Consider the following 40,818-nt stretch of genomic DNA (forward strand, 5'->3'; position numbering starts at 1 on the left):
GCGCCGAACAGATCATCGCCGGGATCGAGGACCGATGTGAAGGCCTCCGCCTCCTCTTCCAGCGAAGCAAAGTGGTTTGGCCGGCGCTCGAACACTTCGTGGACTTCATCGGCGGGCAGGCGCGTGCCCGACAGCGCGGTTGCCCTGCCCTCCTTCGCCAGAAGCTGGTTGAGGTCGGACAGGCGCTCGGCCTGCTCGCGATAGGCGCGAAAGAGTTTTACCAACGCCGCCGCGGCATTCGGCGCTGCCTCGGCGAGGTCGATCAGTTCCTGGTCGCCGGGCAGTTCGCCGGCAAGAAGCGGATCGCTGAACGCTTCGCGCAAAGCCGCGATCGAGCCTTTGGTCTCTCCCTGCAGTTCATGCGGATCGACCTTGTAGACGGAGGCCAGCTTGAGGATCAGCTGCACCGTCAGCGGCCGCTGATTGCGCTCGATGAGATTGAGATAGGAGGGCGAGATGCCCAGTCCCTCGGCCATCGCCGTCTGGGTCAGGCCCCTGGCGTTGCGCAGCCGGCGCAACCGAGGCCCGGCGAAGATCTTCTGGTCGGCCATCCCCTGCCATCCTTGACAAGAATTTACATGAACGTGGTGTCCAGCGTCCGCTATGGCGCTTTTACAATCGTGACAAATTTACAGAGATGACCTGTCAATGACAACACAGCTTTTCCTTTATTTTTGGCGCCAATCAACAGTTTTCCTAGGCGCCCTTTCGCGCTGCACTGTAAATGATCTCATACATCGACAGCCCAAAGTGTGCCTTGGCGATGTAGCGACGAAGCAGTTTCCAAACGATCTGGAGTGACCAATGACCGATTTTTACAACCTCGTCCCGTCCGCGCCGGAAGGCCGTTTCGACGGCATCGAACGGCCCTACGCGCCGGAGGATGTGAAGCGGCTGCGCGGCTCCGTGCAAATTCGCCTGACATTGGCCGAGATGGGCGCCAACCGGCTGTGGAAGCTCATCCACGAGGAGGACTTCGTCAACGCGCTCGGTGCGATGTCCGGCAATCAGGCCATGCAGCAGGTTCGGGCGGGGCTGAAGGCGATTTATCTGTCGGGCTGGCAGGTGGCCGCCGACGCCAACACCGCGTCGGCCATGTATCCGGACCAATCGCTTTACCCGGCCAATGCGGCGCCGGAGCTGGTCAAGCGCATCAATCGCACCTTGCAGCGCGCCGACCAGATCGAGACTTCGGAAGGCAACGGGCTTTCGGTCGAGACCTGGTTCGCGCCGATCGTCGCCGACGCCGAAGCCGGCTTCGGCGGACCGCTCAATGCTTTCGAGATCATGAAGGCCTTCATCGAGGCGGGCGCCGCCGGCGTCCACTATGAGGACCAGTTGGCGTCGGAAAAGAAATGCGGCCATCTCGGCGGCAAGGTGCTGATCCCGACCGCGGCGCACATCCGCAACCTCAACGCGGCCCGCCTTGCGGCCGACGTGATGGGCACGCCGACGCTGGTCGTGGCGCGCACGGACGCGGAAGCCGCGAAGCTTTTGACCTCCGACATCGACGAGCGGGACCGGCCTTTCGTCGACTATGACGCCTGCCGCACGGTCGAGGGCTTCTACAATGTCAGGAACGGCATAGAGCCTTGCATCGCGCGCGCCGTGGCCTATGCGCCGCATGCCGACCTGATCTGGTGCGAGACCTCGAAGCCGGATCTGGCGCAGGCCAAGAGGTTCGCCGAGGGCGTGCACAAGCATCATCCGGGCAAGCTGCTTGCCTACAATTGCTCGCCGTCCTTCAACTGGAAGAAGAACCTCGACGACGCGACGATCGCGAAGTTCCAGAGGGAGCTCGGCGCGATGGGCTACAAGTTCCAGTTCATCACGCTCGCCGGCTTCCATCAGCTGAACTTCGGCATGTTCGAGCTGGCGAGGGGCTACAAGGATCGCCAGATGGCCGCCTATTCGGAACTGCAGGAGGCCGAGTTCGCGGCGGAAGCCCACGGCTATACCGCGACCAAGCACCAGCGCGAGGTCGGCACCGGCTATTTCGACGCCGTGTCGATGGCCATCACCGGCGGCCAGTCTTCGACCACCGCCATGCATGAATCGACCGAGCACGCCCAGTTCAGGCCTGCGGCCGAGTAACGGATAACAACCAGAGGAAACGCCCGCAGGGCATTTGCATCGAGGAGAAGACCAATGGCATCGATAAGCCGCGTCAAGGAAAGGGCAGAAGAGCAATCGAGCGCGATGAGCGTCGACCAGCAGGCGACGATCCGCATGCTCGCCAACGATCTGCACAGGCTCAACCAGTCGGTCATGAAGGCAGTCGAGGCGGGAGTCTCGGTGGAACTGGTTCGCTCGGCCAGGCACCATGGCGGCGACGGCAATTGGGGTGACCTTTTGATCCCGGTGATCGTTACCCATCAGAGTCATACTTGACGTAACGTCAACAGTCTCGGCGATTGTCTCCCGCGCGTTATACGTTCGGGAGACTATCGCTTTTTTTCGATCTGCCTTCGTCGCCGAGGATACGACTTGCGCTGAATTCAGCAATTTCTTGCTATATTTTCGACCAAAGCCATTTCAGCTTGACACTGGCCGCGATCTCACTCAATTGTGCCTCAGGTTTCAACCCTGCATTGAACCAGAGTGCCTGCCCGCCGATGTGTCCCGCCGACCGTGACGACCACTCCGAAAAAAATCTGAGACCGGCGGCCCGCGCCAGCGCGATGGCGGACTTTTCCAAGGTGCTCGTCGTGGGAAAATCATCGATCAACCGGGTCGTGGTGTCGAAGATCGTCGAGAAATCCGGACTGAAGCCGATCTCGGAATCGCCCGAGACCGCCGAGAAGGCTCTGAGCGGCCATCGTCCGGGCGCCGTCATCCTGGATGGCGGTCCCGACAACAAGGACTGCGACCGGCTGATGTCTTCCATCGATGCGCTGCGGCGCGGCTCCGGCAAGGCGCTGCCCGCGGTGATCCTGCTCTCAACCAGCAATGGCACGCCGCAAAGCCTTGGCCTGTCGAGCGTGGTCGATGCGGTGGTTGCCAAGCCGATCACGCCCGAGAGACTGCAACCGGTGGTCGATCGTCTGGTCGGGCGCGGCTAGCGCGGTTCACTGTTCCACGAAGCGGCGAAACCGCTCTGTCTTTTCGTTTTGGGGCAATTCCGGCGAAGGCTACGGCGAAGTCGCCGAGCCTAACCGTTTCACACTTTCCGGGGATCGCTCTAATCGGGAATGCGGATCCCCGTAGCGTCGTCAGCCCGTCGTGGCGATGCTTTCGAGCAGCGCCGGCAGTTCGCTCAAGTCGGCGATCTGCCGAAAACGCGGCGCCGCGACCGGCGCTTCGGCATGCTCGGCCGCCCAGGTCAATTCATGCGGGACATAGATGCCCCAGCCGCCGGCGTCGATGGCCGGGACGACGTCGGATTTGAGCGAGTTGCCGACCATCATGCTCTTTTGCGGGCCGTCGCCATGGCGGCTGAAGATGCGAGCATAGGTGGCGGCGCTCTTGTCGCTGACGATCTCGACGGCGTCGAATAACTCGCCCAGTCCTGATTGGGCCAGCTTGCGCTCCTGGTCCATGAGGTCACCCTTGGTGATCAGCACCAGGCGATAGGTGCCGGCGAGCTTCTCGACCGTCTCGCGCGCATGCGGCAGTGGCTCGATCGGGTGGCTGAGCATGTCGCGGCCGGCAGCCAGGATTTCCGCTATCGTCGAGGCTGGAACACGACCTTCCGTGACCTCGATCGCGGTCTCGATCATCGACAGCGTGAAGCTTTTTATGCCGAAGCCATAGAGGCCGAGATTGCGCTTTGCCGCTTCAAGCAGGTTTGCCGAAACGTGGCTTGCCTCACCGTGTTCGGCAAGCATGGCGATGAAGCGCTGCTCGGTCATGCGGAAGAACCGCTCGTTCTGCCACAGGGTGTCGTCGGCATCGAAGCCGATTGTGGTAAGAGCCGACATTGCCACGTCATCCTCCTCATAGACTCATGTATAGATGCTTCACCCGGCCGGCTTCGCCGGCGATAGGTGGGATATAGGCCAGTCCTGGTCCCTGACGAAGTCACAAAGGGGGTGGCGCAAATTCTATGCGGCTCTGTTGCGGCGGCTCGACACAAACCGACCGGCAAAAACCGTAGGTGCGAAGAAAGCGATCTCCGTGTAAGGGCGTGGCGCCTCCCCTTCCCTTCCCCCGTGGCACCCAGCTATAGTTCGAAATCCGCAACACAATCTGGTGAATGATGCCGCCTGAAAAAAAGGAAGTCCGTCCGTCGAGTCGGGGGGGACGCGCCCGCACGCCTGCTTTCCTGAAAAACCAACGCGGTGTGAGGAACTGGAAGGAAGCCAGCGCCTGGCTGGAATGGCGCGGCATCGAGGACATCGAATGCATCACGCCGGACCAGGCAGGCGTTGCCCGCGGCAAGATGATGCCGTCGAAGAAATTCACCTCCAACACCTCGCTGGCGCTGCCTTCGGCCGTGTTCATGACGACGATCTCCGGCGGCTATCCCGAGGACGGCAACGGTTTCCACTATCCCGAGGATGACGGCGACTTGAAGCTGTTGCCAGATCTGTCGACGCTGACCGTCGTGCCGTGGGAAGAAGACCCGACTGCGGCGGTGATCTGCGATCTCGTTCACCAGGATGGCCGCTCGGTCGAGTTCACGCCGCGCAACGTGCTCAAGCGCGTGCTTGCGGCCTATGACGAACGCGGCTTGAAACCAGTGGTGGCGCCCGAGATCGAATTCTATCTGGTGCGCAAGAACCCCGATCCGGACTATCCGCTGACGCCGCCCGTCGGACGCTCTGGCCGGCCGATCGGCGGCGGCGCCGGCTATTCGATCGCCGGCGTCAACGAGTTCGACGAGCTGATCGACGACATCTACCATTTCTCGGAACGGCAGGGCCTGGAGATCGATACGCTGATCCATGAGGAAGGCGCCGGCCAGCTCGAGATCAATTTGCGCCACGGCAACCCGATCGAGCTCGCCGACCAGGTCTTCATGTTCAAGCGCACCATCCGCGAGGCTGCGCTGAAGCACGAGATCTACGCCACCTTCATGGCCAAGCCCATCCAGGGCCAGCCGGGCTCGGCCATGCACATCCACCAGTCGGTGGTGGACAAGAAGAGCGGCAAAAACATCTTCTCGGCCGAGGACGGCTCCGAGACCGATGCGTTCTTCCACTTCATCGGCGGCATGCAGAAGCATGTGCCGAACGCGCTGGTGATGTTCGCTCCTTATGTCAATTCCTACCGTCGGCTGACGCAACAGGCGTCGGCGCCGGTCAACAACAAATGGGGTTATGACAACCGCACCACCGCCTTCCGCGTGCCGCGCTCGGACCCGGCGGCGCGGCGCGTCGAAAACCGCATCCCATCCTCGGACGCCAATCCTTACCTGGCGCTCGCGGCGTCGCTTGCCTGCGGGCTGATCGGCATGACCGGGAAGGCCAAGGCCGAGCCGCCGGTGCTGACCACGGCCAACGCCGACGAGATCGACCTGCCTCGCAGCTTGCTGGAAGCGGTCGACCTGTTCGAGGCCGACAAGGAGCTCTGCACTCTCCTCGGCAAATCCTTTGCCGCCACATACGCGGCGATCAAGCGGGCCGAATTCGAGACCTTCATGGAAGTGATCAGCCCCTGGGAGCGGGAGTATCTGCTGCTGAATGTGTGAGCGGCGACTTCGTCGCTTGAATGGTGAATGGTGAGTAGTTTCATACTGGACGGGTGAACGCAGCCAGCGCGCTTTCGCGAAGCCATTCACTATTTACCATTAACCATTGACTGGCGTTCCCATGCCCTACCAATCTCCCATCTCGCCCGGCCGTTCCTGGTATGAGGATACGGCCGGACCGCGTCCCGAATACCCGACGCTCGACGGCGACCGCCAATGCGACGTCGTTGTCGTAGGCGGCGGCTTCACCGGCTTGTCGGCGGCGGCGCATCTCGCCAAGGCCGGGACAAATGTCGTGCTGATCGATGCGCACCGTTTTGGCGACGGCGCGTCGGGGCGCAATGGCGGCCAACTCGGCACCGGCCAGCGCGCCTGGGCGGAAGAATTGGAGGCCGAATATGGCCTCTCGCGCGCCAAGGCATTGTTCGACCTGGCGGAAGAGGCGAAGGCGCATCTGCTTGAATTCGCCGCCGCCAACGCGATCGATATCGACTATATGCCAGGTCAGCTGTCGGTGGCGCACAAGAAGCGTTACCTCGACGATTACAAACGCCACGCCGAGATCATGGCGCGCCGCTTCGGCTATCCCCATGTCAGCTTCATGGACGCGGCCGAGACGGCGGAGCGGCTGGGCTCGACACGCTATTTCGGCGGCACGCGCGACACCGGCACAGGACACATCCACCCGCTGAAGCTGGTGATAGGCACGGCGAAAGCGGCGGCGGTGGCCGGCGCGCATCTCTTCGAACAGACGCCGTCCACCGGGATCATTTCCAACGGCGGCAAGGTGAAGGTCTCGACGCCCACGGGCACCATCACCGCCGACAAATGCCTTATCGCGGTCAACGCCTATGGCGGCAATCTGGAACCGGTGAGCGCGGCGCACATCATGCCGATCGGCTCCTTCATCGGCGCGACGGTGCCGCTCGGCGCCACCTCAAAAGTGCTGCCCGGCGGCGAGTCGGTGGATGATTCCCGCTTCGTGGTGCGCTATTTCCGCAAGTCGAAGGACGGCCGCCTCCTGTTCGGTGGGCGCGAGGTCTATGCCGTCAACGATCCGAAGGACATCCATATTCACATCCGCAGGCAGATCACCGAACTCTATCCGGACCTGAAGGATGTCGAGATCACGCATGGCTGGGGCGGCTATGTCGGCATCACGGTGCCGAGAAAGCCGTTCGTGCGCGAAGTGATGCCGAAGGTGATTTCGATGGGCGGCTATTCCGGCCACGGCGTCATGCTGTCGAACTTCTTCGGCAAGCTCTATGCCGAAACCGTCGCCGGCAATCGCGACCGCCTGAAGCTGATCGAGGATCTGAAGATCCCCGCCTTTCCCGGCGGCCGCCGTTTGCGCGCGCCGCTCCTGTTTCTCGCGCTCAGCTGGTTTGCGCTGCGCGATAGAATCTGAAGCCGGCCGCTCAGCCGAGGCGATCGATTCGACCCGGCGGCTTCCACGCCGCAGGTTGTGGAAGTCTTAACGGACGGGCAGAATTTCGCGAATTGGCTCACTCATGCCATAATCAGCGGCGAAGGATGCCATCCTGGGCGATAATCCGGGGACTTCGCGGACCTGTCCGCAAACGATTACGGGACCGATGCCGATCGAGGCCAGCATGACGGCCATGATCGAAAGAACGTCGGCCCGCTTGTTGGAGGTGGTTTGAGTGAACGAGCCCTTCAGTTTCGGCGTGCCGGAACGGCAGCGCTTTACAATGCAGTTCGGCTATAACGTACAGCCATCCTTGTGGCAGAGGGTGCAATCGAACGCGCATCTGGTCATTGCGGCGGTCGGCACCGCCGCGCTCCTCGGCGTGGCCGCGGTGGCGCTATGGCTATGCTTTCCGAGCAATGACCGGCAAGTGGCCGCAGCGAGTGCCGAGCAGGCCGTTCCGACAATTCCGGTGAAGACAACGCAGATCGCTCCAGCTGTTGCGGCTGTCACCGTGGCGGCAGCACCGCAGGCCGCGCGCAAGGCGGATGCGGTTTCGCGGGCAACGGCGGCGCGCGAAGCCAGTATTCCTGCGTTGGCGCCGAACAGCCCCCGCTGGACGGCTTCGGACTCCACGACGCCGCCGGCCCAAGTCGCGGATCAACCGGTTCCACCCAAGCAGGCCGCCGAGCCGAGCGCCGCGCAAGCAACCGATACAGCCTTTGCCGAGCCCGCCGCCGAGAACGACGCTTCGAACGCGCTGTCGCAGGTTGCCGCTCCCGCGAGCGATACGCCGACGGCCGCTAAGAAGCCGGACGACAAGATGGACGTCCAGACCGCCGCGATTCCCGAAGCCAAGGCGCAGGTTGCCGATGCCGAGCCGGCAGCGGCCGACAGCGCGGCCGAGGCAAAGCCGAAATCTCAAAAAGTCAGCGCTGCGGCAAACGGCCGCGTCTTGAGGGCTGTCACCATGCGCTCTGGACCGAAAAAGGGCGCCGCCGCGATTGTCACCATACCCGCCAAATCGTCGGTTCAGGTGATGGGCTGCAAGCAATGGTGCGAGATCGTCTATAACGGCCAGCGCGGCTGGGTCTACAAAAGCTACGTCAAGACCGGCGCGTAAGGCTCAGCCCGCCAAGCAGCCATCCGAAGCGACGTCTTCTGCGCTCAAACCTGCGCTTTGCGAGGAAGGACCCGTGCTCCTCGAAGGGCACCTCATACAGGCCGCAACCCTGGCAGGTTTCTTTCTTGCCGCATACCGGAATCCAGCATCTGACGTCGTGCGTCCAGGCGAGCGCGATCCTCTCCAGATGAAGATTGCCGGAGTTCTTAAGGAGGATCAGTTCTCCAGGGACGGCCGTCCGCTTGATATGATCCGAGACTTCCTTCGGGGTGCGAAGCTCGACGAAGCGGCCGCTGACACGGTCGGCCTGGCCCGCGCGTGAACGATGGGCGTTGTCGCCCGTGCAGATGACCTCGTCTGCAATATCGCGCGCGGCGGCATAGGCAGTGCCGTATTTCCTCGACGACCCGGCATAGTCGGAAATCTGGCCGAGGACGATGCGCTTGCGGACAACCTTGGCTTTCGCCATCATCTCCAAGGCGCGCCGCATATCCCGAATTGCTGCGATTTTCGTAAATATCGGTGAACCCGGTAGTCAGCGTTCTCGGCCTGGCCGAAGGTCGCAGTCCGCCATTTCGCGCCCGACGCCATGGCGAGCACCAGCGGGTCGTCGCAATTGAGCACCGCTATTCCGTCGGGCTTCAGCGCATCGACCAGCGCCCGTTTCTCCTGCGCTACGGCTTCCAGCGTCTTGAACTTGCCGACATGCTCCAGTCGGACCATCGTCACGAGCGCCAGGTCCGGCTTCAGCATCCGCGCCACGGTTTCGATCGTACCGAAGTCGGAGGCGCCGGCTTCGAAAACGACATAGTCGACTTTGCCGGCCCGGCGCAAACGCTTGTAGAGCGTGCGAACCAGCGCCGCGATGGTGTTGGCCTGCACCTGCAAATGCACGTTGCCGTGCGCCCCCATGATATGCCCCAGCAGGCTGGCCGAGGTCGACTTGCCGGAACTGCCGGTGATACCGATAAACGTCGCCTTGCTTCGCGCGCGCACCCAACGTGCCCGATAGCGTCGCAGTCCCCACCCGAAGTCCTTGCGAATTTTGCGCAATCGCAGCTTCATAGCCCGCCGGTATCTAACCCCGGTCCAATATGCCCTGTGGCAAATTCTCAAGTCAAACAGGCGTCGCAGGTCAAGAGTATTTCACCGTTTCACGGAAATGGGGAAACGCTCTATCTCTTTGTTTTGACGCAATTCCTGACGGAAAACCGGGTCACACTTTTCAGGGAATTGCTCTAGATGCAGCGGCCGCCGTCGACCTCCAGCGCCACCCCGGTGATGAAAGCGGCTTCATCCGAGGCCAGCCACAGCGCCGCATTGGCGATGTCGAGCGGGGTCGAGAGCCGACCGAGCGGGATCGAGGCGCGGAATTTTTCGCGGATCTCCGGCGTGTCGGCGCCCATGAATTTCTCCAGCATGCGGGTCTCGCCGGCGACCGGGCAGAGGCAGTTGACACGGATGTTCTTTGGCGCCAGTTCGACGGCCATCGATTTCGTGGCGGTGATCGCCCAGCCCTTGGAGGCGTTGTACCAGGTCAGGCCCGGCCGCGGCCGAAGCCCCGCCGTCGAGGCCGTGGTCAGGATGACGCCGCCTCCCTGCCGGTCCATGATCGGCACGACGGCGAGGGCCGCGTGGTAGATCGCTTTCATGTTCACGGCGGTGATCAGGTCGAAGGTTTCCTCATCGACGCCGAGCATATCGCCGTTGCGGTGGGTAAAGCCCGCATTGTTGACCATGATGTCGACGCGGCCGAAGGCGCTCTTGGCGGCATAGATCATCTCGTCGAATTCGGAGCGCAGGGAGACGTCGGTCTGGGTCCAGATCGCGCTGGAGCCGATCGCTTCGGCCACGCGCTCGGCGCCCTTGGCATTGAGGTCGGCGACAACAACGCGCGCGCCTTCTTCGGCAAAGCGCTTTGCCATGCCTTCGCCGAAGCCCGACGCGGCACCGGTGATGATGGCGACCTTGTTTTCCAGACGCATGGTTTTCCCGCTCATTGGATTGTCTCGTGGTTTCATATGCTGCCGACATTTCGTTTGCCTAGGCCGCCAGGATTGCGACAAGGCCGACTGCCGGCAGTATCTGCCTGAAGCGCGTCCCGCTGAAACGGATTCAGGCGACGCGCGCTTTACGTCTCTGTTTTGATGCATGTCGTTGTCCCAGAAACCGCTGCGCGCTTCCGGGCGACATGCATTAGCTTTCGTCACATTCGCGTTCTATGGTGCAGGTGCGAACGCCTCCGGAAGCCATGGCTTGCCGACAAGCTTGCCGGTGGCGCGAGTGTCGGGGAAACAGGTGGACCGACGCAATAGCAAGCGATTGGTCCTCACATGTGACACCATGGCACTGGAAAATTTAAATCGATTAGAATATACCAACCATGCTGCCGGCGCCCGGCATCAAATCGGACTGACCATGACCAGCCAGATCATCCCTGTCGATCCTTTCGACTTCATCATCTTTGGCGGCACCGGCGACTTGTCGGAACGCAAGCTCCTGCCGTCGCTCTATCATCGCCAGCGCGATCATCAGTTTTGCGAACCGACGCGCATCATCGGCACCTCGCGTTCGAAGATGAGCGACGCCGAGTTCCAGGCCTTCGCCAGGCAGGCAATAGCCGACCATGTGAAGCCGGCCGATATCGACCAGAAGGAGCTGGAAACCTTCCTGGCGCGACTGTCCTACATTCCCGCCGACGGAACGACCGGCGCCGGCTTTGACGAGCTCAAAAAGGCGATCGGCGACAGCGACCGCGTCCGGGCCTTCTATCTCGCGGTGGCGCCGGCGCTGTTCGGCGATATCTCGCACCAGCTCAAGCAGCATAAGCTGATCACGCCGAACTCGCGCATCGTGCTGGAAAAGCCGATCGGCCGCGACCTTACCTCGGCGCGCGCGCTCAACGACGCGGTGGGCGACGATTTCAACGAGGGCCAGATCTTCCGCATCGACCACTATCTCGGCAAGGAAACGGTGCAGAACCTGATGGCGCTGCGCTTTGCGAACGCGCTCTATGAGCCGCTGTGGAATTCGGCGCATATCGACCATGTGCAGATCACGGTCGCCGAGACCGTCGGCCTGGAAGACCGCGTCACCTACTACGACAAGGCCGGCGCGCTTCGCGACATGGTGCAGAATCACATGCTGCAGTTGCTTTGCCTCGTCGCCATGGAAACGCCGTCCTCGATGGACGCCGACGCCGTTCGCGACGAGAAGCTGAAGGTGCTGCGGGCGCTGAAGCGCATCAACGGCAATGAGGCGCCCAAGCATACCGTGCGCGGCCAGTATCGCGCCGGCGCCTCGGCGGGCGGTCCGGTCAAGGGCTATGTCGACGAACTCGGCAAGGGCAGCGACACCGAGACCTTCGTCGCCATCAAGGCCGAGATCGGCAACTGGCGCTGGGCCGGCGTTCCCTTCTACCTCAGGACCGGCAAGCGGCTCGCCACCCGCGTCTCGGAAATCGTCATCGAGTTCAAGCCGATCCCCTATTCGATCTTCGGCGAGAGCGCCGGACCGATCTTCGCCAACCAGCTGGTGATCCGGCTGCAGCCCGACGAAGGCGTCAAGCAATACATCATGATCAAGGATCCGGGACCGGGCGGCATGCGGCTGCGCCAGATCTCGCTCGACATGAGCTTCGCGCAGTCCTTCGACGGCCGTGCGCCGGACGCCTATGAGCGGCTGATCATGGATGTTGTGCGGGGCAACCAGACGCTGTTCATGCGCCGCGACGAAGTCGAAGCCGCCTGGAAATGGATCGACCCGATCCAGAACGCCTGGGAGAGCGCCAGGCAAGAAGCACAGGGCTATACCGCCGGAACCTGGGGACCGTCGGCCTCCATCGCGCTAATCGAACGTGACGGACGGACATGGCACGAGAGCAATTGAGCGAGGCCCACTACAACTGGAACGGCTTTGCCGATCGGCAGGACCTGGCGGCGGCGCTCGCCGGTGATATTGCCGGCCGGCTGACCGGCGCCATCGCGGAACGCGGCATGGCGCTGCTCGCGGTGTCCGGCGGCACCACGCCGGCCAAGCTGTTCGCCGCGCTGTCGACCACGCCGATCGCCTGGGACAAGGTCACCGTGACGCTGGTCGACGAGCGCTTCGTGCCGCCGTCTTCGCCGCGCTCGAATGCCGGGCTGGTGGCGGCGAACCTGCTTCAGAACGAGGCCGCGACAGCGCGCTTCGTGCCGCTTTACCACGAGGCGGCAAGCATCGAGGATGCTGCGGCAGCGGACAGCGACGCGCTGCGGTCGCTGCCGTGGCCGCTCGACGTGGTGATCCTCGGCATGGGCGGCGACGGCCACACGGCCTCGTTCTTTCCCGATGCCGGCGACCTCGACGAATTGCTCGATCCCGCCTCGCAGCGGATCGTTCTGCCGGTGCACGCGGCGAGTGGCGGCGAGCCGCGGCTCACGCTGTCGATGGCGCGCATCATCGCCGCCGGCTGCATCGCACTCCATATCGAAGGCGAGGACAAACGCGCCGCCTTCAACGACGCGATGGGTGCCGGCGCGAAAAAGCCCATCCGCAGAGTGCTCGAGGCAGCGCCGAGACCTATAGAGGTGTTTTGGGCACCCTGATTTCACTGAGGACAGCCCGGTGACAGAGGGAGGCCGTTGCCGGGCTCGAAAGGACGGACCATGACAGCCAGAAGAGAAATCGAAGCCATCACGGAACGCATCCGCCAACGCTCGCAAGCCGGCCGCGAAGCCTATCTCGGCCGCATCGCGGAGGCTTCCAGCCGCACGGCCAACCGCGCAGTGCTGGGTTGCGGCAACCTCGCCCACGGCTTTGCCGTGTGCAGTCCCTCCGAAAAGATCGCGCTTGGCGGCGATCGCGTGCCGAACCTCGGCATCATCACTTCCTACAATGACATGCTGTCGGCGCATCAGCCCTTCGAGACGTTCCCGGCGCTGATCAAGGAAGCGGCGCGCGAGGCCGGCGGCATCGCGCAAGTCGCCGGCGGCGTGCCGGCGATGTGCGACGGTGTCACCCAAGGCCAGCCCGGCATGGAGCTGTCGCTGTTCTCGCGCGACGTGATCGCCATGGCGGCGGCGATCGGCCTGTCGCACAATATGTTCGACGCGGCCGTCTTCCTCGGCGTCTGCGACAAGATCGTTCCGGGCCTGGTGATTGGAGCGCTTACCTTCGGGCACCTGCCGGCGGTCTTCATCCCGGCCGGACCGATGACGACCGGTCTGCCGAACGACGAGAAGGCCAAGATCCGCCAGCTCTATGCCGAGGGCAAGGTGGGTCGTGCCGAGCTGCTCGAGGCGGAATCCAAATCCTATCACGGGCCGGGCACCTGCACTTTCTACGGCACCGCCAATTCCAACCAGATGCTGATGGAAATCATGGGCCTGCACACGCCCGGCGCCTCCTTCGTCAACCCGGGCACGCCGCTGCGCGACGCGCTGACCAGGGAAGCGGCCAAGCGCGCGCTGGCGATCACCGCGCTCGGCAACGCCTATACGCCGGTCGGGCGCATGATCGACGAGCGCTCGATCGTCAACGGCGTCGTCGGCCTGCACGCCACCGGCGGCTCCACCAACCACACCATCCACCTGATCGCGATGGCCGCGGCCGCCGGCATCGCGCTGACCTGGCAGGATATTTCCGACCTGTCGGAGGCCGTGCCGCTGCTCGCGCGCGTCTATCCGAACGGGCTTGCCGACGTGAACCATTTCCATGCCGCCGGCGGGCTCGGCTTCCTGATCCGCGAGTTGCTCGATGAAGGTCTGCTGCACGAGGACGTGCAGACCGTGTGGGGCGAAGGCCTGCGGCCCTATGCTGTCGAGGCGAGGCTCGGTGAGGACGGCGGCGTGGTGCGCGAAGCGGCGCCTCTGCAGAGCGGCGACGAGAAGGTGCTGGCGCCGGTCAGCAAGGCGTTCCAGGCGACGGGCGGCCTGAAGATGCTTGGCGGCAATCTCGGCCACGCCGTCATCAAGACCTCTGCCGTCAAACCGGAACGCCGCGTCATCGAGGCGCCGGCCAAAGTGTTCGACAGCCAGCAGGCGCTGAACGATGCCTTCAAAGCCGGCACGCTGACCGGCGATTTCATCGCGGTTGTCCGGTTCCAGGGGCCAAAGGCCAACGGCATGCCGGAGCTGCACAAGCTGACCACCGTGCTCGGCATCCTGCAGGATCGCGGCCAGCGCGTGGCGCTGGTGACCGACGGGCGCATGTCGGGCGCTTCCGGCAAGGTGCCGGCGGCGATCCACGTGACGCCGGAAGCGGTCGAGGACGGACCGATCGCCAGGATCCATGACGGCGACGTGATCCGCCTCGACGCCGAGGCCGGCACGCTCGAAGTTCTGGTGCCGGGGACGGAATTCGCGTTGCGCCGTACCGCCGACGCCGACCTCATCGGCAACGAGTTCGGCTTCGGCCGCGAGCTGTTCGCCGGCTTCCGGCAGCTGGTCGGCCGCGCCGACCACGGCGCGGCGGCGTTCGGAAACGCGTGATCTCGTCTCCGGGACCATCTGCAAAAGAGCGGCCCTGAGCCGCTCTTACTTTTCGCCTTGTCCGGCCAGGCCCTACTGGACGGTGAGTTCGTTCCGCTCGCCGGCCTTGACCGTGAAGGGCGTTTCCTTGTCGGCCTTGTCGGTGGTGAAGTTGGTCACCAGCATATAGTCGCCCGCGGCAAGCGTCGTCTGCATCTTCTCGCCATAGGCGTAGGTCACCTGCTTGCGCTCGCCCTGGATGTTCTTCTTGGCCTCATAGATCTTGAAGCCGTCCGCGCCTGGCGCGTCGACCGCCACCACACCGGCATTCAGCGTCACGTTGACATCGGTCATTTGCCCGACGGTCACGCTGAAAGGCTGTTCGGTGGACACGGCTTGCACGTCGACACCCATCACATAGTCGCCGGGCGGCAGGTCGAACTGACTGTCGGCACCATAGGCATAGGTAACCTGATCGCGGGTGCCGTCGAGCTTCTTGGCGGCCTTGTACACTTTCCAATCCACGTCGGCTTCGGCCTTCTCGCCGCCCTGGATGTAGAAGGCGTTGGCCTTTGCCTTGCCGACGCCGACGACCATGTCCTTGTCGACGACCTGGCCGGCGAGAAGTTGCATCGTCTCGCTCGCCTCGCCGGCTCCCAGTCTCACCGTGATCTTGGTCTCGCCGGACGGGACGACGTACGTGACCTCGCCATAGTTGCTGTCCGATGTGCCGCCGGGATAGGCGATGCTGATCTGCGCCGCACGGTCGATGTCGGCGCCTGGCGCCGGCCGCGCGTGGATGGAAATCTCGGCGGCGTTCAGGTTGAGCGCCGGCTCGGTGGCTTTGTCGGCCGTCAGCGAGACCTTCTGCTCGGCCCTGGTCGCACCGCTGGTGGCGACGACGATATAGTTGCCGGCGGCAAGGTGGAATTTGACGGTGTTATAGCCGTAGTCGACGTGCTCGCCGCCGGTTCCCTTGGCGTCGTCCTTGAAGATCTCGAAGTAGACGTCGGACTTCGGCGCCTCGCCGCCCTCTTTCAAGAACGCTTTCGGGATCAGATTGTAGTCGACCTCGGCAGCTCTCGGCGCGGGAGCCGGCGCCGGTACGGGAGCTGGCGCGGGGGCCGGCGCAGGAGCCGCGACGGTTTCCACCAGCGCCTGCTGCAGCGCCTTCTCGTCGGAGGCCTGGATGTATTTGCCGCCGGTGTTTTCGGCGAGGCAGGCGATCTGCTTGCCTTCGTCGGCGGTCAGGCCGAAGCCGACGACATCGGCGGTGAAGTCGACGCCGCTTTCCTTGAGCTCCTTGCCAAGCGCGCAAGGATCGCCGCCGCAGGTTTCAAGCCCATCGGTGATGAGAACCACGGTGGCCTTGTCCTCGGTGTATTTCAGCGCCTCGGCGGCCTGCTTGACGGCAGTCGTCAGCGGCGTCTTGCCCAGGAATTTCATGCTGTCGGCCGCTGCCGCAATAGCGCTGGCGGAGCCGGCTTGCGGCGGCACGATCAGCTCGATGTCGTCGCAACTGCCCTTGGTGCGATGGCCATAGGCCATGAAGCCGATCTCGTCGTCGGCCGGAACGGACTGCAGCACGGTGCGCAGCGATTCGCGTGCGATCTCGAGCTTCGGCTTGCCGTCGATCTGGGCCCACATGGAGCCCGATGCATCGAGGATGATGATGACCTTGTTGGCGGCAAAGCCGAATGTGGTCATCGACAAAAGGAGGATCGCCACAGCGACGCTCCGTGCCAGTCCCGCCATGAAAATCTCCTGAGTGACCCCCCGTCCGCGTCTGGAAAGCTATTTGACGCGGCCTCGGGATACAAGCCTGCGGGCGGTGCTTGCTGCTCGGGCACTCGCTCGCAGAGGCTCAATATCAGTAGGTGGTGCGCCGCTCCTCCGAGGGCGGGCGGCCGAACTGCAACCGGTAGCTCTGCGCGAAATAGGAGTGCGAGGTGAAGCCGGTGGCGATCGCCACGTCGAGGATCGGCATGTTGGTCTGGCGCAGCAATTCGCGCGCGCGTTCCAGCCTCAGCCGCATGTAATAGCGGCCCGGGGTGACGCTGAGGTGGCGCAGGAAAAGCCGCTCGACCTGGCGCACCGAAAGGCCGGCCGATTTGGCGAGTTGCACCGCAGACAGCGGCTCGTCGAGATGGTCGGCCATCAGTTCGACGATGCGCCGCAGCTTCTCCGACTTGCCGGTGAGATCCCGCTCCGGCCCGACGCGCTGGCGGTCGCCGGCCGAGCGGATGCGCTCGTGCTGGAACTGGTTGGCGACGCCGTTGGCGAGGTTGGAGCCGAAATCGCCGCGCACGATCTCCAGCATCAGGTCGATCGAGGTGGTGCCGCCGGCGCAGGTGTAGCGCTTGCGGTCGATCTCGAAGACGTTGCCGGTACAGTTGATGTCCGGAAACCGCTCCATGAAGCCGGCGCGATTTTCCCAATGGATGGTGCAACGATAGCCGTCGAGCTGCCCGGCTTCTGCCAGAAGATAAGAACCAACCGACAGCGCGCCGAGCGCATTGCCGCGCCGGCCCCAGCTGCGCAAAGCCGCAAGCACCTTGCTCTTGCCGGGAAACTCGATGGAGAGGCCGACCGACACGAACAGGATGTCGACCGGCGGCATGTCGGCGACGGAATAGTCGATCTTGAGCGGCAGGCCGTTCGAGGCCATGACCGCGTCGCCATCGGCCGAAATCGTCGTCCAGCCATAGAAATCGCGTCCGAGCAAGCGATTGGCCGAGCGAAAGCAGTCGATCGCCGCGGCAAGCGAGAACATCGAGAACTTGTCGACCAGCAGGAAGCCGAACTGACGGCCGCCCTGAACGGGATCGTTCGTGATCGGCCGTTCGACGGGAGCGGTCAGGTTCGGCAATGCAAAGGCTTTCTCAAATTCAGAAGGACGGCCGCGGCAGCCCGGCCGCGAGGTAGGCGGAAGCTACAGTGTTCGCCATCAGCATGGCAATGGTCATCGGGCCGACGCCGCCTGGGACCGGCGTGATGGCGCCCGCGGCCTTGGCCGCTTCGGCATAGGCGACGTCGCCGACCAGCCGGCTCTTGCCTTCGCCCTTCTCGGGCGCGGGGATGCGGTTGATGCCGACGTCGATCACGGTCGCGCCGGGCTTCACCCAATCGCCCTTGACCATCTCCGGGCGGCCGACGGCGGCGACCAGGATGTCGGCGGTGCGGGCAAGCGCCGGCAGGTCCCGGGTGCGGCTGTGGGCAATGGTGACCGTGCAGTTGGCGGCGAGCAGCAGATTGGCCATCGGCTTGCCGACGATGTTGGAGCGGCCGACGACGACGGCGTTGAGGCCGGACAGATCCTTGCCGCGGATCCGCTCGATCAAAAGCATGGAGCCGGCCGGCGTGCAGGGCACGAAAGCCGTCTCGAGCTCGCCGGTGCCGAGCTTGCCGACATTGATGAAGTGAAAGCCGTCGACATCCTTTTCCGGCGCGATCGTCTGGATCACCTTGCCGGCGTCGATATGGCCGGGAAGCGGAAGCTGCACGAGAATACCGTGAATCGAGGCATCGGCGTTGAGGTCGCCGATGATCTTCAGCAATTGTTCCTCGGTGGTATCGGCCGGCAACGTATGCTGCAGCGAATGGAAGCCGCATTCCTTGGCGGTGCGCGATTTCGAGGCGACATAGACCTGGCTCGCGGGATCCTCACCGACGATGACCACCGCGAGGCCTGGCCTGGTGGCGCCCTTGGCCGAAAGCTCCGACGTCAGCGCCTTGACCTTCGAAACCACATCCTCGGCGACACGCTTTCCGTCGATCACTTCGGTCATCACGAATTCTCCGTTTTGAGGCCGCATCGATGCATGCCCCATGCCTCAATCAGGCATCTCGATCCGCCAACGCAGGGCGCAGGCGGCAGAAATGCCGCGCGGCATTGTCACGAAAATACGACAAGGCAATCCCGCCAAAGCGTCGTCGGATGCCGTAAACCCGAAACCGGCCGCTTTTATCGAACACCCGATGGTTTCGAAATACGGGCGCTTCAGAAATAGCGGCGCGCGCGGCTTTCGGTCAGCTCGCGCACGGCCTCGCGGAATTCGCGCAGGCTGGCGCGGATCTCGTCGATCTGATCCTGCTGGTCGGCGGGCGACTGGCGGGCCTCGCCGGCGGTTGGCGACTGCGGACGATAGGATGCCGGTGATGCCGAATATCGATCCTCATCGGGATCGGTCCGCATCTGGTCCGGACGGGAGGAATAGAAATCGCCCTGGTCGTATGGCGGCTGGAAGTTTTCCCGCGCCGCCGCCTCACCCCGGGTATAGCGCTCTTCCCGAGTAGGCGCGCGCCAGGCGCTTTCGGGCGGCACAGCGTCGATATCGACCGTTTCGGCCGGCGCGCGCCGGACGAGATAGCGAAGCGCCGAAACCAGCGAGCCGAAGAGCCCCGGCCGGCCGGCATCGTCGGCCGCTGGCGGCGGTGGCGTGACGGATGGAGCCGGAGTCATCACAGCCGCCGATACCGGCGGCTCCCGAAGTGGGGCGGGCGGCGGCGTGAAAGACGAAGCCGGCGGTGGCACGATGGGCGGAGTCGCCGGCGGCGTAACGAGTGGCGGAGCCGGCCGCGGAGCGATCGGGTTGGAATTGTTGTCCAACGTGGGAGCAGGCTCATCGACCCCGCGGCGCGAGCGGACGTCGGCGGTCGCGCGCAGGCTGGCATAAATGCCCCGCAGCGCGCCGAGGCCGATGCCGGCGAACAGGCCGGCGAGCAGGCCTGCCAAAGCTATCACGACGCGCGACGGGCCTTTGGCCTCAAGCGGCGGCTGGGCAGGCGAAAGCACGTTGATGTTCGCGGAATTGACGTTCTTCTGCTCGCTGGTCTCCTTGGCGCGCAGAAGATATTGCTCGTAGACGGAACGCTTGGCGGCGGCTTCGCGCTCCAGCTCGCGCAGCGAAACAAGACTGTTGTTGACGTCGCCGCTCTGGACCTTGGCCTGCGCCAGGCGCGACGACAAATCCTGCTCGAGCTGGACGGAGCGTTTCAGATCGACCTGCAGCGAAGCGGCAATGCGCTGCAATTCGGCGCTGATGCGCTCGCGCGCGCCGGCAATTTGGGCGTTGAGCGCCTGCAGTTCCGGATGGCGCGGTCCGAACTTGATCGCGGCACGGTCCGCCTCCTGCTTCAAAGCCGCGTATTGCGAGCGCAGCTCGCTCATCATGTTGGAGTTGATCTCTTCCGGCAATGTGCCGTTGAGGATCGAGTTGACGTCCAGCGAGCGCGCCGACGCGGCGCGCGCATTCAGCTCCAGTGTGCGAGCGCGCGCCACGGAAAGCTGCTCGTTGAGCTTAAGCATCTGGTCGTCGCTGATCAGGCGACCCTGCGCGTCGACGAGGTCGTGCGTGGCCCTGAAGTCCTCGACGTTGCGCTCCGCCGCCTCGACGCCCTTGCGCAACTCATCGAGCTTGGACGTTAGCGCGCTCGTCGCACGACCGGCCATGTCGGACTGGTATTGGCCGATCTCCCGCTGGAAGACGTCTCTCGTCGTGTTGGCGATCAGAGCAGACTTCTCGCCATCCTGCGTGGTGGCGCTGATGGAGATGACAAAGGTTTTGCCGGTGCGATCGACCGACAGGCTGTCGGCCAGATTGCCGACGGCCAGCGCCTGGCGGCGGACCTCGCCAGTCCCGGCCTGCTCGTCACGTCGCGACAGTATCGAGCGCATGAATGACATGACGCCCAGGCCGCCGGAACCCTGCCCGTTGAACTCCGGATCGTTGACGAGATTGAGTTCCTTGACGACCTCGCCGAGAACCTTGCCGGACGTGACCATCTTGATCCGGGTTTCGACGACGGCCAACGCGGCATCGGGCTCTCCCACCGACTGGGTGAGATCGCGATCGGCAAGCTTCAGGTCGCCGGGTTCGATGGTCAACTCAGTAGTTGCCCCGTATATTTTCGGCGTCGACAGCGCGATGGCGATGCCAAGGGCGGCGCCCAGGATCGTTGTGGATAAGATCAGCGCCTTGGAGCGAGCAATGCCACCGATGACCTGGACCGGGTCGATCAGGGGTTTCCATTCCTGGGGATCGGGATTCTCCGCTGCAAGCACGCGCCTTGGCCGGCGAGGCTCAAAGGCGGCTGGCGGCCCGTCGTTCGAAACGCGGCTGTCGCCCTGCCCGGTTGCAGCATGGCGATCCTTTGCGTCCAAATCATCCGAGGCTTCGATCGGATGCAAAGCCGGATCGGATCGTGCCTGGTCAAACGCGCCACTGTCCCCGGGCTGCGGATGCAACCGCCTTTCGCGCTCTGAGCGCGCGGCGCGATGGCGCTCGGCGGCATCCTCGCGCCACGACGAGTTGGCGCGTTCGCCAATCGAAACCGTGTTGTCCTCGCCGCGCATGGCCTGGCCGAGCGCGAGCAGGGAACGCTCGCGCCTCCAGTCATCACGGTTATCCCTGTCGACCATTGTGCTGGAACTTACTCTTTGGCGGCTTGGGCGCGGCGGATCGGCCAATCGTTAAGCCACGCTAAACAGGCATAGGAAACAAAAGGTTAATTTTGCGCCTCGACGGACATAGTTTCTCGCCTCGTTTGCGGCATCTCGGCGCCGCCGAGGTGGCTGCCAAACGCCGCGTTAAACTTTCAAGCCTATCTATCGCCGCGGACATGACCCAGGCCAGCGACATACCGCAAAGGCGGACCTTCGCGCGGATCGGCCGCTTGGCGGCCACCCGCCGGAGACTGGTGCTCGACTATTTTTCGGCGATCAGCGGCGCCGGCGGCCGGCTGGTGTTTTCGCTGGCCTATTTCGTGGCTTTGGCCAACACGCTTTCGATCGCCGAGTTCGGCATGTTCGCCACCGCCTCGGCCGCCGGCATCATGCTGTCGCGCATCCTCGCCTTCGGCTTCATCTCGGCACTCTACCGCACCGCAACGATCCGCCCCAATCTGATCGGCACCTTCACCGCCGGCTTCCTGCTTCTCGGCGTGTTGTCGCTGCCGTTCCTCGCCGCCGCGTCCTACGTCGTCTACCTGGCCTTCTTTTCCCGCACCGTGCCGCTGTCGGCCTTCGCCGCGGTCGTCTTCGCCGAGGCGCTTTTGTGGCGACCGGTCGAAGTCGTGCTGATCGTCAACAACGGGCTGGGCAAGTTCGGGCGGGCGGCGGTGCTTGCCATCCTGGCGACGGCGCTCCGGGCAGTCGGCGCGATGCTGTTCATGCTTGCCGCGCAGCACACCATCGGCGTCTGGTCGCTGTTCTACATCGGCGCCAATGCCGCCTCGCTCGTCGTTGCCTTTGCCTTCTTCTACCCGCGCCAGCGGCTGAGGCTGCGCGCCGAACTCTATTTCAGGCGGCTCGCCGATTCCGTCTACGTCGCCGGCTCCGAAGTGCTGTTCTACCTGCAGATGGAGTTCGACAAGCTCCTTGTGCTGTCGATCGGCGGACCGCATCTGGCCGGCATCTACGCCATCATCATGCGGCTGGTCGATCTGACCGCGATCCCGATCCGCACCTTCTCGATGATGCTGGTGCAGCGCATGATGCGGGCGCCGGAGCTTCTATCGCGGCTGGCGGTCAAGAGCGGCATCGAAGGCGGCGTGTTCCTGGTCTCGACCCTGGCGCTGGTGTCGCTCGGCATCGTGCTGCACTTCTTCCCGAATGCGCTCGGCAAGAATGTCGCCGAGGCAGCGCCGCTGGTCGCGCTCGCGTTCTGCGTGCCGGGCCTGCGCAATCTCATCGAATACCAGGCCGAGCTTCTGTTCGCGCGCGGGCAGACGGCGGTGCGGGCGATCAATCTCGGCCTGCTCGCCGCCTTGAAGGGGGTGCTCCTGACCTATGTGCTGACGACCATCCCGGACACAGCCAAACTGGTGCTGTCGCTCAACATCGTCTTCCTGCTGCTTTATCTGGCCTCGATGCTGCTGACCTATTCGGCCATGCGCCGGCCGGCGAAAGCGATCTGATTCAGGTGAGGCCGGCCTGCAATGGCGGCCTGACCTGAATCTCAGCGCGGTCTATTCAAGCCCGATCAGGCGGCGGATGCGGCCGATGTCGGTGCCGATGAAGGACTGCATGCCGATCGCCACCTGCTCCGGCGCCATTGCGTCGACAAAGCGGCGGAATTGTTCGTCCGTCAACGCTTCACCGTTCCAGTGGACGTGGCAGAATTCCTCCGAACCGTGGAAATGGCCGGCGCCCGCAAGCACTTCGTCGACATAGCGGCCATAGATCATGCATTCGGAGAATTGGCGCGCCGAGCCGACGACGCCGACCCAGTCTCGGCTATGCACCTTCTCGATGCGGTCGCACATCGCGTTGACCGTCTCGCGGCGCCAGGCGATCAGCGTCGAGATGTAATCATCGTTGGAAATGTTGCCCGGCTCGATGCCAAGCGCCGCACCCGCATTGCGCGACCAGACACGATGCTCGTCATGGCCTTCATTGGCAAGCGCGCCTTCGCGCCGGAACAGCCGCACCTTGCCGTCGCGCCAGAAGGCGTTCGCATCGAACGGTTTCAGGAAGGCGACGTCGGAATCGCAGAAGACCAGCACGTCCTCCCTCGCGTGACCGCCGATGGCGATGCGGCGCAATTGCTGCACATGCCATCCGCGCAGCGGCTGCGTTTTCAGGCTAAGCCAGACGCGGCGGCGGAACCCGCTCAGCGGATCATCGAAAACGCGCAGCCAGCGCGGCAGCAGGTCCCGCTCGTCGACGATGATGCGGCGGCTGCCCTCCAACTGGCGAAACAGCGCGACGTCGCGATGCTCGGTGAGGATGTAATGATGCGCAATACCGGTGACGTGGCGGTCGATGGTTTCGCACAGCAGCCGGCAGCGTTCGAAATCGGGCGCATAGCTTGCGGTGACGATCGCGGCCGAAGGTTTGCGCGGCAGCGGTTCGGTGGCGGTGGCGGCGTCCGGCATGAAGTGGCTGTTCACCGGCGCGCCTCCGCGGGCCGCGGTGCGTGCGACAGCTTCTGCTTGACGACGCGCCACAGGAACAACGGATTGCCGACGATGTAGCGGCGCCACAGCCGGCCGGGTTCGATCCACAGGCGGAACAGCCATTCGAGGCGCAGCCGCCGCAGCCACAGCGGCGCGCGCGGCACCGAGCCGCTCATGAAATCGAGCAGCGCACCGACGGCGACCGGCAGCGTGCAATGGCCACTGTCGATGTGGCGCTCGATCCACAACTCCTGGCGCGGAACGCCCATGGCGACGAGCAATATATCCGGCCGCAGCCTGGCGATGCGATCGAGGATCGCCGGCTCCTCGGCGGCCGAGAAGAAGCCGTCATGGATGACGACGAATTTGTGCTGCACGGCAAGCGTCGAAAGCTTCGCGCATGCCGCTTCGGCATTGACGCGCGTGGTGCCGAGCAGCGCCACCGTCAGGGGATGGGACGCCGCCTGCAGGAAGGCCGGAATAAAATCGGTGCCGTTGAGATTGCTGGGGAAAGGCGCGCCGTAGAGCAGCTTTGCCGCCACGTCGACGCCAACGCCGTCAGGCAGGATGAGGAAGTCTTCCAGCGCCTCGGCAAACACCGGATCGGTGCAGGCAAGGTTGGCATTGTGGGCATTGAGAAAGCTCACCTTGGTGAAGCGACGCTCGTCGATCAGTCTTGTGAGCAAGGCGATGGCTTCGTCCCAGCGTATGGCCAACACCGGAATGCCCAAGATGGTCTTCAGCGTGTCGAAGCCGAAGGCGGCGCGCGCGGTGTGCATATTCATGCGGCGACCTCCCGCCTGACGTTGCCGAGCTTCTCCAGCGCAAGTCCGATCGCAGTGTCGAGCGCCTGCAACTGGCGGCGATGGAAGGCGCCGCCATCCACGTCGCGGACATCGGTCGCCGCCTGGAGGGCGGCCGCGAACGCGATCGGATCGTCGGTCACCACGCAGTTGTCGGGGCGATAGCCGATGCCCCGCAGCGAGCGGCTGGTTGCGACCGACGGCAATCCGAGCTCGAAGGTCTCGATGGTTTTCAGCTGCACGCCGCTGCCGGCGGTGCTGATCAAGGGAATGACGGCGGCGCCGCGCACGAAGGCCTGCGCATCCGGAACCCTGCCGACGAAAGCGACGCCCGGATGCGCCGAGGTCACGCCCGAAGGCATATTGCCCGCGATCCTGATACGGAAATCCGGTCTCAGATGGGGAACCACCTTGGTCAGGAACCAGTCGAGCCCGATGCGGTTCGGCTGCCAGGTCCAGGTGCCGATCAGCGCGGCGTCGCAGTCGATGTGGCGCGGCACCTTCCTGGCCGGCGCCTGCGCGCGGGTTACCAACGGCAGCACCGCCGAGCGGCCGTTCGAGGCGATGCCGAGTGCGGCACGGTCTTCTTCCGCCAGCGTGAAGACAAAACGCGCGGCGCCGCAGAGGCGCTCTTCCATGACCTTGAGCAGCCTGGCCTCGCGGCGGAACATCCAGCGCTGAAGCGCGCTGCCGGCCGCAGCGGCATTTTCCTCGGCCGAACGATGCTCGACATTGTGCGCGACGAAGACGAATGGACGGTCGGCGAGCACTTTCTCAAAAGCACCGGCGAACTGCACCGAATTCAGCACATAGCCGTCGAAAGGACCGGCGCGTTCGATCGCGGCGCGGACTTCGGCGTCATGAACGACGCGCAGCTTGACCGAGGAAAAGGTCAGGCCGGCAAGCACCGCCTTGCCCAGCCAGGCAAGCTTGCGCAGCGGCGAAGCGCTTTCGGTGCGGACGTCGACGGCGTCGAGCACGATGGTGTTTTGCGGATCTGACGGGGTTTTTCCTGGCCAGATGAAGCCGATAACCGTCACGCGCATACCAGCGCGCCGCAGCGCATCGATGATCGCGGCGTTGGCAATCTCGTAACCCGACGCGAGAGCGCCATCGGGCACGATCGATGTGGCGAACAGCAGACGCATCTCACCTATCCTTGGCTGCAGCCGGTAGCAAAACGCGGTGAAGCCTTGATTAAATGGCATTTTCAAAGGCAGAAGACCCGGCTTTTCCGGGGCCCGGGCGAGAAGGTGATTAACGAAACGTTATCACCGCGATGCTATCGAGGGCTCGAACCCACGCTGCTGGAAACGGATGATCCCTTTGCCGTCCGACGCTTCTATATCGATCGCGGGGCAGTCGCCGGGGCTTGCCGCCGAGACCGTCGAGGCGGTCGTGACGCTGCCGACTTTCAAGCGGCCGCGGCAGGTGCTGGAAGCCCTGGCTTCGCTCAAGGCGCAGCGGACGGACCGGCGTTTCGCAGTCATCGTCATGGAGAATGAGGCCGGGGCGCGCGAGGGTGCGAGGGCGGTGCTGCCGCTGTTCGAAAGCGGCGAGATCCCCGGCATGGTGATCATCGCGCATGAGCGCGGCAATTGCAGCGCCTACAATGCCGGCTGGCAGACGGCGATCCTGCGGTTTCCCAATTTCAAGCACCTATTGGTCATCGACGACGACGAAGTGGCGGAGCCGGATTGGCTGGAGCGCATGTGCAAGGCAGCCGAGACCCTTCACGCCGATATCGTCGGCGGACCGCAAGTGCCCGTCTTTGCCGACCCGGCGCATGCCAGATGGGCCGAGCACCCGGTCTTTGCACCGCCCTATCGTGAAACGGGCCGCGTGCCGGCGCTCTATTCGTCCGGCAATCTGCTGGTGGGGCGCAACGTGCTGACGGCCATGGGACCGCCCTTCCTCGACCTAAAATTCAATTTCATGGGCGGCGGCGATTCCGACTTCCTCAGCCGTTCGGCGCAGAAAGGCTTCGTGCTCGCCTGGTGCGCCGAGGCAAAAGTCAACGAGACCGTGCCGGCCCGGCGCGTCGAGGCTGACTGGATCCGTGCACGCAGCCTGCGCAACGGCGTGATCTCGACGCTGGTCGAAAAGAAGAAGCGGGCCGGCACGCCGCTCGCCGGCCTCAAAGTTTTCCTGAAAAGCCTGGCGCTGCTTGCCGCCTCGCCGCTGCGCGGCGCCATCCGGCTGGCGCGAACCGGCTCGCCGACGACGGGCCTCTATCCGGTCTATGTCGCGCTCGGCCGGGTGCTTGCCGAATTCGGATATGCCAATGAGCAGTACCGACAGCCTGAGAAGAATTGAACGCGCGCCGCTCAGCGCCGCTTTCACCCGCGACGGCGTCGCCACGACGATCGCCGCGCTGTTGTTCACCGTCATCATCGTCTCGTTCCGGCCCTTCCAGCCGGCAGGCGCGGAACTGACCGGCGATGGCGGCGACATCGTCAACCAGCTTGGCTTCGGCTCGCTTGGCGCCGTCTCGATCTTCGCGCTGCTTGCCTTCGCCGATCCGCGCGTGGTGCGCTCGCTGGTCAGCCCCTCCTGGGCGCTGATGCTGGGCTTCTTCTTCCTGTCGGTGGTGCTGGCGACCGATCCGCCGGCTGCAATGCGCGCCGCCTCCTTCACCATGATCGGCATCATCACCATGGCGACGATCCTGGTCTTGCCGCGCGACGCCGACTCCTTCGCCAGGGTCGTGATCTTCACCGCGGTCGTCGTGATCGGCCTCTCCTATATCGGCCTGATCGTCTTCCCGCATGAGGCGCTGCATACCGCCGACTCGCAGGAACCCGAGCATGCGGGCCTGTGGCGCGGCGTCTTCACCCACAAGAACATCGCCGGCCCGGTGATGGCCTGTTTCAGCTTCGCAGGGCTCTATCTCTTCCGGCGCGGCCAGCGCTGGTGGGGCGCCGGCATCTTCTGCGCGGCGATGGTGTTCATGCTGCACACCGGCTCCAAGACGACGGCCGGACTGATCCCGTTCTCGATCATGATCGTCGTGCTGCCCAGCCTCATCGGCATGCGGCTCGGCACGCCGATCCTGTTCCTCGCGGCCATCATCGCGACGGCCGTCGGGACGCTTGGCATCGTCTTCATCGCGCCGGTGAAACACCTGGCCGCGATCTATTTCCCGGACCTGACATATACGGGGCGCACGACGCTTTGGGAGTTCGCCGGCGGGATGCTGGCGAAGAAGCCATGGACGGGTTACGGCTACGAAAGCTTCTGGGGAACGCCGCTGCTGCTCAACCAGGACCAGCCCTTCGACCGGCCCTGGGATATCCGCACCATCGTGCACGGCCATGACGGCTATCTCGACATCGCCGTGCTGATGGGCATCCCGGCGCTCTGCGTCGCCGTCTACACCTTCCTGATCGCGCCGTTGCGCGACTACATGCGCATACCGGCGCGCAAGGAAAATATCTTCCTGGGCGATTTCTTCATGATGGTGGTGCTGTTCACGGCGCTGAACGCTTTCCTCGAAAGCTTCTTCTTCCACCGCGGCGATCCAGTCTGGCTGTTCTTCTTGCTCGGCGTGCTTGGCCTCAGACAAGTCTCGCTGCGGCCGATCCCGGTTCGCCGCCGCGGCTGATCCTGGACAGTCGATCTCCTGCGACTGGACTTTTCCCGCGCACCGCAAACGTCTAAGGAAAACCTTCTTGCGGAGGCTTTCATGACGATCAGGCTCGTTCTCGCCGGTTGCGGCAATATGGGATACGCCATGCTGTCGGGCTGGCTGAAATCGGCAAAGCTCGAGCCGTCGGCGGTGTTCGTGGTCGAGCCCAACGCCGAACTGCGCCAGCGCGCCGAACATCTCGGCTGCCGCGCCGCCGCCGATGCCGCAGCTATTCCGGCCGACGCGGCGCCCGATCTCGTCGTCCTTGCGGTAAAGCCGCAGGTGATCCGCGAGGTGACGGCGCACTACAAGCGCTTCGGCGACGGCAGGACCAGCTTTCTCAGCATTGCCGCCGGCACCCCGGTGGCGACCTTCGAGGAAATCCTGGGTGAGCTCGCGCCGGTCATCCGCTGCATGCCGAACACGCCGGCCGCGATCGGCAAGGGCATGTTGGTGGTGTTTTCCAACCCGCTGGTCTCCGACGACGTCCGCCGCTTCGTCGCCGAACTGCTTTCGGCAAGCGGTGTCGTGACGACGATCGACGACGAGGGCCTCATGGACGCCGTGACGGCCGTCTCCGGCTCCGGCCCGGCCTATGTCTTCCATTTCATCGAGGCGCTGACGGTTGCGGCCGAGAAAGCCGGCCTGCCGGCCGAGACCGCCAAGCTGCTTGCCATGCAGACCGTTTTCGGCGCCGCCTCGCTCGCCGCCGAAAGCGACGAGGAGCCGGGCGTGCTGCGCCAGCAGGTGACCAGCCCCAACGGCACGACCGCGGCGGCGCTTGCGGTGCTGATGGGCGGAGACCGGCTGACGGAACTCGTCACCGAAGCGGTCGAGGCCGCACGGCTCAGGTCGATAGAGCTGGGGAAGTAATCGCCGCGCTGTAAAGCATCTCGTCCTGGAGCTTGCGCAAAGCATACAGCCGAGTCGTCCGGTCGGGCGATGCATTGTCTTGCGTCAGCAGTTCGCCCTTCCTGACCGGCTTCAGCACCTTGCCGCCTTCGAGCAGCCCGACCGGCACGGCGCGGCTTGCGCGAGCGTCAGCGACCGTCATCGTCCAGGAACGATAACAGGTTTCACCGATCGCATCGAACGTCTCGCCGGCGGCAAGGTCGCGCTTGGCGAGCGCGCAGACTTCCGCCACCGGCTTCGGCAGCGGCACCATGTCGGACTTGCCATGGAGCATGATGCGGGCGGCGGTCAGCGGCACCTCCAGCGAGGTCAGGTGATAGGGGCGGAACAGGCCGTAATAAGGACCCTTGCCGACATGGAGATCGTCCATGCGCTCGACGATGCGCGGATGCATCGCCTCGACGATGACGAAGACGCCGGGCGCCACGCCTTTCCCGATCGTGTAGTCGACGACACCTTTCCTCGACAGGAGGCCGCCATCCTCCTTCGGGATCAGCACCTTGGCGAGCTGATCGCGATCGGCCTTGGGTCCGTGCATGCCGGGAACATCCGGCACCAGGCCGGTGGCGTTGGCGATGGCACACATTTCGACCATGGTTTTCGAGCCGTCGACGAACTCGACCAGCATGCGCGGGTTCATGTTGCGGCGGGCCGCCTCTTCCCGGTAGTCGTCCGGAACGGCGTCGTGGTTGAGCGGATTGTTCTTGCCCTTGCCGGCCGAGACGATGGTGTAGCCGAGCGCCGACGCGAACTCGATCAGTTCCATGCAGCTCGACGGCTCGTCGCCGGCTCCGACCGAGTAGACGACGCCCAGCCGGTCGGCCTGCTGCTTCAAATAGCAGCCGATGGTGACGTCAGCCTCGACATTCATCATCACCAAATGCTTGCCATGCTCCATGGCCATCAGGTCGAAATCGGCAGCAACTCCAGGTTTTCCGGTGGCATCGATGACGACGTCGACCAGCGGGTTGGTGACCAGCATCTCGTTCGAGGTGATGGCGATCCTGCCGCCCTCGATCGCCTGCGTGACCCTGGAATCCGTATCCGCCTCCACGGCCATCGCCTCGTCGCCATAGGCGATGCGGACCGCCTCACGGGCGGTATGCGGGCGGCGCGTGGAAATGGCGGCGATCGAAATGCCCTGCATCAGCATGCCCTGCGTCACCAGATCGGTGCCCATTTCGCCGGAGCCGATGACGCCGATGCGCACCGGCTTGCCGGCGGCGGCGCGTCGGGCGAGATCGCGGGCAAGCCCGGTCAGGGCGACATTGGTCATGCAACAAGATCCACGCTTTTTGACTGCGGCTCGCAATACAGCGAACGAACCGCGTTGCCAACCAAATCGACGCGGACAAGCTCGCCTAGCCCATCGACAACACGCGCAGTATTGCACGACGCGAGCCAGGTTTTTGGCGGATCTATCGTGTCGAAAAAACCGTGACTGCCCGACCTTGCGACGGAATGTGAGGCGACGATCTTGATGCAGGCTGCAGAACAGGCCCGACACCGGTTCGATGATCTTGCGACTGCCCGGACACTACCCATTCGACACGGTCGGATTGTGCCACGGCGTCGAACTATGCTTGGACATGGCGACTGCACGATTCGCCATTGTTACAGACCATTAACCATCGCGGCCCGTTTAAGACTTGAAGCCACCGGCCCTTCCGGGCCCGGTTTCTGTGCCATTTTTGTTACAGGCTGAACCACTAATGGTGGGAATCGTCGTTTTGAGGGGTGTCTAATCCATTATATGCTCACACCCTCGAAAAATCTGATAGATACTCGTGCGAAAGCTCTGGTGGCAGGCTTGGGCAAATAAGCGTCAATAAAAACCAAATGGCGCGGGGATAGTCACGGGGTAGATATGAACAGGACGGGTAAAGTGACCGTCGGCTGGCGAATTGCGCTTGCCGTTACGGTGTCGATGCTGGCTTGTGGTAGCGCCAGCGCACTCACGCTCAAAGAAGCTGTTGCGGTCGCTGTGGAATCCAATCCAGAGATTGGACAGGCGATCGAAAACCGCGAAGCGATCGAATTCGAGCTGCGTCAGGCAAAAGGCCTTTATCTTCCCAGCGTCGACCTGGAAGCGTCGACCGGCGTTCGCCGGCTGGACAACGACACGCGGCGTGCGCTGGACCAGGATCATGACGCCCTTTATCCGAATGAGGCCGACCTCACGGTCTCGCAGACGCTTTATGACAGCGGCGCAAGGCGGGCCGAACTGAACCGCCAGGCCTCGCGGGTCGACGGGGCTTCCTTCCGGGTTCTCGAGCGGTCCGAATTCATCGGGCTTGCGGTCGTCCAGGATTATCTGGAGTACATGCTGCAGGCTTCGATCGTGGCCGAGGCCAAGAAGAACCTCGGCTTCCATCAGTCCATTCTCAGCGACATCAAGCAAGGCATCGCGGGCGGCGCGCTCAACGACGCCGACCGGCAGCAGGCCGAGGAACGTCTCTTTGCCGCCAAGGCGCGGATGCAGGAGGCGACGGAAGAACTCGAGGCGGCCAAGATCCGCTTCTTCAAGAATGTCGGCAAGCCGCTGACCGGCGCGTCGCGACCGGCCGACGTGTCGGCCGCCCTGCCACGCTCGCTGGACGATGCGATCGGGCTCGCCAGGCAGAACAATCCGCGCGTCCATATGGCCAACAGCGATATCGACGCCGCGGCTTCGCTGGTCGATGCGGCACGGGCGAAATACGGCCCGACGATTACCGCCGAGGGCGTGGCCCGGGGCGGATATGATATCGACGGCGACAATGGCGACGCAAGCGACCTGCAGGCTCGGGTGGTGCTGCGCTGGAATCTCTATCGCGGCGGCATCGACAAGGCCAATGAACAGGAACAGATCCGCCGCACCAGTGAGCAGCGTCTTGCGCTGCACCAGGTGCTGCGCGAGATCGAGGAAGCCGTCCGGACCTCATGGGACCGCCGCTTCCGCCAGGCGGAACTGGCAAAGACGCTGCGGCAGCAGGCGGCCACCAATGAAAAGCTCGTCGCTTCCTACCGCGAGCAGTTCAAGGTCGGGCAGCGCTCGCTGCTCGATGTGCTCGATGCTCAGAACACGCGCTTCAACACCGCAACCCTGGCCGACACGTCGTCTTACGCGTCGCTGTTTGCCGAATACCGGCTGCTCGCCGCAACCGGGGAATTGCTGAAGACGCTCAACATCCAACCGGCCAAGCAGGCCACGGCCTATGCGCGCACCGAGTTCGGCGCGCCCGCAACGGCCGATACCGAAACTTATGCGCGGACCCCGTCGGAGCAGAAGAACGATCTGCCGTTCGACATCCTCGCGCCGGTCAGGAAGAAGTAGCCGATGTAAACGTCGATCTTAAGTCCTTCGGGGCGGATCGTGAACCAGCAACCTAACATTCTATCGCCCAAAGAGGCCTTCAAAGCCTGCTTCTGCGCCGTTGCGGCCTATCTCGGCAGGCCGAGCGCGGAAACCGTGTTGTTCGCCGGGGTGCCGATTTCGGAGACTCGCATCGAGCCGGACGAAATCCGCCACCTCGCCGAGCGCATCGGCCTCGAGGTGCAGGATTTCAGCCATCGCGATTTCCTGCGCGGCCGCTTCGATCTTCCGGCCATCGTCTTCCGCGTCAGCCAGTTGCCGGTCGCCCTCCTGGCGGAAATCGAAGGCGGGCAATATCTGACTGCGCCGCAGGAAAACGGCCGCACCGCGATCGACAGGTCGGAACTCGCCGAAAGCCATATCAGCGGCGGCACGTCCTTTTCGATCACCTATGCAAACGCGGCCGAAGAGATGACGGTCGGCACCGCCGCGCGGATCGAAAGGCGGCACTGGCTGACCGGCACCATGGGCGCGTTCTGGCGCACCTACTCCAAAGTGGTGCTGTCGGCGGTCTTCATCAATCTGCTGGCGATCGCCTCGCCGATCTTCACCATGAACGTCTACGACCGCATCCTGCCGAACAAGGCGATAGCCACGCTGTGGGTGCTGGCGCTCGGCATCGGCGCGGCCATCCTGTTCGACCTGCTCCTCAAGACGGCCAGGGCGTCACTGATCGACTATGCCGGACGCAGGGCGGATCTGCGGATTTCCTATCTGCTGTTCGAAAAAGTGTTGAATTCGTCGCTTTCGGCCCGGCCAGGGTCGACGGGCGAATATGCAAATCGTGTTACGCAATACGAATTCGTGCGCGAGTTCTTCACCTCGAACACCATCAGCGTCTTCATCGATACCATCTTCGTCTTCGTCTTCCTGCTGGTCATCTACGCCATCGGCGGCTGGCTGGTGATCATACCGGCGCTGGCCTTCGTCATCTCCGTCATTGTCGGGCTGATCACGCAGCGGCGGATCGGCAAGCGGGTCGCCGCCTCGATGAACGAGGCGTCGCAGCGCCAGGCGCTGCTGGTCGAGTCCATTTCCACGCTGGAGACGATCAAATCGCTGCGCGCCGAAGCGTACCTGCTGCGCAAATGGGGCGAGCACTCGAAGAACGCGGCCAATACGTCCGAGAAGATCAAGGAGCTCTCGGCGGCGGCGGGCAACATCACCGGCGCCATCCAGCAATTGGTGACGGTCGCCCTGGTCGTTGCCGGCGCATATGCGTTCTCGGAAGGCCAGGTTTCGACAGGCGCCATCATCGGCACCGTCATGCTGGCCGGACGGGCCGTGGCGCCGCTCAGTCAGATCGCCATCACGCTTGCCCGGTTTCGGCAGGCGATGCTGTCGCTCAAGATCGTCAACACGATCATGTCGCAGCCGGAGGACCGACCCGATACGGTCGGTTTCGTCAACCGGCCGATCCGCAGCGGCGCGCTTGTCTTCAAGAATGTCGGATTCGCCTATCCGGGCACGGAGAACGAGGTCCTGAGCGGGCTCAACATCGCGGTCAAGCCCGGCGAGCGCGTCGGCATCATCGGCCGCATCGGCTCCGGCAAGACCACGATGGGCCGGCTGATCGGCCGGCTTTTCCTGCCGACATCGGGAGAGCTGCTGCTCGACGGCATCGACATCCGCCAATACCACCCGTCGGAGGTCCGCGCCGCGGTCGGCATCGTCGCGCAGGCCGGCGACCTGTTTTCGGGCACCATCAAGGAAAACCTTTTGATGGCAGCGCCTGAAGCGACCGACGAGGAGATCATCGACGCGGCGAAAGCCGCCGGCGTCGATGACTTCGTCTCGCGGCATCCGCGCGGCTACGACATGAATGTCGGCGAGCGAGGCACCAATCTCTCGGGCGGACAACGGCAGGCGGTGGCAATCGCGCGGCTGCTTTTGACCAAACCGAAGATCGTTTTCCTGGACGAGCCGTCGGGTTCGATGGACCTCGCTTCCGAACGGCAATTGATCAAGCAGCTCAAGATGGCGTTCGACCGCGATACGACGCTGATCGTGTCGACCCATCGCTACAGCATGCTCGAACTTGCCGACCGCCTCATCGTCATCGAGCAAGGCCGCATTGTCGCCGACGGACCAAAGGAACGAGTCATCCAGGCATTGCAGAAGGGCAATGCCTGAGCGGAACGCAAAGACATGCTTGCAAGGGAAGATCGCCCACCACTTTTCGCCTCGGCGTCCATCTACATCATCGGGGCGCTGTTCGTGTGTTTCACGGCCTGGGCATCGTTTGCCGAGGTCGATGAGATCGCGCGCGGCGAAGGCAAGGTGATACCGGCCTCGAAGACGCAGATCATTCAGGCCAGCGAGCCCGGCGTCGTGCAGGAGATTGCCGTCAAGATCGGCCAGACCATCAAGAAGAACGACCTCATCATCCGTCTCGACAACTCGGGCAATACGTCGAGCCTCGGCGAGGAGAAGGCCAAGGCGCGCGCGCTGCAGGCGCGCATCGCGCGGCTGCAGTTCGAGCAGAGCGGCAATGTCGAGGGATCGTTTCCCTGCCCTGCGGAGATCCAGAAGGCCGCGCCCGAAATCTGCGACAATGAGCAAAAGCTGCTTGTGGCGCGCCGCGACAATTTCGAAGTGAAGCTCTCGGTGCTCAAGTCGCGGCTCGACCAGCGCGAGAAGGAACTGGACGAGGCCACCGCCAATTCCGACCGCCTGTCCAAGAGCCTGGACGTCACCGACCGGGAAGCGGCGCTGGTCGAGCCCATGGTCAAGAAGGGCCTGATGGCCAGGACCGAACAGCTTCGTGTCGAGCGCGAACAAACCGACCTTCACGGACAGCTGAGCCTCGCCGCCGAGACGATCAAGAAGAGCCAGTCGGCAATCACCGAGGCGCAGCTTCAGGTAAACGAGCTCGGCCTGCAGTTGCAGCAGGAAGCGTTGAGCGATCTGACCCAGGCGCTCGCGGATCTTTCCGTGGTCGACGAAACCATCCGCGGCGCCACCGACAAGGTGGCGCGCACCGACATCCGCTCGCCGGTCGACGGTATCGTCAACACGCTGGACGTCAACACGCTCGGCGCCTTCGTACAGCCCGGCGCAGTGGTGGCCGGCATCGTGCCGACCTCCGAGACGCTGCTTGTCGAAGCACGGGTTTCGCCGCGCGATGTCGCCTTCATCCAGCCGGACCAGGACGCGCTCATCAAGGTCACGGCCTATGATTTCTCGATCTTCGGCGGCATCGAGGGCAAGGTCTCCACCATCACCGCCGACAGCCTCGTCGACCAGAAGACCGGCGAGCCCTACTACCAGGTGCGGGTCGCGACCGAGAAGTCGACGTTGACCAGGAACGGCAAGGCCTATTCGATCATCCCCGGGATGATCTGTTCGGTCGACATCAAGACCGGGCGCAAGACGATCCTCAACTATCTTTTGAAGCCCATCAACAAAGCGCGTCAGGAGGCGATGAGTGAGCGATAGCGTCATCCACCCAGACACTTCGCGCGAACGGCTGCTGCCGGCGCTCGCGGCCGAGGATTTCGGTCCGGAGTTCCGGGTCGTGGCGCGCGGCGGGGTGCGCCGCGGCATCCGGCTTGAGCACGCCTTTTGGGTGTCGCTGAAGCAGATGGCGGAAAGCCGCAAATGCACGATCGGCATGCTGGTCGAGGAGATCGCCGAACACCATCCCGACCAGGGCAATCTCACCTCGGCGATCCGAGTCGCCTGCATGCGCGGCCTCGCCGAGGAGAGCATGGAACTGCGCAAGCTCGCCTCGATCCGCACGATCAACGCGATCCTGATCGCCTGCCCGTCGCCCGCCTTCGCGCTGTCGTCGTCGAAGAAGATCCTGGCCTTCAACACCCCGTTCCAGCAACTGGTCAGGCGTCAATTGCCGAGCGCCCCCGGCGAGGATGGACGGCAAGACCTGAAGCTGGCCTTGGACCTCAACGTTCCCGATATCTTCGCCCGGCTCGACGCCAATGGCGACACGCCCATCAGCACCGGCTTCGTCATCGGCTCCGGTGAGCGGCGCTACCGTGGGCAGCTCAGCGCCGTGCGCGCGCCCGTCACCGAGCCGGAATTGTTGATGGCCTTCGTCTTCAACGGCTAGTTTCGACGGGCTGGACAGTGCCTGCGCCGGCAGACGGAGCGCGTTGATGCTGTGCAGAATTCCGCGCCGCTGCACGCCTCGGCCGAGGTAACGGCAGGGATCCTCGGGGTCTCTTCGCACCGCTTCGCGGCGCTACGTCCAAAGATGACGACTTTGGGGAGGCCTTCGACGCCACGGCCCTCACGGCCGGCTCGGCGATCCTTCGCCGGGCGCCACCGTCGTGAAGCCACCGGCGATGTCGGCGATCTGCGCGCCGGACTTCGATCCATGGATCCAGGCGCGATCCGTGCTAAAGGAATAGAGCGGAACATAATCGGGCAACTCGCTGTCGCGCAGGATGGCGTTGCCGAGGCTATCGAGGATGAAGGTGCCGCTTGCCGTGCTTACCGACAGAACGGCGTGGAAGAACTTGCGGCGACGATCCTGAAGCACCACGAGCGACATGCTCTGTGCCGGGATCCCGGCACGCAACAGCGCCGCCATCTTGAGTATGGCGAAATCCTCGCAATCGCCGGCGCGATGCTCGAGGACCTCCGAGGGCTTTGCCCAGTAGTCGAGCTTGCCGTAGACGACGCTGTCCCTGCGATAGGCGATCAGCCGGTTGATGCTGCTGTTGACGAAGGTGAGCTTGTCGCGAAAGCCCTTGTTCGCAGCTATATTGACGATCTCGGCGAAAACCGGGCTCTCGCGATCGCAGGCGCTGCCCGCGGTGCAATCGACGATGGCGCGATAGACCGGAGCCCAGCGCGCCGCGACGGGAAAGTTGCGCATCGACAAGGCGACGGAGCCGAAAACGCCCGGGATGATCGCGGCCGTCTTGATCGGGTCGATGCCTGCGGCGGGCGTGGCGGTCGAAAGCGCCTCAACCCCATAAGGCGTTGCCGGCGCATAGCCGGCCGAAACGTCGGCGATCCGGTATGCGGCGCTCGGCTGCCAAGGCTGCGGCCGGGTCAGCGAAACGCCGCCCAGGCTCGCCGGCGCCGGCACCCTTTGCAGGGCGCGATCCGCGCCGGAATTCGGGCTGGCGTACGACCCGCCTGCAAGACCGGCAAGGCCGATCGCCAGCAAGAGTACCTTGATCCCCGTCGTCCCCGGGGCTGCTTTTTGTATTTTCATAACGCCCACCTTTGACTGTGGACGCTACCAATCTTGTCTCAAATTATCGGAAAGGAAGGTGGGTAAGTTTCCGCGAATCACTCTATTCTATTTTCAATCAAATTTTATTCAAATTTATACTTTAATTTACCAAAACGGCGGCATTGGCCGCAGCCAATCCGGCGTTCTTCAATAGAACGCATAGCCAGATATATCATGTCGATTTACCAAGTGTAAAAAATGCGATTCTCTACATATTCCAATATATGAAATAGATTGAAGGTCTGTTGCAAAGCCCGAGCCCGGCATGTCTCTTTCCGGGAAACGCCGGAGGGGCTTGAGCTATGACGAACAATATCGAATTCGACGCCGTTTCAAATTCCTGGGACGAGCATTCGACCGCTGGGGAAAATCCGATCTCGACTGGCATCCAGGTGGCGCAGGCCGCCAGCGGCCAGCCGGCGAGCGAGCCGGTGCCGGTCGATGTCGGCAGCGGCGCGCCGGCCCAGGGCGCGGCCAACGCACCGGCCACAAACCAGCCGGCGGCCGATGCGAATGCGCCGGCCTCCAACGCCCCGGCTTCCAATGCCAACGCAAACGCGCCGACCGGAAACGCGCCGGCGGCGAATGCCGCGGCCTCGAACGTTCCGCATGAATATCACGCCGAAGCCGGCAATGTCGTGAAGCTTCCGGCCAATGTCTCGATCGACAACATCAAGGTCGACGGGCACAACCTGGTGCTGGTGCAGCCCGACGGGTCCGAGATCGTCATCAAGGACGGCGCGCTGAACGTGCCGACCTTCATCCTCGGCGACGTCGAGGTGCCACGCGTCGCCCTGATCGCCGCGCTCGAGGCAAGCCATGTCGATGTCGCCTTCGGCGCCGACGGCTCGATCTCTGCGGGCGGCAATGGCGCACCGGGCAGCGCGGGCGGAAATTTCGAACAGCCCCCCGGCGGCATCGGCGACGGCTTCGGCCTCACCGCCCTGCTGCCGCCGACGGACCTCGCGTTCGGCCAGCCGGAGCATCGCGAGCTGTTCCCGGGCCTGCTGCCTGACTCCACGCCGACGATCCTCGACCTGACGCCTTCCGTCGAAGGCGGCGACACCATCGTCGACGAAAAGGGCCTGCCGGTGAGCTCCGGTTCGGAAGGATCGGGCGAAGCGCAGAATCCCGCGCCCAACTCCGATCAGTCCGAGATCAACAGCGGCACCTTCACCGTCAATTCACCCGACGGCATCGGCTCGCTGAACATCAACGGCCAGGTGATCTCGGCCGCCGCGCTCGCCAACAGCGGATCGACGCCGATCGAAATCACCACGCCGCTCGGCAACACGCTGACCATCAATGGCTATGACGCCGCGACCGGCCAGGTGAGCTACACCTACACGCTGCTGCACAGCGAGCCCCATCCCGGCGCGGGAACCGATTCCATCTTCGACAATATGACGGTGACGGTCACCGACAGCGACGGCGACGTCTCGCTTCCCGGTACGCTCTCTGTCCAGATCGTTGACGATGTGCCGACGGCCAATGCCGATACGGACGCTGTGCCTTCGGGCTCACACGCGCCGATCGACGGAAATGTCATCACCGGTGCTGGCAGCGACGGCAATGCTGGCGGGGCGGATATCCAGGGCGCTGACGGCGCAAGCGTGACCTCGGCCTATGGCAAGGACGGCGCGGGCTCGGCGCAGACAGTGACGGGCGCCGGAGTGTCGATCGCGGGCGAGTATGGCACGCTGCTGCTGCACTCCGACGGCACCTACACTTACACCCGCGCGGCGGAGACGAAGGGCGGCGTGGACGACGTGTTCCACTACACGCTGACGGACGGCGACGGCGACCAGTCGTCGACGACGCTGACCATCTCGATCGGCAACACGCCGCCGACCATCGACGGCCTCACTCCGGAAGCCAATGGCGGCGACGTCACCGTCAATGAAGCGGCGCTCAATGCGGGCACGCCGGGCGGACCCGGATCCGACCCGGCAAGCACCGCCGAGACCGGCACAGGGACCTTCACCATAGCCTCGCCCGACGGCATCGCATCGCTGACGATCGACGGCCATGCCTTCATCACCAACGGCGTGTTCACCGCCGACTCCTTCACCACCGCGCTTGGCAACACGCTCAACGTGACCGGCTACAATGCCGCCACCGGCGAGGTGAGCTACACCTATACCTTGCTCGACAATGAGGCGCACGATCCCGTTCAGGGCACCAACAACCTTTTCGAGAATTTCACCGTCTCGCTCACCGACCAGGACGGCCAGAACGCCTCCAGCACGCTCTCTGTCGACATCCTCGATGACGTGCCGACGGCGAAGGCAGATACGGACGCGGCGCAATCCGGCGAGAAGGTGACGGGCAATGTCGAGACCGGCGCGAGCACCCATGGCACCGGCGCGGCGGACACGGCGGGAGCGGACGGAATAGCCTCGATCGCCTGGACGGGCTCGGTTACCAGCAACGGCGTGACGACGGTGACGGGCGCGCATGGCGTGCTGACGGTCTTCGCCAATGGCGATTACAGCTATCAGGCCACCCCGAACGCGCCGACCGGCACCGACGTGTTCAACTACACGATCACCGACGGCGACGGCGACACCTCGTCGGCAACGTTGACGATCGACGTGACCGGCAGCCAGCCGCGTGTGGTGGCGGAGGTCGCCGCGGTCAACGAGGCGGGTATCGACACGACGCCGCCGGCCGGCGACCTCGGCCCCGGCACGGTGGACGGCTCGCATGCAGGCGACGGCTCGGAAACCACGACGGGCACGCTGACGTTCGCGGACCCCGACGGGGCGACGGTGACCGGTGTTGCATCGGGCAATATCGGCAGCGACGTGAGCGGCAATGTCGGCACGAACATCAATGGCACGTACGGCATCCTGCACGTCAACGCGGACGGCACCTACACCTATACGTTGACGTCGCCGGAAGCGAATGTTCCGGCGGGCAACGACGGCGCCAACGTGCAGCCCGGGCAGGATGTGTTCACGTTCACGGTAACCGATGGCCTTGGCAATACGTCGACATCGACGATCTCGATCAATATCACCGACGATGTTCCTACGATCACCAATGCGGTGGTCGGCAGCTCGGTGACGCTGGACGAGACCAACAACGGTCCGACGACGGACGGCGTGCTGAACCCGGCGATCATGACGGCGACGAGCGCTGCGGCGATCGTGACGCTGACCTCCAACTACGGCGCCGACGGCGCCGGCACCACGGCCTATGCGCTGTCGGTGACGAACCCGGCCTCGGGGCTGGCGACGGCGCAGGGCGACCATGCCATCACGCTGGTGCAGGTCGGCGCCACGGTGCAGGGCCAGTACACCGATGCCGGCGGCACCCACACCGCCTTCACGGTGTCGGTCGCTTCCGACGGCAAGATGACGGTGGTGCAGAACGTCGCG

The 40,818-nt window shown here is 64.0% G+C and carries 32 protein-coding genes (1 of these 32 only partly in view); 18 read left to right on the forward strand and 14 right to left on the reverse strand.

Translation table 11 applies throughout. From position 1 onward, the window contains the following. Positions 1-551 carry the start of an XRE family transcriptional regulator gene (locus F3H96_RS27350; RefSeq protein ID WP_149804780.1) on the reverse strand. Its footprint begins 892 nt before the window's first position, so 551 of the gene's 1,443 nt are visible here — the first part of the coding sequence; the start codon lies at positions 549-551; the stop codon falls past the left edge of the window. A gap of 253 nt (positions 552-804) precedes the next feature. Between F3H96_RS27350 and aceA the strand changes: the two genes are divergently transcribed. From aceA to F3H96_RS27365, 3 genes are all read left to right on the forward strand, one after another. Continuing rightward, entirely contained in the window at positions 805-2,094 is a 1,290-nt protein-coding gene (gene aceA / locus F3H96_RS27355) for an isocitrate lyase (RefSeq protein WP_149804781.1), read from the forward strand. Between the two features lie 54 nt (positions 2,095-2,148). Next, positions 2,149-2,391 (forward strand): hypothetical protein, encoded by a 243-nt coding sequence (locus tag F3H96_RS27360; RefSeq protein WP_042640947.1) that lies wholly within the window; start codon positions 2,149-2,151, stop codon positions 2,389-2,391. A 290-nt stretch (positions 2,392-2,681) separates the two neighbouring features. After that, a complete protein-coding gene (locus F3H96_RS27365; protein WP_244620167.1) occupies positions 2,682-3,062 on the forward strand; it encodes a response regulator in 381 nt (126 codons plus the stop codon). Between the two features lie 150 nt (positions 3,063-3,212). On the opposite strand, the gene F3H96_RS27370 is transcribed toward F3H96_RS27365, so the two are convergent. Further along, entirely contained in the window at positions 3,213-3,920 is a 708-nt protein-coding gene (locus F3H96_RS27370; RefSeq protein WP_149804782.1) for an HAD family hydrolase, read from the reverse strand. A 278-nt stretch (positions 3,921-4,198) separates the two neighbouring features. Between F3H96_RS27370 and F3H96_RS27375 the strand changes: the two genes are divergently transcribed. The 3 genes from F3H96_RS27375 to F3H96_RS27385 all read left to right on the forward strand — a co-directional run bounded on the left by F3H96_RS27375 (position 4,199) and on the right by F3H96_RS27385 (position 8,184). Then, complete coding sequence (locus F3H96_RS27375) at positions 4,199-5,632, forward strand: glutamine synthetase family protein (protein WP_149804783.1); 1,434 nt, start codon at positions 4,199-4,201, stop codon at positions 5,630-5,632. Positions 5,633-5,753: 121 nt separating this feature from the next. Next, on the forward strand, positions 5,754-7,040 hold the full coding sequence (locus F3H96_RS27380; protein WP_149804784.1) for an FAD-binding oxidoreductase: 1,287 nt from the start codon (positions 5,754-5,756) through the stop codon (positions 7,038-7,040). 256 nt (positions 7,041-7,296) lie between these two features. Continuing rightward, entirely contained in the window at positions 7,297-8,184 is an 888-nt protein-coding gene (locus F3H96_RS27385; protein WP_149804785.1) for an SH3 domain-containing protein, read from the forward strand. Here the strand turns inward: F3H96_RS27385 and F3H96_RS31350 are convergent. The 3 genes from F3H96_RS31350 to F3H96_RS27395 form a co-directional block, all read right to left on the reverse strand. Then, positions 8,168-8,662, reverse strand: coding sequence for a hypothetical protein (locus F3H96_RS31350; RefSeq protein WP_244620168.1), 495 nt, complete (start codon positions 8,660-8,662; stop codon positions 8,168-8,170). The genes F3H96_RS27385 and F3H96_RS31350 overlap by 17 nt on opposite strands. Then, positions 8,653-9,180, reverse strand: coding sequence for a Mur ligase family protein (locus F3H96_RS31355; protein ID WP_244620169.1), 528 nt, complete (start codon positions 9,178-9,180; stop codon positions 8,653-8,655). The genes F3H96_RS31350 and F3H96_RS31355 overlap by 10 nt, the downstream gene beginning before the upstream one ends. Positions 9,181-9,422: 242 nt before the next feature. Next, positions 9,423-10,169: an SDR family oxidoreductase gene (locus F3H96_RS27395; RefSeq protein WP_149804808.1), complete on the reverse strand. Its 747-nt coding sequence runs from the start codon at positions 10,167-10,169 to the stop codon at positions 9,423-9,425. A 433-nt stretch (positions 10,170-10,602) separates the two neighbouring features. Between F3H96_RS27395 and zwf the strand changes: the two genes are divergently transcribed. The 3 genes from zwf to edd are packed head-to-tail and all read left to right on the forward strand — an operon-like array spanning position 10,603 to position 14,654. Next, positions 10,603-12,072: a glucose-6-phosphate dehydrogenase gene (gene zwf / locus F3H96_RS27400; RefSeq protein WP_149804786.1), complete on the forward strand. Its 1,470-nt coding sequence runs from the start codon at positions 10,603-10,605 to the stop codon at positions 12,070-12,072. After that, positions 12,054-12,770: a 6-phosphogluconolactonase gene (gene pgl, locus F3H96_RS27405; protein WP_149804787.1), complete on the forward strand. Its 717-nt coding sequence runs from the start codon at positions 12,054-12,056 to the stop codon at positions 12,768-12,770. Before zwf ends, pgl begins: the two co-directional genes overlap by 19 nt. Before the next feature lie 60 nt (positions 12,771-12,830). Then, positions 12,831-14,654, forward strand: a complete 1,824-nt coding sequence (gene edd, locus F3H96_RS27410) for a phosphogluconate dehydratase (protein ID WP_149804788.1) — start codon at positions 12,831-12,833, stop codon at positions 14,652-14,654. Between the two features lie 72 nt (positions 14,655-14,726). Here edd and F3H96_RS27415 read toward each other — a convergent pair whose 3' ends face one another. The 4 genes from F3H96_RS27415 to F3H96_RS27430 form a co-directional block, all read right to left on the reverse strand. Further along, complete coding sequence (locus F3H96_RS27415; protein WP_149804789.1) at positions 14,727-16,388, reverse strand: VWA domain-containing protein; 1,662 nt, start codon at positions 16,386-16,388, stop codon at positions 14,727-14,729. A 115-nt stretch (positions 16,389-16,503) separates the two neighbouring features. After that, on the reverse strand, positions 16,504-17,502 hold the full coding sequence (locus F3H96_RS27420) for a GlxA family transcriptional regulator (RefSeq protein WP_149804790.1): 999 nt from the start codon (positions 17,500-17,502) through the stop codon (positions 16,504-16,506). A 19-nt stretch (positions 17,503-17,521) separates the two neighbouring features. Next, positions 17,522-18,421, reverse strand: a complete 900-nt coding sequence (gene folD / locus F3H96_RS27425) for a bifunctional methylenetetrahydrofolate dehydrogenase/methenyltetrahydrofolate cyclohydrolase FolD (protein ID WP_149804791.1) — start codon at positions 18,419-18,421, stop codon at positions 17,522-17,524. Positions 18,422-18,633: 212 nt separating this feature from the next. Then, positions 18,634-21,054 carry a GumC family protein gene (locus F3H96_RS27430; protein ID WP_149804792.1) on the reverse strand — a complete coding sequence of 807 codons (2,421 nt, stop codon included), beginning with the start codon at positions 21,052-21,054 and terminating at the stop codon, positions 18,634-18,636. Between the two features lie 200 nt (positions 21,055-21,254). Between F3H96_RS27430 and F3H96_RS27435 the strand changes: the two genes are divergently transcribed. Then, complete coding sequence (locus F3H96_RS27435) at positions 21,255-22,550, forward strand: lipopolysaccharide biosynthesis protein (RefSeq protein ID WP_149804793.1); 1,296 nt, start codon at positions 21,255-21,257, stop codon at positions 22,548-22,550. Between the two features lie 51 nt (positions 22,551-22,601). Here F3H96_RS27435 and F3H96_RS27440 read toward each other — a convergent pair whose 3' ends face one another. The 3 genes from F3H96_RS27440 to F3H96_RS27450 are packed head-to-tail and all read right to left on the reverse strand — an operon-like array spanning position 22,602 to position 25,482. Then, positions 22,602-23,525 (reverse strand): DUF6492 family protein, encoded by a 924-nt coding sequence (locus F3H96_RS27440; RefSeq protein ID WP_149804794.1) that lies wholly within the window; start codon positions 23,523-23,525, stop codon positions 22,602-22,604. Beyond that, a complete protein-coding gene (locus F3H96_RS27445) occupies positions 23,522-24,316 on the reverse strand; it encodes a WecB/TagA/CpsF family glycosyltransferase (protein ID WP_149804795.1) in 795 nt (264 codons plus the stop codon). The genes F3H96_RS27440 and F3H96_RS27445 overlap by 4 nt, the downstream gene beginning before the upstream one ends. Continuing rightward, positions 24,313-25,482 (reverse strand): glycosyltransferase, encoded by a 1,170-nt coding sequence (locus F3H96_RS27450; RefSeq protein WP_149804796.1) that lies wholly within the window; start codon positions 25,480-25,482, stop codon positions 24,313-24,315. The genes F3H96_RS27445 and F3H96_RS27450 overlap by 4 nt, the downstream gene beginning before the upstream one ends. Positions 25,483-25,651: 169 nt before the next feature. On the opposite strand from F3H96_RS27450, the gene F3H96_RS27455 reads away from it, so the two are divergent. The 3 genes from F3H96_RS27455 to proC all read left to right on the forward strand — a co-directional run bounded on the left by F3H96_RS27455 (position 25,652) and on the right by proC (position 28,835). Next, a complete protein-coding gene (locus F3H96_RS27455) occupies positions 25,652-26,650 on the forward strand; it encodes a glycosyltransferase (protein ID WP_149804797.1) in 999 nt (332 codons plus the stop codon). Next, positions 26,619-27,938 carry an O-antigen ligase gene (locus F3H96_RS27460; RefSeq protein ID WP_149804798.1) on the forward strand — a complete coding sequence of 440 codons (1,320 nt, stop codon included), beginning with the start codon at positions 26,619-26,621 and terminating at the stop codon, positions 27,936-27,938. The genes F3H96_RS27455 and F3H96_RS27460 overlap by 32 nt, the downstream gene beginning before the upstream one ends. A gap of 81 nt (positions 27,939-28,019) precedes the next feature. Beyond that, on the forward strand, positions 28,020-28,835 hold the full coding sequence (gene proC / locus F3H96_RS27465) for a pyrroline-5-carboxylate reductase (RefSeq protein WP_149804799.1): 816 nt from the start codon (positions 28,020-28,022) through the stop codon (positions 28,833-28,835). On the opposite strand, the gene F3H96_RS27470 is transcribed toward proC, so the two are convergent. Beyond that, a complete protein-coding gene (locus tag F3H96_RS27470; RefSeq protein WP_149804800.1) occupies positions 28,810-30,150 on the reverse strand; it encodes an NAD(P)H-dependent oxidoreductase in 1,341 nt (446 codons plus the stop codon). The genes proC and F3H96_RS27470 overlap by 26 nt on opposite strands. A 651-nt stretch (positions 30,151-30,801) precedes the next feature. On the opposite strand from F3H96_RS27470, the gene F3H96_RS27475 reads away from it, so the two are divergent. The 4 genes from F3H96_RS27475 to F3H96_RS27490 are packed head-to-tail and all read left to right on the forward strand — an operon-like array spanning position 30,802 to position 36,298. Further along, entirely contained in the window at positions 30,802-32,190 is a 1,389-nt protein-coding gene (locus F3H96_RS27475) for a TolC family protein (protein ID WP_244620170.1), read from the forward strand. A gap of 39 nt (positions 32,191-32,229) precedes the next feature. Further along, entirely contained in the window at positions 32,230-34,362 is a 2,133-nt protein-coding gene (locus F3H96_RS27480; protein WP_149804802.1) for a type I secretion system permease/ATPase, read from the forward strand. A 15-nt stretch (positions 34,363-34,377) separates the two neighbouring features. Continuing rightward, positions 34,378-35,667, forward strand: a complete 1,290-nt coding sequence (locus F3H96_RS27485; protein ID WP_149804803.1) for an HlyD family type I secretion periplasmic adaptor subunit — start codon at positions 34,378-34,380, stop codon at positions 35,665-35,667. Next, complete coding sequence (locus F3H96_RS27490) at positions 35,657-36,298, forward strand: ribbon-helix-helix domain-containing protein (protein ID WP_149804804.1); 642 nt, start codon at positions 35,657-35,659, stop codon at positions 36,296-36,298. The genes F3H96_RS27485 and F3H96_RS27490 overlap by 11 nt, the downstream gene beginning before the upstream one ends. Before the next feature lie 180 nt (positions 36,299-36,478). On the opposite strand, the gene F3H96_RS27495 is transcribed toward F3H96_RS27490, so the two are convergent. Then, entirely contained in the window at positions 36,479-37,414 is a 936-nt protein-coding gene (locus F3H96_RS27495) for a transglutaminase-like cysteine peptidase (protein ID WP_149804805.1), read from the reverse strand. A 323-nt stretch (positions 37,415-37,737) separates the two neighbouring features. On the opposite strand from F3H96_RS27495, the gene F3H96_RS27500 reads away from it, so the two are divergent. After that, positions 37,738-40,818, forward strand: a 3,081-nt coding sequence (locus F3H96_RS27500; RefSeq protein ID WP_210248179.1) for a VCBS domain-containing protein, incomplete at its 3' end; no start/stop codon positions are given.

This window comes from Mesorhizobium sp. NFR06 (assembly GCF_900115245.1).
Classification (GTDB): domain Bacteria; phylum Pseudomonadota; class Alphaproteobacteria; order Rhizobiales; family Rhizobiaceae; genus Mesorhizobium.

Coding starts and splice junctions, on each gene's coding strand:
- aceA (WP_149804781.1), top strand. CDS start 805: ATGACCGATTTTTACAACCTCGTCCCGTCCGCGCCGGAAGGCCGTTTC.
- F3H96_RS27360 (WP_042640947.1), top strand. CDS start 2,149: ATGGCATCGATAAGCCGCGTCAAGGAAAGGGCAGAAGAGCAATCGAGC.
- F3H96_RS27365 (WP_244620167.1), top strand. CDS start 2,682: ATGGCGGACTTTTCCAAGGTGCTCGTCGTGGGAAAATCATCGATCAAC.
- F3H96_RS27370 (WP_149804782.1), bottom strand. CDS start 3,920: ATGTCGGCTCTTACCACAATCGGCTTCGATGCCGACGACACCCTGTGG.
- F3H96_RS27375 (WP_149804783.1), top strand. CDS start 4,199: ATGCCGCCTGAAAAAAAGGAAGTCCGTCCGTCGAGTCGGGGGGGACGC.
- F3H96_RS27380 (WP_149804784.1), top strand. CDS start 5,754: ATGCCCTACCAATCTCCCATCTCGCCCGGCCGTTCCTGGTATGAGGAT.
- F3H96_RS27395 (WP_149804808.1), bottom strand. CDS start 10,169: ATGCGTCTGGAAAACAAGGTCGCCATCATCACCGGTGCCGCGTCGGGC.
- zwf (WP_149804786.1), top strand. CDS start 10,603: ATGACCAGCCAGATCATCCCTGTCGATCCTTTCGACTTCATCATCTTT.
- pgl (WP_149804787.1), top strand. CDS start 12,054: ATGGCACGAGAGCAATTGAGCGAGGCCCACTACAACTGGAACGGCTTT.
- edd (WP_149804788.1), top strand. CDS start 12,831: ATGACAGCCAGAAGAGAAATCGAAGCCATCACGGAACGCATCCGCCAA.
- F3H96_RS27415 (WP_149804789.1), bottom strand. CDS start 16,388: ATGGCGGGACTGGCACGGAGCGTCGCTGTGGCGATCCTCCTTTTGTCG.
- folD (WP_149804791.1), bottom strand. CDS start 18,421: ATGACCGAAGTGATCGACGGAAAGCGTGTCGCCGAGGATGTGGTTTCG.
- F3H96_RS27430 (WP_149804792.1), bottom strand. CDS start 21,054: ATGGTCGACAGGGATAACCGTGATGACTGGAGGCGCGAGCGTTCCCTG.
- F3H96_RS27435 (WP_149804793.1), top strand. CDS start 21,255: ATGACCCAGGCCAGCGACATACCGCAAAGGCGGACCTTCGCGCGGATC.
- F3H96_RS27445 (WP_149804795.1), bottom strand. CDS start 24,316: ATGAATATGCACACCGCGCGCGCCGCCTTCGGCTTCGACACGCTGAAG.
- F3H96_RS27450 (WP_149804796.1), bottom strand. CDS start 25,482: ATGCGTCTGCTGTTCGCCACATCGATCGTGCCCGATGGCGCTCTCGCG.
- F3H96_RS27455 (WP_149804797.1), top strand. CDS start 25,652: ATGATCCCTTTGCCGTCCGACGCTTCTATATCGATCGCGGGGCAGTCG.
- F3H96_RS27460 (WP_149804798.1), top strand. CDS start 26,619: ATGAGCAGTACCGACAGCCTGAGAAGAATTGAACGCGCGCCGCTCAGC.
- proC (WP_149804799.1), top strand. CDS start 28,020: ATGACGATCAGGCTCGTTCTCGCCGGTTGCGGCAATATGGGATACGCC.
- F3H96_RS27470 (WP_149804800.1), bottom strand. CDS start 30,150: ATGACCAATGTCGCCCTGACCGGGCTTGCCCGCGATCTCGCCCGACGC.
- F3H96_RS27475 (WP_244620170.1), top strand. CDS start 30,802: ATGCTGGCTTGTGGTAGCGCCAGCGCACTCACGCTCAAAGAAGCTGTT.
- F3H96_RS27485 (WP_149804803.1), top strand. CDS start 34,378: ATGCTTGCAAGGGAAGATCGCCCACCACTTTTCGCCTCGGCGTCCATC.
- F3H96_RS27495 (WP_149804805.1), bottom strand. CDS start 37,414: ATGAAAATACAAAAAGCAGCCCCGGGGACGACGGGGATCAAGGTACTC.